This is a genomic window from Methyloversatilis sp., assembly GCF_030698125.1.
GTDB lineage: Bacteria > Pseudomonadota > Gammaproteobacteria > Burkholderiales > Rhodocyclaceae > Methyloversatilis.
The window spans coordinates 1-57671 of record NZ_JAUYNV010000057.1; the positions used below are offsets into that span (position 1 = coordinate 1).

The window sequence follows — 57671 nt, forward strand, 5'->3', positions numbered from 1 at the left end:
GTCGATGAAGGCATCTTCGATCACGCGCAACAAGGTCGGCTGGTTGCCCTTGACCGCCAGCAGATAGTCGCCACCCTGCGCGACGATGCGCTCGGCGATTGCCTTCTGGCAGCCCATCGCGTCGATGCTGACCAGATACCCACCCAGGTCCAGTGCCGCCAGCAATTCGGGGATCGCGGTGATTTCGCTGCTCTTGCCGGAAACCATCTCCTGACCGAGCACCAGCGACAGATCGGTATGAAAGGCGCTGACCATGTGCACCGGCCCGTGTTCCGAGTCGGCCGAGCCGCGCAGGGTCTTGCCATCGACGGCGATCTGACCACCCGGCGGTGTCGATGCCGCCGACCCATCGGCGGAACGCCCCTTCGAACTGCTTCGGGTCGATCAACCGGAAGAGGCGCAGAAAGGTGTCTTGCGAGGGCACGCCGTTTTGCAGCACGAGAAAGCGGCGCAGCCACGATTCCTTGACTGCGGCCCATTCGGCGATGTCTTCGACCGTGTCACAGTCGGACAGCACGGCACACACGGCAATCACCAGAATCTCCTGGAAGTCGCGCCGCGTACGGTTGCTGGGTCGGCGCGGGTCGACCACCTGCTGCAACGCGCTCATCAGATCGAGTCCATTCGCTGTGCCCATTTCGTACGCCCAAAGGGCGAGAGTGGACGCGATTCTGGCAGGGTGCACAAGAGGCGCGTGCAAGTTCATGAATGTGAACGACAATTCAGGGCGGCGGTGTCAATTGGCATATCTCGGTCAGACGATGACATCCGAGTGTGACGGCCCTGGTCTTGGGACGCTCTGCGACTCATTGTTGGCTGGAGGTCGTCATTCACATCAGCGCCCAGTAGCCCCATGAAATCTCAGGTTTCCTCGATCTGAATTTCGGAATACCACCAAAAGTACCACCAGGCCTTTCAGCCTTGCTTTTGCAGTTTCTGAAACTCATCGCGCAGCAGGGTGACCACCTCGACCGGGTCCAGTACGACCAGCCGATTCTTTTTCAGGAACGCGGCCCACTGTGCCCGTTTCACGGCATCCAGCGCAAAGGTATCGCTCAAGCCGGAGGGGTTGATGATAAGTTGATTTCATGAGATTCCATCCCGATGGCCCCTCCATACCCGATATCCTTCTGCAGCGCCGTGACGCTGGTCGAGTCGTTTCAACACCTCGATCTTTCCACACACACACCTCGTCTGTGATCACCGGGATTCCAAATGCCCCGATCTTCTCAACTCGGTGTATCAATTTTCAATCGGCGGCCTGTGTCACATACATACATCCGGCACTGACAATCGCCGCCACGAGCCGCTCTCTGCTTGCTGCACGCAACTGCATTAGTCCGATTTCTCGCGCCACGGCGATTACCGCGCTCTCCCCGGTTCTCCCGGAGTCCAGAACCCGACGCGCAAGCGACGCCAACTCCTGTATGCAGATTTCGCCTACTCCCCGTGTGCCATCGTCGCCAGCTGGCCATCGGTAGGCGACATCGCTGCCTGCCTTCAAACCGCGCGGCCAATAGAACGTGCCACCGGCTTCCTCTGTCGCATCAAACAAGCGTCGGGCTATCTGCTCCACCCGATCCTGAATCCGGCTTCCCGTTCGCTGGAACCCATGCGCTCGTGCAATGCGCCGCGCGAGTACCGCGTCCAGCACCGGTCCTTCATGCTGCACGACCCACTCCACCATCGGCTGCAACACCGCGTCGTAGCTTGTCTCGTAGAACAGGTCGGCAGAAATGGCGCCGGGTGGCACCGCGTCGGTGGGCAGCGATGCCTGAAAGCGACGATCACTTTGGGTATGGTCGCTCCCGAAGACAGGCATTGTCGGCGTGGATGCCGACCGGGCGTAGGCCGCTCCGGCTTGCTCATTCGCCACTTCATGGGCATCGCCGGCCAATGGGCGCAGGCCTGCTGCCGCGCCCGTGATGGCTGCATCGGCCTCCTTGACCGCTTGGAGACTGGGCGTTGCTTCGTCGTCGCTCGACGCGGGTACCGGTTCATCGGACGGTGTCTCAACATCGGCAGCTTGGCGTTCCCGATCCTTTTCGAGCAACTCGATCAGCGCGGCATGCACGTGTTCCAGCGTACCACCCGGGTTCACCCACCAGTCGGTGGACCAGATGCGCACGATCTCCCAGCCAAGTCCACGCAGCACCTGCTCGCGCAGTTTGTCCCGGTCACGCGCGGTGGCGGAGCGGTGGTAGGTTGCGCCGTCACATTCCACCCCCGCGAGGTAGCGGCCCGCGAAATCGGGGTGCACCACGCCCAGGTCCACGCGGAACGACGATGCACCGATCTGGGTGTGCACCTGCCAACCCTTGCGCCCCAGCGCCGTGGCCACGCTGGCTTCGAAAGGGCTCTCGACGCCGCCTTGACTTCCGTGGTGTACTTCCGCGAGTGCGCGCGGCCCGAATTCTGCAAACTCCAGGAAGTGTTTCAGGTCGCGCACGCCGGCCGCCTTGGTGCGCGACAGGTCCATCTGCTCGCCCCGCAGGCTGGAAAACACACGCAATTCATGCCGGGCGCGCGTCACTGCCACGTTCAGGCGTCGCTCGCCGCCGTCGCGGTTCAGTGGGCCGAAGTTCATCGACACGGTACCTGCCATGTCCGGCCCGTAGGTGATCGAAAAGTACATGATGTCTCGCTCGTCACCCTGCACGCTCTCCAGGTTCTTCACGAACACCGGCTCGAGCTCCATTTCGGAAAAGTAGGGTTCCAAGCCGGGGTCTTTGCGGCGCTCTCCATCAAGCAAGTCTTCGATCAGGCCTTGCTGCTCAGAGTTGAAAGTCACCACCCCGATGGTCATGCCCGATTCCCGAAAGCCTGGGCGCTTGAGTCGGCTCACCAGATCGGCCACCAAGGCATGGGCCTCTGGCTGGTTAATGCGGGCGCCGCCTTTTTCGTAGCGCCCATTCACCAGGTGGAAGCTGACGGCTCGGTCGTCGGTGACCGGCGACGGGAAGGTGACGAGGCCACCGCCGTAGTAACGGTGGTTGCTGAAGGCGATCAGGCTTTCGTGGCGCGAGCGGTAGTGCCACGACAGGTTGCGCGTGGGCAGGCTGGCACCCAGGCACTCGTCGAGGATGCTCTCCAGGTCGCCTTCCACGACATCGTCGTCACCGTCGGTGCTGTCGCTGCGGCCGAAGAAGTTGGTGGGAGGCAGTTGTTTCGGGTCGCCGACCATCACCACCTGCTTGCCACGGGCCATGGCGCCAATGGCGTCCCACACCGGGATTTGCGACGCCTCGTCAAACACCACCAGGTCGAAGTTGCTGGCTTCGGCCGAAAGGTACTGCGCGATCGACAGCGGGCTCATCAGCAGGCACGGGGTCAGCCGCAGCACCACCGACGGAATTTCTTGCAGGAGCTGGCGCAGCGGCTTGTGCTGTTTTTTCTTCGTGATCTCGTGGCGCAGGATGCCCCACTCGCTGTTGCGCTGGATGCCGTCGGTCGCCGGCAGGTTGGCGCACAGCTTGGCGCGAATCCACTCGCGGGACACTTTGGTGAACTCGTCATCCAAGGCGCGGAACGCCTGAATGCGAAGCTCGTGCTCAGCGGAGACAAAGCGCTTGAGAACCTCGTCCTCGTCCACCGCTTCTGCGAGCCACCAGCGGGCGTAGTTCACTTCGAACGCTGCCGGCACCTGCGCTGGGGTCACGTCACCTGCTTCGATAGCGCCCACCAGCGCTGGAAATCCTGCATGGCGTGCATCAACCTGAGCATGGCGCCAGGCGCACCATGCGTGCAGGCCGTGGTGATGTGCCTCTAATTGCACCGCCGTCTCAGCCAGTTCTAAGGGCTCAAGGTCTGCGAACGCGCGGCGAACGGTGTCTGGTTGTGCGGCGTGGTTGCAAAACTGGTCTGTCGCACTGTTGAACTCTGTCAGCTTCTCCATGACCCCGCGGCAAGCTTGCCCGATCACGCCCGAGTCACCCAGTTCAGAGCGACGAGTTGCCAGCACCTGATGCAAGCTGCGACGCGCCGCGGCTGCGGCAGAGGGGTCCAGTCCAAGGCCAGACAGGCCCGCCTTCAGCAAGGCATGGAACTTCAATGCTCGCTCGATACCGTCGCTGTCGGTATCCAATGCACTCCAGACACCAGGGTACTCGGTCGCGAGTCCTGTCATGGAAAGCAACCGTGCTTCCACCGATCCGCGTCTCTGCAACCACTCATGCTGTTGTTGTAGAGCGGGGCCGCATCGCCCTTCGGCCACTTCCTGATGCGATGCTTGCAACATGCCCCTCTGATGCAAGACCAATCGTTCGCGCTCAAACGCGAGCGCTGAACGAAGAACTGCGGAATCGGTGTTGTGCCCTTGCCAAAGCCCATGGCTGCTTTCTGAGAGCGATGCACACTCGGTCAAGCGATGGTCCAGGTCCAACAAGGTCTTCAGGCGTTGAACCTCGCGTGTCCAGCGCTCGCCGCAGTACCCCTCTGATGCAGCGTCCAGATCCTCCAGCGCAAAGGGTTTTCGCATGCGTGCGGCATGCAGAGCCATATTGGCCTTCAATGCGCTGCGGGCGTGATCAACCCGGGTCTTGACGCCCGCCCATAAGCCTTCAGCCGCAGCACCCGGGTTCAGTTGCTGGACCTCTTCAAGTAGGCTCTTCATGCGCACGAGCACAGACAGATCATCGGCGACACGCGGCTCACCCGTGCCCTCGATGACACTTTCAAGCGCGCCGCGCACTTTTCGCTTGCCTAGCCAAGACATCGGCCAGAATGCCTTGTCGGCTTTGGCCCAATCGCGCTGCAGCTGCGACACATTGAGCTGTCCTACACCTGCGCCGTACTTCACAGAAAGACCTGCGCGCAGTTGGCTCATTTCCTCGATCAACTGCACCGCACGTTCGATCTCATCGCTGACGGCAGGCGGCCAGGGTGTTCCGAGTTCTGTGTGCAGGTTTCGGTGCTTGTCGAGCAAGTCGAGCGCCTGAGTCATGCGAGCCTGCAGCTCTGCCGGCCACGGAGCGGACATCTTCAACGAGATTTCCCGGTGTTGGCCGAGCAGATCATTGCCGGCTTTCAAGGCGGCACAGATGACCTCACTGTCCGGCAGCGCGCCGAAGCTCCAGTCTTGAGACGATGCCTGAGGCAAGGCCTTGGCGAGTACACCGAGCGCCGACCGGGTTTGACGATGCAGTGCTGGCCATTCCATGCCGAGCAGTTGCCCCAGAGTTTGAGCTGCAGCCTGGAAATCACGGCTGGTCGTCTGCAGCGTCTGTGCGGACCTGACCATTTCCTGCTGCCACTTTGCGGACCATTCCGTGACGTGCACAGGCACCAGCGGACCGGTCAGCAATTGATCTGGGCTAACCGCCGCCGCGTTGGCCTGCAACCTGCGAGCGAGATTGCGCAGTTCGGCCAGCGCAGCTTCGTCGTGCGCACGGGGAGAGGCCCAGCTGAATCGCAGATCCGGCAGCGCATCGTCGCCGACGACACACCCGATGGCTTTGAAGATCGTCCAACCGTTGCTGTGGCGGTGGTGTAGGCGCTCAACATAGGAAGACAGTTGCTTGCGCACTTGACCCAGTTGCCGGGCCATGGCTTCCCAGGTGGCAGCGTCTACTTCACCTTTGGACTCCCAGGACTTCTGGAGCTGGCTCAAAACGTCGAGCTTGCGACTCTTGTTTGAATGCAGTTCGAGGCAGAACTCCCCAAGTCCCACTTCGCGCAGGCGGCGGAAGACGACATCCAGCGCAGCGATCTTTTCGGCCACGAAGAGTACGCGCTTGTTTTCAGCCAGGCACTGCGCGATCAGGTTGGCAATGGTCTGACTCTTGCCGGTACCAGGCGGACCGATCAAAACGAAGTCTTTGCCCCTGGCCGCAGCCATGACGGCCGACAGCTGGGACGAGTCTGCTGGGAGTGGGCTGAACACCTGCTGTGGCGGGTAGTCGGCGTCCAGCCTGCGGGTCTCGGGGAAGGGCGTTGTGAAGGGATAGGGTTCGCGCGGCGAGTCGATCAGGTGCGCCACCACCGGCGACTTGCGCAAATCGTCGGTGCGGTCAGACAAGTCCTTCCACATCAGGTACTTGGCAAAGGAGAACAGCGACAACACGACATCTTCGCTGACTTCCCAGCCTCGGATGTCCTTGATGGCGCCGCGAACTCGCTTCCAGATGCCTGCAATGTCCAGGCCGGACTCATCACGAGGCAGGTCGCCAGCGGCAATGCCCAACTCCAGTTGGAAGTCCTGCCGAAGCATCTCGACCAGCGTCGGATTGAACAGCGCCTCATCTTCATGCTCTTGCAGCGTAAACCCAGACCGGGCGCTTTTTCGATTCAGCGTGATCGGCAGCAGGATCAAAGGAGCTTTGACCCGGATGTCCGGTTTGTCAGGGCGGGTCCAGACCAGGAAACCGAGCGCGATGAAAAGTGTGTTGGAGCCGCCCTCCTGCATTGCGTTACGAGCGGCCCGATACAACTCGACCAGACGTCCTTCCAGTTCTTGATCTTCCAGCCGTATGAAGACCTCGCGGCGCTTCAGTGCGTCTTTTGCATGCGCTTTGCGAAGGTCTTCAAGGCTTCTGGCTTCGTGAAGTTGCTGGCTTCGAGGGTCTTGGCCCTGCATCAATGCTGGGCTGGGCAGGAGTTTGATCGTTTGCCCTTCTGCCAGGGTGTCTTCCAGTTCTGGCGCAGCCGCGTCCAGCAGTAGCGCCTTCTTCCCCTGCTTGAAGTTAAGCAGTGCGTTTCTGAGCGACAGATCGAGCAGTTTGCGTTGCCACCGAGCCAGTCTGTCTTTGGGATCGAGTTCAGATATCGGCGTATCGGTGATCGCCTCGTCGGGGAGGTCCGGAGCGTCTTCAATGCCGATCGGTGCCTCTGGTTCCACGTCGACGGGCATAGCCTCAGCGACAGCGTGCGCCTGAGCCAGTGGCTTGATACGCGACATGCGCGCGCGTTTCACGTCGATGACCAGTTCAAACTTGTCTTCTTCCTCCTCCGACAACTGACGGTTTGCGTTGGCGATGGCCTGGCTGAAACTCACAGCTTGGCCCTGGGCCGCGAGGGTTGTTTCGAAGACCAGCATCTCCTGCAACTTCAAACGCTTTCTCACCGCTGTGATGTCATCGACCACGGAGGTAGAAAACTCTTCATCCCGAAGCCACATACCGACGAATGCGTGACCACGGGTGAATACCAGTAAGGGGTTGAGGTGTGCCTGCTCCAGGCACGCAGCGAACAGCAGCGCAAGATCAAGGCATGTGGCCAAGCCGCCATCGAGCACCTGCGAAGGACTGCGAACCTTCTGCCCAGTGTGTTCAAAACTGGCGGGCGGCAGTGCGTAGTTGAGCTTGCGCTGGAGCACAGCAGCCCAAATGCCCGACGCCAACTCCCATGCCCGTTTTGAGCCATGGGTGTAGCCGTCGATCGAACCGGATTTTCCACCCGTCTGCAATGCCAAAGCGGCACCCTTGAGCAGACGGTCTATCGCCAGGTCGTTCGGCTGTACGAACGCCGCCACCATTTCTGGCAGATGACCAATGCCGCCCCATTGATTGCGTGCCAGCAGTTCTACGGTGGACTCGTGCCTTGCGAAGATTTCATCCGATTGCTTGCGACTGCGCAGTTCGAAATGCAGCGAAGCCGATTCTGCTTCGGTCAAGCGCGAAAGGAGGGCGCCATCCAACTGCACGTCGAGATCACGAAGGTGATAGCTCTCGCCGGCGCCCACCGATTCCACGTTCCAGACGCGAGGCTTTACAAACGGGGGCTGGGAAACCAGTTGAACGGTCAACTCGCTGATCGGAGACGGGGTCTCATTGACGATGACCAGTTCGTGCAATGCGGGTACTGCATTTTGGAAGGCTGCGAGGTTCAGTTTTTTCGCCGCACTGATCTGCAATCGAACTGTGGGCGGTGGCGCCTCTGAAACGGCAGAATTTTCAGGCGTACCCGCCTCTGTCGATTGAGCTGACTCCCTTGTCATGCACGTTCTCCTTTTCGGCCCTATTGTGGCGCGCAAAGAACGTTGTAACAAATTTCGACGAGGCGTTGGGCCGACACCTTCCCGCAGAGCACACGACCAAGCCTATTTCCCCTGAATGGCACCACATTGCCTGCCGCTCACGCATCAAGGTAATTGCTCCATGCCCGCATCATCTGCGCTCGCGGCTGCAAGTTCATCGCGTGGTTGTAAGACGCGCTGACCTGGTTGCGCTCCTGATGGACCAAATAAAGCTCAATGTGCTCGTGTGGCGGGCCCTGTTCGTGCAGCAGGGTGAGGGTGATACCCCGGAAGCCGTGACCGGTCATGCGCCCCGCGTAGCCCATGCGATCCAACGCGCCCAGGATCGTGTGTCGCTCATGGACTTTTGATGGCCGCGCTCACCGGGGAAGCGCCCGACCTTCTTCGTCCTTTTGATGACGGCTCGTTTGAAAGGCATGTAGAAGCATCCGGGCGAACAGAGCTCGATTGCCCACGGCAGAACAAACCGGATTCTGACCTTCCTCAGGAGAATTGAGGCCGAAGCGATCATCGACCCGAGCACGCTCATCAAGCTGCAGAGCCCCTTTTGTCCGAAAGTTGACTATGTTTTTCGGACAAACTTCTTGACTCCTGTCCGAAAAATGTACATAGTTTTCGGACAGGAGATTCGCATTTCAGATTTAAGCAACCGCATCACATCAATGATTGATCGAGCGGGTCCCGGCTACGTCTGGGTACCCACCGACTTTGCGCACCTTGGAACACGCGATGCCATCGACAAGGCGCTGCAACGCATGGTGTCAGGTGGAATGCTGCGCAGGATCGACCGCGGTCTCTATGATCGCCCTGCCCTGAATCGCCTGACTCAGCGCCAAAGCACCGCTGACTATCAAGCAGTCGTGGATGCCATTGCCCGGCGTGATCAACTACGGATCCTCGTCGACGGCATGACGGCTGCGAACGATCTAGGCCTGAGCGATGCCGTTCCTGCCCGGGTGACGGTCTATACCGATACGCGCAGGCGTCCGATCAAGCTGGACAACCTGCTGATCGACTTCAAGCAGGCAGCCCCCAGCCGCCTCTGCTGGGCGGGTCGCCCTGCCATGCGTGTTGTCCAGGCCTTGCAATGGCTCAAAGACACCCTTGCCGGGGATGGTGACCGCATTCGAAGCAGGATCGCCCTGTTGCTCAAAGACCCACAGCACGGCGAAGCCATACGCCACGACCTGCAACAGGGATTCGCCGCATTGCCCGGCTGGATGCAGAAATTCATGCGAACCCTTCCGGATTTCGACCCCGCGCCTTCTGCTGCGGACCAGAACTCTCCTCAAAGAGACGTGACGACGGGTGGGCGGGCAGCAGGAGGCCCGACATGAATCCCGCTTACGAAACGGTCATTACTGCGAGCGAAGCCGAGCGCCGCGATCTGTTTCTGAGTACTGCCGCCCGTCTGGGTACGGCAATCCAGAATGTCGAAAAGGACTTCTGGGTGTGCTGGACGCTGGATGCCCTGTTCAACGGACTCGACAGCAACCGGCCGCGCCTGCTGTTCAAAGGCGGCACATCGCTGTCCAAGGCGTTCGGACTGATCTCCCGCTTCTCCGAGGACATTGACATTACTGTGTTCCGGGATGACCTCGGCGAACCTGCCGATGTCCTGGAACTCGATGCCCTCAGCGGCAATAAACGTCGACAGCGCCTCGATAGCATCCGAAACGCATGTCAGGAATTCATCAACGGCCCACTGCTTGATCAGTTATTACGCAGGGCCGCCGACGTCTTCGACCAAGAACGCTTCCGCCTGGAACCCGACCCGGAAGACCCGGATCGCCAAACGTTGCTGTTCTGGTATCCCTCCGTTTCATCCAGGAATGAAAACAGCTATGTACGTTCCGCAGTGAAGATCGAATCAGGAGCCAAGTCAGCACTGGACCCCCATACGCTGGCAAGTGCCACGCCGTACGTCGCCAACGACATTCCCGGTATCGACCTTCTGGTGCCGAACATCGTCACCGTGCAACCGCAACGCACCTTCTGGGACAAGATCGTTATCTTGCACGGCCTTCGTCAATGGCATGATCGAAAAGGCGTACTGCGCCATGGTGGCCAGCGAGTCTCCCGCCACTACTACGACGTGTATCGCCTGATGCAGACGGAAAATGCACAGCACTGGCTGAACGATCACGGTCTTGGACAAGACTGCGCAAGACACGCACGTGTGTTCTTCGGGAGCACCGATCTCGGCCTTGATACGGCTGTCCCGGGGTCGCTGACGCTCACTCCCTCACCGGCCATGCTTGAAGCGCTGGGAAAGGACTACGGCGCAATGAGCGGTATGGTGTTCGGCGCTGTCCCGAGCCTGGGCGATGTTCTGGCAACCGTTCGCGAGATTGAGGAATTCGTCAATGGCTGACAAGTTGTACAGCGCAGACGACTAACAGCCCCAAGATCGCCAAAGGGGGTAAAAAGGGGGGAGAAAAAGAAAACGGGCCGCAAAGGCCCGTCTTTACTGCATGTCTGGCGGAGAGGGCGGGATTCGAACCCGCGTTAGGTTTTCACCTAAACACGCTTTCCAGGCGTGCGACTTAAACCACTCATCCACCTCTCCGCGAAGCGCGCGACTATAGCAGAAAGCGCCCGGGCGCGGCCGTCAGGGGCCCGGATTGCGCGCAGGCGGCGGATCGACGCGGTCATGCGGCAGGCGCGGGTAGCGCAGGTGTTCGACCAGCTCCTGCGTGGCGGTGTCTGGCGGCGGGGTCAGCAGGCTGACGATGACCAGCACGACGAAGCCGAACGGGATGCCGAAGAAGCCGCACGAGATCGGCTCGATACCCAGCCAGGCGTTGGCGATGCTGCCGCCGAAGAACGGGTGGGTCAGCGATGCGTAGTAGAGGCACATGCCGAGGCCGGCCACCATGCCGCTGACGGCGCCGGCCTTGTTGGCACGCTTCCAGAACACGCCGCACACCAGCGCCGGGAAGAAGGCGGACGACGCGATCGAAAACGCCAGACCGACCATGAACAGGATGTTGTCCGGCTTCAGCGAGGCGGTGTAGGCGGCGACCAGTGCAACCACCAGCAGCAGCGCCTTGGAAATGACCAGACGGCGCTGGGTCGACGCGTTCGGGTCGATCACCTTGTAATAGACGTCGTGCGACATGGCGTTGGCGATGGTCAGCAGCAGGCCGTCGGCGGTGGACAGCGCAGCGGCCAGACCGCCGGCGGCAACCAGACCGGAGATCACATAGGGCAGACCGGCGATTTCCGGCGTGGCGAGCACGATCACGTCGGTGTTCAAGGTCAGTTCGGCCAGCTGCAGGATGCCGTCACCGTTGATGTCCTCGATCTTCACCAGCCCGACCTTGCCCCACGAGGCGACCCAGCCGGGCAAGGTCGAGATCGTCGAACCCACCAGGTTGGTATAGATCTCGAATTTGGCGAACACGGCGTAGGCCGGCGCGGTGACGTACAGCAGGAAGATGAAGAACAGCGACCAGAACACCGATTCGCGCGCTTCCTTGACGCTTGGCGTCGTGTAGTAGCGCATCAGGATGTGCGGCAGCGAGGCGGTGCCTATCATCAGGCAGATCACCAGCGCGATGAAATTGAGGCGCTTGCGGTTCGATTCGGCCTCATCGCTCCCGGCGTGGGCGGCGGTATGCGGCAGCGGCGGCGCCGACTTGGCGGCCGCAGCAGCGCGCCCCTCGGTCCAGCGTTTGAGCGCGTCGGCCTCGTCCCTGGGCATGTACTTCAGCGCTTTTTCGGCCGACGAAATGTCCTTCGCCGAGGCGTTTTCGTGCTTCAGTTCATCCAGCCGGATGGTCAGCGCGGCGCGCTCGCCTTCGAGCGAAGCCGGCAAACCTCTGATCTTTTCGTCGAAGGCTTCGGCGCGCGCCTTGTACATCGCGTTCACCTCGATTTCGCGCGGCGACGAAAACAGCGTCTGCTCGGTCGTCGTGAGCTTCTTCAGCACGCTGCCATACACCGCCTGCGGCACCGGCACGCCGGTGACCTTGGTGGACAGGATGACCACCGGCAGCAGATAGGCCACGATGAGGATGATGTACTGGGCGACCTGGGTCCAGGTGACGGCACGCATGCCGCCAAGGAAGGAACACACCAGAATGCCGGCCAGGCCGACGAATACGCCGACCTCGAATTCCAGCCCGACGAAGCGGCTGGTGATCAGGCCGACGCCATAGATCTGCGCCACCACATAGGTGAACGACGCAAGGATGGTGGCGAACACGCCGATCATGCGCGCCGCGTTGCCGCCATAGCGCGCGCCGAGGAAATCCGGAATCGTGAATTCGCCGAACTTGCGCAGATAGGGCGCGAGCAGCAGTGCCACCAGGCAGTAGCCGCCGGTCCAGCCCATGACGAAGGCGAGCCCCTGATAACCGCCGAAGTACAGCGTGCCGGCCAGCCCGATGAAGGACGCCGCCGACATCCAGTCCGCGCCGGTCGCCATGCCGTTGAACATGGCGGGCACACGCCGGCCGGCGACGTAGTACTCCGACACGTCGGCGGTACGGCTCATGACGCCGATGCCGGCATACAGCGCGATGGTGGCGAACATGAACACATAGCCGATCCAGCGCGACGACATGCCCATGCCTTCGGCCAGCGACAGCAGCACGACGAATATCGCGAAGCCGCCGGCGTACCAGGCGTACATCTTCTTGAGCTGGCGGTAAAACGCCGACTGCCTCTGCGGCATGGTCAGACGTCCTCGTTCACGCCGTACTCGCGGTCAAAGCGGTTCATCACCCGCGCGTAGTAGCCGATGATCAGTACGTAGACGATGAGCGAGCCCTGGGCGCCCATGTAGAAGGCGAGCGGCCAGCCGAGAAAGGACCATTCGTTGAGCTCGCGGGCGAAAAACACCGGTACGAAGGTGACCGTGAACCAGATGACGAGCAGCACCAGCGTGACGCGAAGGTTCCTGCGCCAGTATTCGCGGTGGCGTTCGGACAACTGCATCAGCGTGTGCTCGGCAGCATGTTCGGTGCAGTCAGGCCGCGATGGCCATTGGACGGCGTCAGGTCAGTCCGGGGCGGGCGCCGGTGTGACGGCGCCCGCCCCGGTGTGATCGGGTTGAGTGTTGCACGCCCGGCCGGAGCCGGGCGTCAGCGCTCGATCAGAGGGCTTGCGCCAGCTGTTCGAGGATGGCCGGATTTTCCAGCGTCGAGGTGTCCTGCGTGATCTGCTCGCCCTTGGCGATCGAGCGCAGCAGGCGGCGCATGATCTTGCCCGAGCGGGTCTTCGGCAGGTTGTCACCGAAACGCAGATCCTTGGGCTTGGCGATCGGGCCGATCTCCTTGCCCACCCAGTTGCGCAGTTCGGTGGCGATCTGCTTGGCTTCATCGCCGGTCGGACGCGAACGCTTCAGCACGACGAAGGCGCAGATGGCCTCGCCGGTCAGATCGTCCGGACGCCCGACCACGGCGGCTTCGGCCACCAGCGGGTGCGACACCAGCGCGGATTCGATTTCCATCGTGCCCATGCGGTGACCCGATACGTTCAGCACGTCGTCGATGCGGCCGGTGATCGTGAAGTAGCCGGTCTTGGCGTCGCGGATCGCACCGTCGCCTGCCAGGTAGTAACGCCCCTGGAAGTCGGCCGGGTAGTAGCTCTTCACGAAGCGGTCCGGATCACCGTAGATCGTGCGGATCATCGACGGCCACGGCTTCTTGACCACCAGGATGCCGCCCTGCCCCCACGGTACGTCGTTGCCGGTTTCATCGACGACGGCGGCCTGGATGCCCGGGAAAGGCAGCGTGCACGAACCCGGCACCATCGGTGTGGCGCCCGGCATCGGCGTGATCATGTGGCCGCCGGTTTCGGTCTGCCAGAAGGTATCGACGATGGGGCAGCGGCTGCCGCCGACGTTTTCGTAGTACCACTCCCAGGCGGCCGGATTGATCGGCTCGCCAACGGAACCCAGGATGCGCAGGCTGGCAAGATCGTAGCTCTTCGGATGCACGGCCACATTCGCGTCGGCAGACTTGATCAGCGAACGGATGGCGGTCGGCGCGGTGTAGAACACGCTCACCTTGTGGTCCTGGATCATCTTCCAGAAGCGGCCGGCGTCCGGGTAGGTGGGCACGCCTTCGAACACGATTTCGGTCGCACCGCAGGCCAGCGGGCCGTAGGTGATGTAGGTGTGGCCGGTCACCCAGCCGATGTCGGCGGTACACCAGAAAACATCCGACGGCTTGATGTCGAAGGTCCACTTCATCGTCAGGATGGCGTGCAGCAGATAGCCGCCCGACGAGTGCTGCACGCCCTTGGGCTTGCCGGTCGAACCGGAGGTGTAGAGCAGGAACAGCGGGTGTTCGGCATCGACCCATTCAGGGGCACAGTCGGCGGCCTGGCCTTCGGTGATTTCGTGCAGCCACTCGTCGCGGCCAGCGACCATGTTGCAGGTGCCACCGGTGCGCTTGTAGACGATGACCGTCGAGCAGGCTTCGCAGCCACCCATGCCGAAAGCCTCGTCGACGATGGGTTTGAGCGGAATGTTCTTGCCGCCGCGGCACTGTTCGTCGGCGGTGATCAGCATGACTGCGCCGGCGTCGCTGATGCGATCGCGCAGCGACTGCGCCGAAAAGCCGCCGAACACCACCGAGTGGGTGGCGCCGATGCGGGCGCAGGCCTGCATGGCAACGATGCCTTCGATCGACATCGGCATGTAGATGACGACCCGGTCACCCTTCTTCACGCCCTTGGCGCGCAGCGCGTTGCCGAGCTTGCACACGCGGTCCAGCAGGTCGCTGTAGGTGACACGGGTGACGGCGCCGCCGTCGGCTTCGAAAATGATGGCTGTCTTGTCACCCAGACCGGCTTCGACGTTGCGGTCGAGACAGTTGTAGGACACGTTCAGCTTGCCGTCTTCGAACCACTTGAAGAACGGGCGGTTGTCTTCATTCAGCGTGCGGGTAAACGGCGTCTGCCAGCTCACGTGTTCGCGCGCCAGGCGCGCCCAGTAGCCTTCGTAGTCGCGCTCGGCTTCGGCACACAGCGCGCGATAGGCGTCCATGCCGGACACGGCGGCGCCGTCAACCAGCGCCTGCGGGGGGTGATACACGTGAACTTCGGATGCTTCGGACATACAACCTCCTCCATCGAATCAAAATCTGCACGCTTGCGGGCTCACGCAGCAATACAAGTACGGCCTTGTGGGCCTGAGTCAGGCGCATGGGTGCGCTCGAATTCCATTTATTACAGCCCGGAGGGCTTACAACCCCCTTACTGCAGGGGTACCCGCCGAGACCGTCAAGTGCGGATGGTAATATCGCGCTCGATCTTTTGCCCGACTTGCGTCAAATATGCTCAATCTTGGACGTGTTCTAAAAAGCATGATCTTCGCCAGCCGCTGGTTGCAGGCGCCGCTCTACTTCGGTCTGATCGTTGCTCAGGCGGTGTATGTCTACCTGTTCATGGTCGAACTGTCGCACCTGATCCACAAGATCGGGTCGCTCAGTGAAAACGACATCATGCTCATCGTGCTGGGCCTGATCGACGTGGTGATGATCGCCAACCTGCTGATCATGGTCATTGTCGGCGGCTACGAAACCTTCGTGTCCCGACTCAACCTCGAAGACCACCCGGACCAGCCGGAATGGCTGTCGCACGTGAACGCCGGCGTGCTGAAGGTGAAACTGGCCACTGCGCTGATCGGCATTTCAGCCATCCACCTGCTGAAAACCTTCATCAACGCTGAACAGCTGACCGACCGCGTCGTGCTGTGGCAGGTGGTGATCCACATGGTGTTCGTCTTGTCGGCACTCGCCATGGCCTACACCGACAAGCTGATGACGCAAACGCTGCTGCTGAACAAGCAGCATCACTGAGCGTCGTGACTGGCCGCCACCCGCGGCCGCTTCAAGAGGACCTTTCCCATGAGCCAGCCCATCCGTCAGGACGACTTCATCCAGTCGATCGCCGACGCCTTCCAGTTCATTTCCTGTTATCACCCGCTCGATTACATCCAGGCGCTCGGTGCGGCCTACGAACGCGAACAGTCGCCGGCGGCGAAGGATGCGATCGCGCAGATCCTGACCAATTCGCGCATGTGCGCCGAAGGTCGCCGCCCGATCTGCCAGGATACGGGAATCGCCGTCGTCTTCCTGAAGGTGGGCATGAACGTGCGCTGGGACGCCACGATGAACGTGACCGACATGGTCAACGAAGGCGTGCGGCGCGCCTATCTGCACCCGGACAACACGCTGCGCGCCTCGGTGCTGCTCGACCCGGCAGGTGCGCGGAAGAATTCGAAGGACAACACACCGGCCGTCATCCACTACGAAATCGTGCCGGGTGACCACGTTGAGGTGATCTGTGCCGCCAAGGGCGGCGGCTCGGAAAACAAGTCGAAGATGGTCATGCTGAACCCGTCCGATTCCATCGTGGACTGGGTACTCAAGACGGTGCCGACCATGGGTGCCGGCTGGTGCCCGCCGGGCATGCTGGGCATCGGCATCGGCGGCACGCCGGAAAAGGCCATGCTGCTAGCCAAGGAATCGCTGATGGAGCCGATCAACATCCAGTTCCTGGCGGAGAAGGCGGCGCGCGGCGAAAAGCTCACGCGCGTCGAAGAGCTGCGACTCGAACTGATGGAGAAGGTGAACGCGCTGGGCATCGGCGCCCAGGGGCTGGGCGGTCTGGCCACCGTGCTCGACGTGAAGATTCTCGACTACCCGACACATGCCGCGTCGCTGCCGGTGGCGATGATTCCGAACTGCGCAGCCACCCGGCACGTGCATTTCCATCTCGATGGCTCCGGCCCGGCCGTGCTCGAAGCGCCGCGTCTGGAAGACTGGCCGGACGTGACCTGGCAGCCGGACACCAAGAATTCGAAGCGGGTCGACCTGAATGCGCTGACGCCAGCGGAAGTCGCGTCATGGAAGCCGGGCCAGACCCTGCTGCTGAACGGCAAGATGCTGACCGGCCGCGATGCCGCGCACAAGCGCATTGCCGACATGCTGGCGAAGGGCGAGAAGCTGCCGGTCGATTTCGCCAACCGCGTCATCTACTACGTCGGCCCGGTCGATCCGGTGCGCGACGAAGTGGTCGGCCCGGCCGGCCCGACGACGGCGACCCGCATGGACAAGTTCACCGAAATGATGCTGGCGCAGACCGGTCTGATCGCGATGGTGGGCAAGGCCGAGCGCGGCCCGGTCGCGATCGAGGCCATCCGCAAGCACAAGAGCGCCTACCTGATGGCGGTGGGCGGCGCCGCCTATCTGGTGTCGAAGGCGATCAAGGGTGCGCGCGTGCTCGGGTTCGAAGACATGGGCATGGAGGCGATCTACGAGTTCGACGTGGTCGACATGCCGGTCACCGTGGCGGTGGATGCCGGCGGCACCTCGGTGCACGACACCGGGCCGAAGGAATGGCAGGCGCGGATCGGCAAGATTCCGGTCGCCACGATGTGATGCGGTCGCCCTTCCGGCGATCCCTCCAGTGCATGACTGACCGGTGCCTGCCGGTCAGGTGTTGAGCCGAATCGTACGAGAGGCCGTGACTGAAGCGGCCCGCCCTTCCTCCCCGGGGTCCGTTCAGGCCTGGTCGTGATCCGCGATCAGGCCTGAGCGGGCGCTGCAAGTCCGCCGCCGTGCCCTGCGAGGTGCGGATCCTTTCACTTGCAGGCCGTTGCGGCCGACAGGAGGAAAGCCTTGATATTCGAAGCCGGACGCATTTTCGAACTGGTCGGCTGGCCGGCGGTGCTGCTAACCGCGTGGCTGGCGGGCGAACTGGCGCATCGCGGCCTGGGCGTGCCGCGGGTGTGCGCCTACTCGCTGGCCGGCATCGTCAGCAGCGCGCTCAACACCGTTCAGGCCGACGCGCAAACCACTGCCGCCCTGTCCTTCCTGGCCAATTTCGCGCTCGGCCTGTTCCTGTTCGAGCTGGGTCACCGCATCAATCTGCGCTGGCTGGTCAATAACCCGTGGCTGCTGGTCAGCGGCATCGCGGAATCGCTGCTGACCTTCTTCGTGGTGCGCGGCATCGCACTCGCCATGGGTCAGCCGGACGATATCGCCATGGTACTGGGCGCACTGTCGGTCGCCACGTCTCCGGCCGCACTGGTGCGGGTGGTGAATGACCTGCGCTGCTCCGGCCAGGTGACCGAGCGCGCGCTGCACCTGTGCGCGATCAACTGCCTGCTTTCGGTGCTGCTGATGAAGGGCGCCATCGGCTATTGGCAACTGCTGGCGTCGGGTAGCCTGGTCAATGCGCTGTGGAACAGTGCAGCCATCCTCGCGGTATCGGTCGGCTGCGGCATTCTGGTCGGTTTTCCGCTGCCCTGGCTGCTGCGCCGGCTGCGCGCCGACGAACGCGGCGTGACGACGGTGTTCGCGCTGGCGGTCATGCTGGTGACGCTGCTGACCCAGGGCGTGAACGTGTCGCCGCTGCTCGCCGCGCTCACGCTGGGCGTGCTGATCCGCCGCCGCAAACTGCTGCTGACGCCGGCCCAGCGCAATTTCGGCGTGCTGGGCGATCTGCTGACGGTGTTCCTCTTTGTGTTCGTTGCCGGCATGGCGACCTGGCCCACCACCGCAGCTGCGCTGGCGCTGGCGGTGCTGATGTCCGCCGGGCGCATTGCCGCCAAGGTGGCGGCGAGCGCTGCGTTCGCCCATATCAGCGGCACCAGCACGCGCAAGGGAGCGCTGACCGGATTCGCGCTGGCGCCGCTGTCGACCTTCGCGCTGCTGCTGCTCGAATACAGTCGCAGCGCCGGTTTCGGTCTTGCCGACGGCGCGTTGTCGGCGATCGCCGGCATGGTGATCGTGATGGAATTCGTCGGCCCGCTGTTCGCCCAGTGGGCGTTGATGCTGGCCGGCGAAACGCAGCATGAGGAGCGCGCCTGATGCCACTCGAAACCTTCCACGCCTCGTCGGCGCTCAGCATGGGCGTCGAACTGGAGCTGCAACTGGTCGGCGAACACGATCGCGACCTTGCCTCGGCGGCGACCGATCTGCTCGAACTGGCGCAGCGCACCCGTTTCCCGGGTGACATCAAGCCGGAAATGACCGACTGCATGATCGAGGTGGCAACCGACATCCATGATCATCACGCCGGCCTGCTGAAGCAGCTCGAAGCGATGCGCGACGTGCTGCTTGCCGCGTCGTCGCGACTGAATGTGTCGCTGTGCGGTGGCGGCACACACCCGTTCCAGCACTGGACCGAGCGGCGCATTTTCTCGACGCCGCGCTTCCAGCACCTGTCGGGGCTGTACGGCTATCTGGCGAAACAATTCACGGTGTTCGGCCAGCATGTCCATATCGGCATGCCCGACGCCGACAGCGCACTGCGCGTGCTGCACGCGTTGAACCGATACGTACCCCACTTCATCGCGCTGTCGGCGTCGTCGCCGTTTTCGCAGGGCAGCGACACGCTGTTCGATTCGGCGCGGCTGAATTCGGTGTTCGCCTTTCCGCTCAGCGGACGCGCGCCCTTCGTGCTCGACTGGGTGCGCTTCGAGCGCGAATACTTCTCGAAGATGGAAGACACCGGCATCGTGCGCAGCATGAAAGATTTCTACTGGGATATCCGGCCCAAGCCGGAATACGGCACGATCGAGCTGCGCGTGTGCGACACGCCGCTGACCGTGGAGCGCGCTGCCGCGATCGCGGTCTATCTGCAGGCGCTGTGCTGCAGCATCCTGGTCGGCGACGAACCTGATCCCCTGGAGGACGACTACCTCGTGTACACCTACAACCGCTTCCAGGCCTGCCGCTTCGGGCTGGATGGTCTGATCGTGCATCCGCGCCGCCACGCTGCACTGCCACTGCGGGAAGACATCGCGCTCACGCTGGAACGCCTCGCACCGGAAGCGGACGCCCTGGGCAGCCGCGCAGCACTTGAATCGCTGCATCGCATGGTCAAGGGTTGCGGCAACGATGCCAGCCGCCTGCGCGCGGTCCATGCGCGGTCGCGCAACCTGCTGGCCGTGGTCGACGACGCTGTCTCGGCCTTCGCGCAATGAGCGCAGCCGACCTCCTCCTGTGGCTGATCGCCAGCCTGCTCGTGCTGGTCGGACTGGCCGGCGTCGTACTGCCCGCCTTGCCCGGCATTCCGCTGGTGTTCGGTGGCCTGCTGATGGTGGCCTGGCTGGACGATTTCCAGCGCATCGGCGGCGTGACACTCGCCGTGCTCGGCGCCCTCGCCGTACTGGCCTGGTTGATCGACTTCGCGGCCAGCGTGATCGGCGCACAGCGGGTCGGCGCCAGTCCGCTGGCACTCGTCGGCGCAGCGATCGGCACCGTGGTCGGGCTGTTCGGCGGATTGATCGGCCTGCTGTTTGCGCCGCTGGCGGGCGCGGCGATCGGCGAATTCATCGCCCGCCGCGATGCGCTTCAGGCGGCGCGCGTCGGGCTGGCCACCTGGCTGGGCATGTTGCTGGCCGCAGTCGCCAAGGTGGCCATCGCCTTCATGATGCTGGGCATCGCGCTGGCCGCCTGGCTGTTCTGATTCACCGATCGGGCGCCGCTCACTGCGGCCCGCCGCCGCCGGTATAGATTTCCTGCAGCGATCGGCCGCGCGTGGCTGACGGGCTGGCAGGGTCGGTCGGCGACCCTGCATCGGACGAATCGCCTGCGGCCCCGCCAGTTCCGGTTCCGCCTGCTACGGCAGTCGTCGCCGTGCCGCCGCTGGGCATCGGCACGAACAACCAGTCGGCATGGCGGCGCTCACCGGGCTTGCCGCGCGCCACCGGCGTGGCACTCAGCGCGCTCGGCGGCACGCCGGCACCCGCTGCCGGTGCGGCATTTTTCAGCGCGCTGGCGACCTTGTCGCCTGTGGCATCGACCCAGGCCGGCAGCACGGTGATGCGGGCTGGCTGTTCCGACTTGCTGTACACCGCGCGGATCTGCCCGCCGCTGATGACCAGGCCCCAGTCCTGACTGCGCGTCATCGGGTCGAAATAGAGCTTGCGCAGATGGCGCAGCGGCGTCGGCTGGCGCTTGTCTTCCAGCAGATCCTGCAGGGTGGCGGGATAGCGCTTGGGTTCGGCGGGCGACGCGTCGAAGTAGCGCTGCAACGCACGCGAAAACTCGCCGCCGATGAACAGCAGTTCGCGCTCGCGTTCGGTCTGCGCCAGCGTGCTCCACATCAGCGCGCTGCCGGCGCTGGCGATACCGAGGGCGGCGACGGCAAACAGCAGCAGCAGATAGGAAAAACCCCGCTGCGACGTCGACCGGCGCACGCGCCTGCTCATCGGATCACAGCTCGGAAAAGGCCGTGCCGTCGCGCGACGTGCCTTCGGCCCCGCTCTTCAGATCGGCCACGCCGCTGTCGGTCGCGGTGTCACGCGGCGGCACGACGATCCAGGTGTCGGCGCTGTCGGTCACCGGGTCGAACGGCAACTTGCGCAGATACTGGCGTTCGACCAGTTCCTGCAGGCTTTGCGGATACGCACCGCGATCGCCGCGGAACTTGTCGATCGCATCGCGCGTAACCGCCAGCGTCTGCTTCAGCGTGGCTTCGCGCGAGCGGTCGAGATGTTCGAAGTAGCGCGGCGCGGCCAGCGTCAGCAGCACCGCGATGATGGCCATGACGACCAGCAGTTCGATCAGCGTGAAGCCGCGTGAAAACAGGGACTTGCGCATTACCAGTTCCGGTAGGCGATGCCGTTCAGGCCAGTGCGGCCGGACAGCGAATGGACATCGAACACGTCGGCACCCGGCGTCGGCTCGTCCGGCGGACTGGCATAGCTGCGCAGCCCCCAGGTCTGTTCCGCCGGCGTGCTCTTGTCCGTGTGGAAGGGGTCGCGCGGCAGGCGGCGCAGGAAATAGATCTTGACGTCGTTCGGCTGCTTGACGTCCGTCACGCCGTTGACCAGCACGTCGAGGCTGGGCGGGTAGCCGCTGGCCCCGACCTTCTTCTCGATCCGGCCTTCGTCCCAGGCCTTGCGGTAGTCGTCGAGCGCCGTGCGGATCTGCCGCAGCGCGGTGCGCAGTTCGGATTCGTCGGCACGCACGCGTGCCAGTTCCACCATCGGCATGGCCATGGTGGCGAGCACGCCGATGATGGCGATCACCACCATCAGCTCAATCAATGTGAAACCGCGGGAAAGACGTGAACAGCGAAGCATGAGCCGAGGTTAACACAGCCCCATCACGATGCCGTGACAGGTCCCGCGCAGGCAGGGTTCAGCTCAGGTGGCTGCGCCAGGGCTGGACGCCCTCGTGTTCGAGCATCCAGACGTAGCGCTGGGAACGCCACTCGCGCAGTGCATTGAGTGCAATATCGAAATCGCCGTAGGACAGCCGGTACAGCTGCTGCAGGTCGAAAGGCGCGTCGTGTTCGAGTGCGTCGAGCAACTGGCGGAAGATTTCCGCGCTGGATTCATTGGCTGTGGCGTGGGCTTTTTCGAACACGGCTTGCAAGTGCATGAAGGCTCTCCCGGGTCGATTGGGTGAAGATGTCAAAACGGTTACAACGCGATCTAACACGAAATTTCTGCCGCCATCTATCGCGCCGGAACCCCGTTTTTGACCCGGTTCCGGCAAAGCCTTGTCAGGCGTAGCCCTCCGGGTTGTTGCGCTGCCAGTTCCAAGCATCGGCGCACATCTGCGTCAGATCCCGCGCTGCAACCCAGCCCAGAAGCCGGTTTGCGAGGCCGGGTTCGGCGTAGCACTGGGCGATGTCACCCGGCCTGCGCTCGACGATGTCGTACGGCACCGGCCGGCCACTGGCAATTTCGAAGGCACGCACGACATCCAGCACGCTGTAGCCGCGCCCGGTGCCCAGATTCACCGTCAGCAGGCCGGTCTGCTTCTGAAGGTAGTCAATGGCCCGCACATGACCTTGCGCCAGATCAAGCACGTGGATGTAGTCGCGCACACCGGTGCCGTCGGGTGTCGGCCAGTCGCCGCCGAACACGCGCAGCCGCGCCAGCTTGCCGACGGCCACCTGGCTCACGTAAGGCATCAGGTTGTTGGGCAGGCCGTTCGGGTCTTCGCCGATCAGGCCGGATTCATGCGCGCCGACCGGGTTGAAGTAGCGCAGCAGCGCGATGCGCCACGAAGGATCGGCTGCACTGAGGTCGCGCAGCACGTGTTCGACCATCCACTTGGAACATCCGTAAGGGTTGGTCGGGCCGGTCGGAAAGTCCTCACGGATCGGCACCGATGCCGGATCGCCATAGACCGTGGCCGAGGACGAGAAGGCCAGCGTCTTCACGCCGGCTTCGGCCATCACCTCGCACAACGCCACGGTGCCGCTGACATTGTTGTCGTAGTACTCGAGCGGTTTGGCGACCGACTCGCCGACCGCCTTCAAGCCGGCGAAATGGATGACCGCGTCGATCGCGTGTGCCGAGAACACCGCGCGCAGCGCAGCGCGATCACGGACATCGGCCTGCACGAACGCCTCGACCGGGCGACCGGCAATCTGTCCGACGCGCCGCAGCGACTCGTACTTGCTGTTGCACAGGTTGTCGACCACGACCACATCGTGGCCGGCCGACATGAGTTCGATGCAGGTATGCGAGCCGATATAGCCCGCACCCCCGGTGACCAGCACGCGCGACATGAATGCTCCCGGAAAGGAAAAACTGGAACTCCGTGACGGAGTCGGGGGAGACGGGCCGCGCAACGGCCGCCCGTCGGGGAAGGATCAGTGCTGGTGACCGTGCTCGCCGTGCACGTGACCGTGCGTCAGCTCTTCCGCAGACGCCTTGCGGATTTCGGCCACGGTGCAGGAAAACACCAGTGCGGTGCCGGCCAGCGGGTGATTGCCGTCGATCACGATGCGGTCATCGGTGATGTCGGTGACGGTATACAGACCTTCTTCCTCGCCATCCGGACTGACGCGCTCGAACTGCATGCCGACTTCGATGTTTTCCGGGAAGTTCGAGCGCGACTCGATCTCCACCAGTTCTTCGTCGTATTCGCCGAACGCATCTTCCGGTTGCAGCTTGACAACCACTTCATAGCCGACGGTCTGGCCTTCGAGCGCTTCCTCGATCGGCTGAAAGATGCCGCCATAACCGCCATGCAGATAGGCGAGCGGCGCAGCACCCGAGTCGACCAGATTTCCGTCCGGATCGGTCACGCTGTATTTAAGAGTGACGACCGAGTCCTTGGTGATGAGCATTCCTGATTCCTTTCGTATGGAGTGCGCGCACGCATTCGAGGATTTCTCCTGCGTGCCCGCGCGGATTCACGCCGTATTGCGCGTAACGTATGACACCTTTCCGGTCGATGATGAAGGTCGAGCGGGTCATGCAGAAACGTGACCGGCCTTCGACCTCGCGTTCGCGCCACGCACCATAGCGCCGGCTGACCTCGGCGTCGACATCGGACAGCAGCCTGAACGCCAGTCCGTGCTTGTCGCGGAATTCTGCGTGAGTGAACAACTCATCGCGACTGATCCCCACGACGGTGCAGTCGCAGTTGCGGAAATGTTCTTCGAGATCGCTGAATTCGATCGCCTCGGCCGTGCATCCCGGCGTATCGTCCTTGATATAGAAGTAGAGCACTGTCAGATGCCGCGCCATCTGTTCGCGCAGATCGAACAGCTCGAAATCGGCGTCCGGCAGCTCGAACAGCGGAGCGGGTTGTCCTGCATTCAGCATGCACACCTCCCAGCCGCGCACGGCGCGCATAACGGCTCCCGGATGATGCGGCGGATTCTACCAGCGCTGCCCGCCGACAAGACATGAAGGCGCTGTAAGAAAAGCTGACGCTGCTGTGCACCAAAAAGGGCTTGAAGCACGGATCAAGTACGTGGCGACACGAGGGTCGATTCAGACGAAACAAACGAGAACCGTTTTATTTCATGAGCTTGGGAAATAATCCTGAACCTAGCTCTGAATGGAGTCCGACGGCACGCTGCTTGCTTAATAACCATCGGGATCGACCGCCTGTCACCCGAGGCAATCACAGAAAGTCCGTTTCATGCAGTTGCAATTGCAGACGGCTCAAATGGTTGTGTCAGACAGTCGTTCTTGCAAAAATTTGTTTTGCGATCTGTCACTTTCTCGAAAGGCACGGAAATGAAGAAATCTTTATTGGTAGTAGCACTGGGTAGCATGTTCGCCCTGAGTAGCGCTCAGGCGGCCAGTGTCACGTTGAGTGGCTCGTTTTTCGATGTCACCTACGATGACGCACTGACCGGTTTGTTCGGTACGCCAACGCTGGTGGACAACACGCTTTCCTGGACGCCGTCCGGCAGCCCCGGTTTTTCTGCCGCGAGCTATGGTGAAGGCATCAAGGTCACCAATTCGACGTTTGCCGTAACCGTTACCGCAAAAGACAATTACCTTATCAACGGCGCTTCCCTGTGGGAAAGTGGCGATTACTTCTACTTCGGAGATGGGTCAGGCGTCAGCGCGACGGGTCAATTGCGTGGCCGCGGCATGGACATGGCTGGATCACCGATCGCGACAACATCGATCGTGGCTGGCAGCTTCACGCCCAATGCGTTGTTTGATTTTTCCACCACCGACTGGACCGCGACAGCGCTCGTGACATTGGACGAGTCGTCGAAGTCGGCCACGTTCATTATTCAGAACATCCTGGCTGCCTACAATCCGCCCAACTCTTTCCCGACAGCTGCATTCATCGAAAAGAAAAATATTGATTTGGCAATCAGTGTAGTGCCGGAAGCCGATACCTACCTGATGATGCTGGCCGGACTGGGCATGATCGGTCTGATGGCAAAGCGCCGCATGAGCTGATCGGCTTCAGCCTTTCAACAAGAAAGCACCTTCGGGTGCTTTTTTGTTGCCTGTGCCCCCCAGGAAGTTCGCTGCAATGCAGCACTGTCAGAAACTTCGACGCACGGACACATGACCTAAGTCGTAGGGTGCAGACTGACGTAAAAGACTGAAAGCAAGCATATGAAATAAAAAATTCTTTTATTTCATACGGTTGAAATAAAAACTCTTTCAGAAAGTCGTCACTTTTGACATTTGCACTCCAATTTTTACGTGTAACAAATCTCGACAATTCATTTTCCGCAGTGCAAAGCGCTTGCGGCGTGATCGATAACTGTATAAAAATACAGTCAACGAACATTCCTGTACCGAACCATGGTCTCAAGCGTCCTGACAACCCGCCAGCAACAGATCCTGCAACTGATACGCGATGCCGTCAGCGAACGAGGCAGCCCGCCCACCCGGGCGGAAATCGCACAGGCATTCGGTTTCCGTTCCCCCAATGCTGCAGAAAGCCATCTGCGGGCACTGGCGCGCAAGGGCGTCATCAGTCTGGACGAAGGTCGCGCACGCGGCATCCGGCTGACCGAATCTCCCGGCATCCCGCTGATCGGCCGGGTGGCGGCAGGCAGCCCGATACTGGCCGATGCCCATGTGCAGGGCCGTTACCAGCTTGATCCGGCGATGTTTTCGCCGCGCGCCGACTACCTGTTGCGCGTGCGCGGCCAGAGCATGCGCGACGCCGGCATTCTGGACGGCGACCTGCTCGCCATCCATGCCACGAGCGAGGCGGTGAATGGTCAGATCATTGTCGCCCGCCTGAGTGAAGAAGTGACCGTGAAGCGTCTGAAGCGTCTCGGCTCACACGTCGAACTGCTGCCCGAAAATCCTGATTTCCAGCCCATCGTGGTCGATACGCAACGCGATCCGCTGGTGATCGAGGGCGTGGTGGTCGGCCTGATCCGCAATGGCAGCCCGGTCTGACGCGATGACCCCGCCAGCGCTGAGCCTTTTCCGGCATCCGTCACTCTGGCGGGCCGGCGACGTGTCGCCGGTCGTGCCGAACGGCATCCCGACCGGTCATGCCACGCTGGATGCCGCCCTGCCTGGCCGGGGCTGGCCGATCGGCGAAATGACCGAATTGCTGACCGATTGCAGCGGCCAGGGCGAACTGTCGCTGCTGATGCCTTTGCTGGCTGGAGCCGAAGCGGATGGCAACTGGCGGCTCTGGGTGGCGCCGCCCCATCTGCCCGGCGTGACTGCGCTGGCGGCAGCCGGCGTACGTACCCGGCAATTGATTGTGGTACGGGCGGACACGGTGGGCGAGCGGGTGTGGGCAATCCGCCAGGCACTGCGTTCAGGCGTCTGTTCGGTTGTCATCGGCTGGCTCGACCGCGTCGACAATGCATTGCTGCGACGGCTGCAACTGGCGGTACGCGAAGCGGCGATCCCGCTGATCCTGTTCCGTCCGTTGCAGCAGGCACAGCAGGCCTCGCCTTCGGCACTGCGGCTGCAGCTGTCGGCCCGCGCAGCCGGCGTGCTGCGCATCGACATCCTGAAGCGCCGGGGCGCCCCGGCGAACCAGCCGCTCTACCTGCAGGGCACACGTTTCAATGCGCCATCGGCCACGGTAGCGACGCGCTGCGCCGCCCCGCCTGCGCTGGCGCTGGCGCTGATCGCATGAAGCCCTTGCCGCAAATGAACGTCGACAAATCATGCGCTGGTTGGCACTCGTCTTTCCCGATTGGCCCATGCAGGCCCTGTTCCGCAACCCTTCACATACCCGTCCGCTGGCTGTGGCGTACCGGCAGCGCGTGTGCGCGCTGGACGCGACGGCACTGGCACAGGGCGTGCGCCCCGGACAGGGTGTGGCCGACGCACTGGCAATAGCCCCGGACCTGCTCGTACGGCCGAAATCTCCCGAGGCCGAACACTCTGCACTGCGTGAAGCCGCCGGTTGCGCGCTGCGCTACACGCCGCGGGTGGTACTGGAAAGCGATGGCCTGCTGCTCGACATCGCCGGCAGCACGCGACTGTTCGGCGGGCTGGATGCCCTGCTCCGCCATCTGCGCAGCGATCTGGCTGCGGCCGGTTTCCAGGCGCTGAGCGCCTGCGCCCCCACCCCGCGCGCGGCACGCTGGCTGGCGCGCGCCACACCCGGTCAATATTTGGCAGACGACGATCACGCTCTGGCCGAAGCACTGGCCGCCTTGCCGCTGCGTGCGATGGAAGCCGACGCATCCCTGCTCGCTCTGCTTGCCGACAGCGGCCTGCGTACCGTGGGTGAGGTGATGAAACTGCCGCGCGACGCCCTGGCGCGACGCGACGCTGCCGGACTGCGTCGCCTGCTCGACCAGGCACTCGGCCAGCGACCTGACCCGCGGCCGTATTTCGAGGCACCACCGCAGATCGACAGCCGGCTTGAGCTGCCGGTACCGCGACACGACAGCGACGTGCTGCTGTTCGCGGCCAACCGGCTGTTCAACGCCTGCTGCACGCAGCTGGCCGCCGTGCATGCCGGCATCGAAAGCTGCCGGCTCGAGCTGGAACACGAACACCATCCGCCGACCGTACTGACGCTGACGCTGGGCACGCCCTCGCGCGACGCCCGTCGCATGGCGTTGCTGACGCGCGAACATCTGGCGCGGCTCGCCTTGCCCGAAGCCGTCGGTGCGCTGCGCCTGAAGGCTGCGCACTGGATCGAACTGGCCGGTCGCAGCGACGACCTGTTCGGCCCGCAAACACCTTCGCCCGCCCGGCAACAGGAAGCCGGCAGGTTGCTGATCGAACACCTGCGCGCCCGGCTCGGGCCGGACAGGGTATATGCGCTGTCCGCCTGCGCCGACCACCGGCCGGAACGATCGCAGCAGCAGGTCGAACCCGGTCCGGGCACGGCCGCCGCTGTGCAGGGCGGCAGACGCCCGCTCTGGCTGCTGCCCGAACCCCGGTTGCTGCAGACCATCCGCAACCAGCCCTGGCGCGCCGGCCCGCTCGAACTGGTCAGCGGTCCCGAACGCATCGAATCCGGCTGGTGGGACAGCGACGGGGAAGCCAGTCCGGGCGACGCGCTGCGCGACTATTTCGTCGCGCTGAGCGTCGATCACGCTCAATTGTGGATCTACCGCGAACACCTGCCGCCGCACCGCTGGTATCTGCACGGGCTGTTCGCGTGAAGTAGCATCCGCCCGTTCCTGACCGATATCTGCGAGTGCCCATGGACAGCCTGAAAACATTGACATCCACCTTCGCCCAGCCGGGCTGCGTGACCTGGATCGGCGTGCGGCCGGCACGATTGAAGCCGCTACAGCCGGTCGAATCGGTACAGGTGATCGAAGCACTCGGGCTGGAAGGTGACCACTACGCCAGCCCGGGCGGCAAACGGCAGGTCACGCTGATACAGGCTGAACACCTGCCGTCGGTAGCCGGCCTGCTGGGCACGGACGCGATCAGCCCGGAACAGGTGCGGCGCAACATCGTGGTCAGTGGCATCAATCTTCTCGCGCTCAAGGGCCAACGTTTCCAGCTGGGCGAAGCGCTGCTGGAATACACCGGCATCTGCGCCCCCTGCTCACGCATGGAAAGCAATCTGGGCCGTGGCGGCTACAACGCGATGCGCGGGCATGGCGGCATCACCGCGCGGGTGCTGCGCAGCGGTCGCGTCGGTCTGGGTGACGCAGTACTTGCCGGCGACAAATGATCCTGAAAACCCCGGTTGATCGGCGCCGTGCACGCGGCCTCTCAGGTTTCACCCAAAGGATGAAGTTCCGGAGAACGACGACCGCGGCGACGACCCAGGCTTTCAGGAATATGGCAAGCGGTCAGCCGAGGTTTTCAGGATGAATGCGTCCGGCAGTCTGCCGCGCAGGCCATAATTCGCTCAACACAACAGGGAGACAGCAGGATGGACAGACGACGCATGCTGACGCGCTTGCTGGTGGCTGGCAGCACCGCCCCGCTGGCACTGGACACACTGGTGCGCGAGGCACTGGCCCGCGACGACCGCCCCGGTCTGCGCGGCTTCCGTGGCAACGTGACGATCAACGGCGTGCCGGCGAAATTCGGCATGCCGGTGCATCCGGGCGACACGGTGCGCACTGGCGCGGGGTCGGAAGCGATCTACGTGATAGGCCGCGACGCATTCATGCAACGTGGCAACTCGCATGTCGCCTTCGGCAGCGGCGTTGCGGCCGACCTGATGCGCGTCATCACCGGCCGCCTGCTGTCGGTGTTCGATCGCGGCCAGCGGCGCATCGCCACACCGGCTGCCACGATAGGCATCCGGGGTACCGGCTGCTACATCGAAACGGCCGAGGACCAGACCTATTTCTGTCTGTGTTACGGCGAAGCCGTCATCGCGCGTGCCGGAGATCCAGGCCAGACCGAAACCATCCAGACCCGCCATCACGACAAGCCGATGTGGCTGCGCGACAAACCGGGTGGCGACATGATGTCGGCCGCCAGACTGATCAACCACACGGACGCGGAACTGACGCTGCTGGAAGGACTGGTCGGCCGCAAGCCGCCCTTCGTCGGTGTCGGCTGGCCACCGGGCGGAGGGTACTGAGCACCGGAGCACGGCACCGGCCTCAGGCCGGTGGCGCCACCTTCATCACTTCGCCCAGTGTGGTCACACCCTGGGCAATCTTCAGCGCACCGGACACCCGCAGCGGATACATGCCCTCGCGATAAGCCTGTTCGCGCAGCGCGGCCATGTCGGCGCTGGCCGAAATGAGATTCTTGATTTCCGGTGACATCAGCAGGATTTCGTAGATGCCGATGCGGCCCGAGTAGCCGGTCATGCGGCATTCCAGGCAACCGACCGACTGCATGAAACGATCCGGACGGCTCGCCTTCCACGGCGACACCAGTTCGTTCCAGGCTTGCGGATCGGTTTCCTGCGGCGTGGCCGGCTTGCGGCAGTGCGGACACAGGGTGCGGACCAGCCGCTGCGCCATCACGCCGAGCACCGTAGCGTTCAGCAGATAGCTGGGTACGCCCAGATCCATCAGGCGGGTAATCGCCGACGGCGCATCGTTGGTATGCAGCGTCGACAACACGAGGTGACCGGTCAGCGCCGCCTGGATCGCCATTTCGGCGGTTTCCAGGTCGCGTATCTCGCCCACCATGATGATGTCCGGGTCCTGCCGCATCAGCGACCGGATACCGGCCGAAAAGGTGACGCCGATGTCGGCCGACACCTGCACCTGATTGAACGACGGCTCGATCATTTCGATCGGGTCTTCGAGCGTGCACACATTCACCTCGGGCGTGGCGAGGTTCTTCAGCGTCGAGTACAGCGTGGTGGTCTTGCCCGAGCCGGTCGGACCGGTCACCAGCACGATGCCGTTCGGCTGCGTCGTCATGTTCTTCCAGCGCCGCGCGTCCTCGTCGGAAAAGCCCAGATCGCGGAAGTCGCGCACCAGCACTTCCGGGTCGAACACCCGCATCACCAGCTTTTCGCCGAAGGCGGTCGGCAGCGTGGACAGGCGCAGCTCGATTTCCTGGCCGTCGGGTGCGCGCGTCTTGATGCGGCCATCCTGCGGCCGGCGTTTCTCGACCACGTCCATGCGGCCCAGTATCTTGATGCGCGAAGTCATCGCACCCAGTACCGGCATCGGAATCTGATAGACCTGATGCAGCACGCCATCGATCCGGAAGCGCACGACGCCGAAGTCGCGCCGCGGCTCGATGTGGATGTCGCTGGCGCGCTGCTCGAAAGCGTATTGCCACAGCCAGTCGACGATGGTGACGATATGCTGGTCATTGGCATCGAGCGGCCGGTTGCTGCGGCCCAGCTCGACCAGCTGTTCGAAATTCGACGCGCCGACACCGCTGACGTCACCCCGCTTGGCCGCGCCCTTGACCGACTTGGCCAGACTGTAGAACTCGACCACGTAACGGGCGATATCGTCCGGGTTGGCGATGACGCGCCGGATCGGCCGGCGCAGGATCGGCGCCAGTTCCATTTCCCATTCGTTCATGAAGGGCTCGGCGGTCGCGATCACCACCTCGCGCGCCGATGCCTGGACCGGCAGGATGCGGAACCGGTTGGCGTAGGCGCTCGACACCACCTCGGTCACGGCCGCAAAATCGACCTTCAGCGGGTCGATGTGGTAGTACTCGTGACCGCTCCAGCCGGCCATCCATTCGGTCAGCGCATCCAGATTGAGCGGGCGGTGCGGCGGATGCAGCGAGCGCCATTTCTGCTGTGCCAGCACGACGAGCGGATGCTCTCCGCCCCGCCAGTAGCGGCGGTCGTGCATGAAGGTACGCGCCACCGCATCGCCCAGCAGGCCATCGGCCACCATGGCATCGACAAGCTCCTGCAGGGTCAGTTTGTGTTCGCGCTGCTCGGTGCCGGATGCGGCTGCTGTCATCGATTCCTCCTGTTGCGTCCGACTATAGCCGAGCAGCCGATTGATCCCCGGCAGGTGCAATCAAATATTCAAGCAAAAAATTCTCGTGTTGTCGTAACATGTGCTTACAGGGTCAGACTCTGTCTGGAATCGTGCACCAGACAGCAGGAATAAAAGGCAAATAAATGCCTCTCCAGTTCGCCGTATTGGCGGCGTTTTTCAGCATGCTTTTTTGTCGGCTATTCCGACGGAGGCTGAAATGGATCTGTTGACCCCTTGCAATGCAGTGCGCCCGTCGTGCGCGCCGTCTGACGCTTCGATTCCGAACACCGCAGACTCAACCGTCACGCATTCTCTGCCTGTCTGCATCGCCAAGGCAGAAACACCACTGCATTCGCATGAAAAGCGTGTGCACGCCGATAACGTCGTGCCATTCGGTGCGACTCCACGCGGCCCTCGCCTGCTGTCGACACCGCTGATCACCTCGCGCTATGACGCCGACACCCGCGCGCTGTGGATGTACGCACATCCGGTCGGCCGCCCCTGCTTCACGCCTGAACTGCTGGCGGACGTCGTTGCCCAGCAGCAGGAGGTGGAACTTGCGCCGGGCACGGTGGATTTCTTCCTGAACTGCTCATCCGTTCCCGGCGTATACAACCTGGGCGGCGACCTCGACCTGTTCCGCCGGCTGGTCGAAGCCGGTGACCAGCAGGCGCTGATGCGTTACGCCCAGGCCTGCATCCGTGCCATCAACAACAATGTATCCGGTCTGCATGCGGATGCAGTGTCGATGGCCGTGATTCAGGGGGATGCGCTCGGCGGCGGTTTCGAGGCTGCGCTGTCCTGCCATGTGGTGATTGCGGAGCGCGGCAGCAAGCTGGGCTTTCCCGAAATGATGTTCAACCTGTTCCCGGGCATGGGCGCCTACAGCCTCGTGGCACGCAAGGCCGGGCCGCGGATCGCCGAGGATCTGATCCTGAACGCCCGCATCATGAGTGCCGAAGAGATGCACGCGCTCGGCCTGGTCGATCATCTGGCCGAGCCCGGCACCGGCGAGCAGGTGGCGCGCAACGTGATGCGCTCCATGAGCCCGCAGCTCAAGGGTTTCCGTGCCTTCCAGCGCGCCAAGATGCACGCCTTCATCCGCCTGACCTACCAGGAACTGGAGGACGTGGTGCGCGAATGGGTGCGTGGCGCGATGAAGCTCGACCGGCGCGACCTGCGCACGATGGAGCGGTTGGTCAAGGCGCAGAACCGGCTGCACGCCGGGCCGGAAATCGTCAGCGCCTGACGATTGATCACCAGGGCATGACTATGCCCTGGTCACTCTCCACTTGCGATGCGTGGCTGGGCAGGCGCACCGGATCCCGCCTCGTCGAGCAACTCAGTTCGCGTACTTCACCGAGCACCCGTAGGCGCGTGTCACCGGCTTGGTGACCGTCTTGCCGTCCAGCACCTGATCGATGGCCAGCCGCGCCAGCGGCTCGGCTTTCGGAATGTCGGCCGGGTCGGTCGATGCAATGCTGTCGATGCCACCCATGTAGGCCAGCTTGCCGTCCGGCGCGATCACATACATGTGCGGCGTGACCTGCGCACCATAAGCGCGCCCGATGACGCCCTTGGGATCGAGCACGAAATGGGTCGGTGACGCATTTCTGTCTGCCGTTTGCCTGAGCGCCGTTTCGCCATCGACATGACCCTGCTCGCCCGGCGCCGAACTCGCCACGGTCAGCCACACGGCGCCCTTCGTGGTCGCGTCACGCTGCAGCTTCTGCATTTCGCCGCTCTTGTACCACTTGACGACATAGGGGCAGCCGTCGTTCATCCATTCCAGCACCACGGTCCTGCCGGCCAGTCCGGACAGCGAGACGGTCTTGCCGTGGGCATCGACTCCGGTGAAGGCAGGCGCCGGTTCGCCGACCTTCGGCGCGGCGAGCGCGGCCGCCGGCACCAGTGCAACTGCCACGGACAGCAACAGGCGGGGTGTGCGGGAACTGAATAGCATGACATTCCTCCGTGAAGGGATCAGGAACCGATCCGGTCGAGCACGATCTGCTCGGTCAGGATCTGTGGAAGTACCGCCGGCGGCGCGCCATCCGGTGGGAAGTAAACGTAGAGCGGCACGCCATCGCGGCCGTGCTGGCGCAGAAAATCGGTGATCAGCGGGTCGCTTCTCGTCCAGTCACCTTTCATGTAGGTGATGCCGCGCGTCGCGAAAGCCTGCTGTACGCCAGTCGTCGACAGCGCCACCTTTTCATTCACCAGGCAGGTGACGCACCAGGCCGCAGTCATGTTGATGAACACCGGCCTGCCGGCTGCGCGCAGTTCGCTCAGGCGCGCCGGCGTGTATGTTTCCGCCCCGGCCGATGCGGCACCCGCAGACGGCCCGGTGCCGGCGGGCTCGGGCGCGCGCGCGATACCGACGGCGGCAACCAGTGCCGCCACCAGTGCCCCGGTGCGCCACGCGCCGGGGCTGGACGCCCCACCCTGCGCAACGCCCAGCAACCATCCCGCAAGCGCCAGCAACAACAACACGACCAGCGCCATCAGCACACCGTCTGCGCCGGACTGCTGGCTCAGCACCCATACCAGCCACGCGGCCGCTGCATACATCGGGAAGGCCAGCGCCTGCTTGAGGCGGTCCATCCACGGACCGGGTCGGGGCATGCGGCGCGCCAGACCCGGCACGAATGCGAGCAGTGCATACGGCAGTGCCAGCCCGACGCCCATGGCAACGAATACCGCGACCGTCTGTACCGCAGGCGCCGCGAGCGCAAACGCCAGCGCACCGCCCATGAAGGGCGCGGTGCACGGTGTGGCGACGACGACCGCCAGGGCGCCGGTGAAGAAGCTGCCGGACAGGCCCGGTCGTGATGCCAGCGCATCCCCGGCGGACGCGAATCCGCTGCCGAAACCGAACACGCCGGACAGATTCAGCCCGATGACGAACAGCAGGGCCGCCATGGCGGTCACGAACACCGGTGACTGGAACTGGAAGCCCCAACCTGCCTGCAACCCTGCTGTGCGAAGTGCGAGCAGCACGCCGGCCAGCAGCAGGAAAGTGGTCACGACACCGGCGCAGTAGGCGAGCGACTGCGCACGCACCGTGCGCTGCGCGTGGCCGCCCAGCCTGGCGAACGACAGTGCCTTGATCGCCAGCACCGGGAAGACGCAGGGCATCAGGTTGAGCAACAGGCCACCCGCCAGCGCGAACAGCACGGCCCACACGAGGCCGAAGCCATCGGACGCGGACGCTGCGCCGGGCTCAAACGTAGCCGGCGCAGGCAATGGCGCGTTGCCGGCGGCAAGCACCACGGCTGGCGCGCGCTCGATGGCTGATCCAGGCGTCGCCACCCAGAGCGCCTGCGCAACGCCGTCACGGTCGCGCACGTGCAGCACGCCAGCCAGCGCGCGCGCCGGGTCGAACGCTGCGCCCGGCTTGAACGCGATCGATGCGCGGCCGTCGGCAACCATCAACGTCTGCGCCGCACCATGTTCAATCTGGCCCCAGTCTGCCGGCAGGAAGTCAGCTTCGGCGATCGCGTCGGCGCCCGGTCCGCTCAGCGAGAGCACGCCATCCGCGCTGACCGCCGCCTGCCAGCCGGCCTGCACGGGTAATGCGCCGCGAGCCGTATCGAACAGCAGAGCCTCGGCGCTGCGCGTCGACTCACCCGCTGGCAGCGTCAACCCGAACACGCCCTCTTCCGGAATGCAGATGTCCTTGCACACCAGCCAGCCGGCTTTCGCAGTCAGCGTCTGCGGGCCTTCAAGGCCGGCCGGCAGTGTCACGCTGAAGGGCAGCAGCACTTCACCTTCGTGAATGAAGGTGGTCACCGGCCCGTCGACATGGCGCTTCGGCACCGGCCAGCGCAGATCGCTCACGCTGCTGCCGGCCGGCGCATGCAGCTCGATGCGCGGCGGCTGCCCGGCATCGCCCGGATTCATCCAGTAGATATGCCAGCCTTCGGCCAGGCGCAGATGCAGGGCGAGATCGACCGTATCGCCGGCACGCGCAGCATCCTGTGCCGACACCATCGTGACGGTGGCGCGCGCGCTGACGACCGCGCCGCTCTCCAATGCCGATGCAGGCGACTGGATGAGCACGGCGAGAAGCAGCAACAGACGGATGAAAGTGGCGCGCATGGTCAGGCAAGGGATCGTTTTCAGAGTCGTCGGTTCCTGAAGCGGTGTCAGCAGGAGGTGAAATCCGTCGCCGCGGCAGAAACGCGTGCATCCCGTCGCGGTGAAGTTTGTGTGAGGACTCGGTGATACGGGCTGCCTAGCATCCGGACACCGGCCAGCAGCTCATGGTCCGGCTCATCCCACATATCCCGGAGTATCCACATGTTCCCCTGTTCATTGCGCATCTCCCGTCTCACGGCAGCCATGGTGCTGGTCGGCCTCGCGTCGTCGGCCCAGGCGGCCCTCGTCGACGTCACGGTCACCGTGGAAAACCTCGTACCCGCCAACGGCATCAGCTTCGCGCCACTGCACTTCGGATTCAACAATGGCAGCTTCGACGCCTTCAATCTGGGCAGCGTCGCGACCGAGCCCATCATTTCGGTCGCCGAGGGCGGTGCGGGTGGCGCATGGCAGGCGGCCTTCGCCGCAGCCGACCCGACAGCAACCCGCGGCACGCTGGGCGGCTTGTTGCAGCCAGGTGGCACGAGCAGCGCCACCTTCACCGTTGACAGCGCGCTGAACCGGTTCTTCACGTTCGCGGCCATGGTCGTGCCGAGCAACGATTTCTTCATCGGCAACGATTCGCCGATGCGCTACCAGCTGTTCGACGCAGCAGGCAATCTGGTCATCAATTCGATCAACCAGACGGCCCGTCAGATCTGGGATGCCGGCTCCGAGGTATTCGACCCCGCCGCGTCGGCGTTCGTCGGCAACAACGATCTGCGCGCGCCGCAGAATTCCGTGGTTGCGTTCAATTTTGCCGAGCTCGCTGCCTACAACGGCCTCACGACTGCGACCGGCTACACGCTCGACAGCACACTCGCGGCCGACACCAGCATTTATCGCATTTCGTTCGCTGTCGCTCCGGTACCGGAGCCGGAAACCTACGCCATGATGCTCGCCGGCCTGCTCATGATCGGCAGCGTTGCGCGCCGGCGGCTTGGTTGAACGCTGCCGGCAAGCTTCACGCCGGTGTGAAGTCAGTCGGCGGCAGACCTGCTAGTCTCGATTTTTCAGCCTGCCGGGCGCCAAACCGATGAACGAGCATGTGTTGCTTGTCGAGGACGACAATGCGATCGCGGGTACCCTGCGTCTCCATCTGGAAGGCGCAGGGTATCGCCTGCACCGCGAATCGGACGGGCTGCAGGCCATCGCCGCCATCGATCGCAAACGCTGGGATCTCGTGCTGCTCGACCTGATGTTGCCGGGCGCGGACGGCTGGGACGTCTGTCGCCACCTCAAGGCACGGCACGCGGATATTCCGGTCATCATGCTGAGCGCCCGTTCGGCGGAGGCTCACCGCGTGCTCGGGCTCGAACTCGGTGCCGACGACTACCTTGCCAAGCCATTCTCCATGCTCGAACTGGTGGCACGCGTACGCGCGCTGCTGCGCCGCGTCGAACAGCTACGCAGTGCTCCGGCGGTCGCCGTTGACGTGCGCTTCGGAGCGTTTCGACTCGACACGCAGCGACGCGAACTGGCGCGCGATGACGTGCCGATTCCGCTCACCCTGCGCGAATTCGATCTGCTGCACTTTCTGGCACGGCATCCCGGGCAGGCTTTCAGTCGCGGCAGTCTGTTGCAGCGCGTCTGGGGAGCCGGCTTCGATGGCTACGAACACACCGTCAATTCGCACATCAACCGTCTGCGCAACAAGATCGAGGACGACCCGAGAAATCCGCAGCGCATCGTGACGGTCTGGGGCGTCGGTTATCGATTCGAGGACACCGTGCCGTGATCCGTTCGCCCTCGTTCGCAACACGTCTCATCGTGACCATGGCGGTGCTGCTGCTCGCCTATGGCGCATTTGTCGGCCTGCTCGGACGGCATGTCGCGGCACAACACGAAAAAGAGTCGCTGCAACGCCTGTCGCACGGGCTGGCCCGTCACATCATCGAACACTGGCCGGACATTGCACGGGCTGATGCGGACGCCGCCGACCGGTCGGCGCGCGAAACCCTGCTGTCGATGCTGATGGTCGTCAATCCGGGGGTTCAGGTCTATGTGCTGGACGCCGACGGACGCGTTGCCCACTACATCGGCGAGCCCGGCATGGTGCGGCAGCCGCAGGTCGATCTGGCTCCGGTTCGGCAGTTTCTCGACGGCGCACCCTTGCCGCTGTTCGGCACCGATCCGATGGACGTCGGCGTGTCCCGCATTTTCAGCGTTGCGATGTTTGCACCGCGACCCGGCGACCCCAAGCCGCCCGGTTACCTCTACATCGTGCTCGACGGTCAGGCGCGCACGCTTGTGGCCGGTCAATCCAGCCTGCAGCGCGTCTGGCAGGGCGCAGCGGTCGCAGCCACGCTGGGGCTGCTGCTCGCCGTGGCGAGCGGGGTCATCGCATTCCATCGGCTGACGCGGCCGCTGCATCGCATCGCGCACCGCATGCGCCGCTTCGGCAAGGACGACGCCGGTACCGCAGGCATCAGCGACGTCGTCGCGATGCAGCAAGGTGACGAAGTGCAGGCGATAGAGCGCGCTTTCGAGGACATGACCGAAAGGCTGCGGGCACAGGGCACGCGGGAACAGCAGCAGAGCGACGCACACCGGGAAATGATGGCGGGCGTGGCGCATGATCTGCGGTCGCCCCTGACCGCGCTTCACGGTCAGCTCGAAGCACTTGCCGGACACCGCTCGTCGCCGCCGGCAACGTTCGATCGCATCCTGTCGACTGCGCTGGCGCAAAGCGACAAGGTGCGCCGGCTTTCGCAACAGCTGTTCGAACTGTGCGCGTTGCAGTCGAGCGGTCAGTCGCTCAACCGGGAGCGTTTCCGGCTCGACGAGCTGGTGACCGACGCCGTGCAGAAATTCGATCTGACAGACAGCGCCCGGCCGCCCGTCATGCTTCAGGGACCGCCACCCGGAAGACTTGAACTTGAGGGTGACCTGCAACTGATCGAGCGCGCCTTGACCAACCTGATAGACAACGCCATGCGTCACGCACCTGGCGCCGGGCCGGTGCACGTCAGCCTGAGTCGCAACGGTGTGCTGGCGCAGATCGTCGTCGAAGATGCCGGCCCCGGGCTGCCTGAAGATCTGATCGAACGACTCGAACGCGGACAGTCCTTGCGTGATCCGCCGCTGCAAAGAAAAAGCGGCGGCATCGGCGGGCTCGGCCTGGCGATCGCCCAGCGCGTGGCCGATCTGCACGGCGGGAGCCTGCGGCCCTTGCCGGCCCGTAACGGGGGCACTCGCCTGTGTCTTGCACTGCCGCTGAGTCTCTGAACAACCCTCAGGGACGCGGTTGCGTCACCGCCTTCCCGACGAAGGCCGCCACGTCATCGATGACCGGAGCCAGTCCGCGCAGCGGGCGGCCGAAGGCGCCCACCAGGGTCAGGTGATTCACCCCGTCGTAGTAGCGCTCATCGACCGCGACACCCGAATCGCGCAAGGCCTGCGCCAGCCCGCCGGTGTTGCGTTGCGGATTGACGAGTTCGTCTTCCCGCGCGGCAATCAGCAGGCTGCGCGGCGCCGCGGCCGACACGTGCCGCAGCGGTTGCGAGTCGGCGGGCGCCGGATCTTCGACACCCGGGCGATTGAATACGGGTTTGACGTCCGGATTGACGATGGGCAGGAAATCGTAAGGCCCTGCCAGACCGACCAGTCCCGCCAGCCGGTCGGTTCCGCGACCGAGCCTGCCCAGCCAGCGCGCGTCCAGCGCCAGCATGGCGGCGTTGTAGGCGCCGGCGCTGTGTCCGGCCACATGCAGCCGACCGGGATCGGCACCATGCGCCGCCGCGTTGTCCATCGCCCAGGCAACGGCTGCGGCACAGTCGTCGAGAAAGGCCGGATACACCACTTCCGGGTACAGCCGGTAATCGGGGATCACCGTGACGATGCCGCGCTCGGCCAGCGCGGCGCCGACGAACAGGTAGTCTTCGCGCCGACCGGCGTTCCAGCTGCCGCCGTAGAAAAACACGACGACCGGCGCCGGGCCCGAGGTGTCCAGCGGAAGATAGACATCCAGCTTCATGCGCGGGTGCGGGCCGTAGGCGATGCCGGCTTCGCGCCGGTGGGCGGACGGCGCCAGCAGATTCATCACACCGGTGGCGGAACAGCCGGCGAGCAGCGGCAGGCCGGACAGCAGGCCCAGCAAGGTACGTCTTTTCATGTGGCGAAGGCAGTCGGTCGAATGATCCGGTTACCCGCGCCGACGGCCGGCGGATGCATCCGCATCAGGCGCCGAAGGCACCGCTGCGCAGCTTGAACAGCCGGTCGCGCGCCGCGGCGGCCTTCTCGAATTCGAGATTCTTCGCGTGTTCGATCATTTCCTTCTCCAGCTTCTTGATCTCGCGCGACAGATCCTTCTCGCTCATCGACTCGAAGCGGGCGTGCTCCTCGGCCACCTTCAGTTCGCGCGCGACCTCGTCCTGGTCGTACACGCCGTCGATGATGTCCTTGATGCGCTTGACCACCGAGCGCGGCGTGATCCCCTGAGCGAGGTTGTGTGCGATCTGCCGGTTGCGGCGGCGCTCGGTTTCGCCGATCGCGCGCTTCATCGACTCGGTCATCTGGTCGGCGTACAGGATGGCGGTACCGTGGAGGTGGCGGGCCGCGCGGCCTATGGTCTGGATCAGGCTGCGCTCCGAGCGCAGGAAACCTTCCTTGTCGGCATCCAGAATCGCCACCAGCGACACCTCGGGGATATCCAGCCCCTCGCGCAGCAGGTTGATGCCGACCAGCACATCGAATTCGCCCAGCCGCAGGTCGCGGATGATTTCCACCCGCTCCACCGTGTCGATGTCCGAATGCAGGTAGCGCACGCGGATGCCGTTCTCGGCGAAGTAGTCGGTCAGGTCCTCGGCCAGCCGCTTGGTCAGCACGGTGACCAGAATGCGCTCCTGCACCGCCACCCGCTTGCGGATTTCACCCAGCAGGTCATCGACCTGGGTGGTGGCCGGTCGGATTTCTATCATCGGGTCGATCAGCCCGGTCGGCCGCACCAGCTGTTCCACCACCTGTCCCTGGTTCGCCGCCTCGTACGCCGACGGCGTGGCCGATACGAACACGGTCTGCGGCATCAGCTTTTCGAATTCGTCGAACTTCAGCGGCCGGTTGTCGAGCGCCGACGGCAGGCGGAAGCCGAAATCGACCAGATTGGTCTTGCGCGCCAGATCGCCCTTGAACATGCCGCCGATCTGCGGAATGGTCACGTGCGACTCGTCGATGAACATCAGCGCATCCGGCGGCAGATAGTCGATCAGCGTCGGCGGCGCATCACCCGGCTGGCGGCCCGACATGTGACGCGAATAGTTCTCGATGCCCTTGCAGAAACCCAGTTCGTTGAGCATTTCGAGATCGAAGCGAGTGCGCTGCTCGATCCGCTGCGCCTCGACCAGCTTGCCCTGGCTGACGAATTCCTTCGACCGCAGTTGGAGTTCGATCTTGATCGCGTCGATCGCGCGCAGCACGGTGGCGCGCGGCGTCACGTAGTGGCTCGACGGATAGACCGTGAAGCGGCCGATCTTCTGCTTCACCTGACCGGTCAGCGGATCGAACAGCGACAGCTCCTCGATCTGGTCGTCGAACAGCGACACGCGCAGTGCGTTTTCCGCCTGTTCGGCCGGAAAGATGTCGATCACGTCGCCGCGCACCCGGAACACGCCGCGCCGGAAATCCATGTCGTTGCGCTGGTACTGCATCTGCACCAGGCGGGCGATGATGTCGCGCTGGTGCAGCGTGCCGCCCTCGCGCAGGTGCAGGATCATCGCGTGGTAATCGACCGGGTCGCCGATGCCGTAGATGGCCGACACGGTCGCCACGATCACCACGTCGCGCCGCTCCAGCAGGCTCTTGGTCGCCGACAGCCGCATCTGTTCGATGTGCTCGTTGATCGCACTGTCCTTTTCGATGAACAGGTCTTTCGACGGCACGTAGGCTTCCGGCTGGTAGTAGTCGTAGTAACTGACGAAGTACTCGACCGCGTTTTCCGGGAAGAACTCGCGGAATTCCGAGTACAGCTGGGCAGCCAGCGTCTTGTTCGGCGCCATGACCAGCGCCGGGCGGCCGAGCTGCGCGATGACGTTGGCCATCGTGTAGGTCTTGCCCGAGCCGGTCACGCCGAGCAGCGTCTGGAACATCAGGCCGTCGTCGATGCCCTCGACCAGCTTGACGATGGCCGTCGGCTGATCGCCGGCGGGCGGAAAGGGCTGATGCAGCCTGTAGGGGCTGTTGTCAAACGTTAACAGCGCGGGTGCGGCGGCGATTTCTGACATGTTAGAATTTTGCGTTGCACAAGACGTACTGACAAGGACTGCCGAAGCATCGCACGAGTTCGCATGCCTGCAGACAGCACGCCGTTTCACGCCTATCTTTCAAGCACATGACGCATCCGCCTCAGTTCGAGGCATCCACCTCACGCACTCCGGAGCACCACGCATGAACCCGTCTGTCTTCTCGTCCGTCGACATGGCACCGCGCGACCCCATCCTGGGTCTGACCGAAGCTTTCAACACCGACACCCGCACGACCAAGGTCAATCTGGGCGTCGGCGTCTACTACGACGATGCGGGCAAGCTGCCGCTGCTGCGCGCAGTGCGCACGGCCGAAGAGGCGCGCATGAAGAATGCGCCGCCGCGCGGCTACCAGCCGATCGAAGGTTCGCCGGCCTACAACAAGGCGGTGCAGGATCTGCTGTTCGGCGCCGGCGCTGCGCTGACCGCCGACGGACGCGTGGTCACCGCCCAGGCGCTGGGCGGCACGGGTGCGCTGAAGATCGGCGCCGACTTCCTGAAGCGCCTGCTGCCTCAGGCCAAGGTCTATATCAGCGATCCGAGCTGGGAAAACCATCGCGCGCTGTTCGAAGCCGCCGGGTTCGAAGTCGACACCTATCCGTATTTCGACGCCGACACGCGCGGCGTGCGGTTCGACGCGATGATCGCCCACCTGAAGGCGCTGCCGGCCCACGCCATCGTGCTGCTGCACGCCTGCTGCCACAACCCGACCGGCGCCGACCTGAGCGATGCGCAGTGGGGCGAAGTGGTCGAGGTGTGCAAGTCGCGCAACCTGGTGCCCTTCCTCGACATGGCTTACCAGGGCTTCGCCGACGACATCGAAAAGGATGCCGTCGCAGTGCGCCTGTTCGTGCAGTCGGGTCTGAGCTTCGTCATTTCGAGCTCGTTCTCGAAGTCGTTCTCGCTCTACGGCGAGCGCGTCGGCGCGCTGTCCATCGTGACCGCGAGCAAGGACGAAGCGGGTCGCGTGCTGAGCCAGTTGAAGCGCACCATCCGCACCAACTACTCCAACCCGCCGACACACGGTGGCGCGGTGGTTGCGGCCGTGCTGTCGACGCCGGAACTGCGCGCCATGTGGGAACAGGAACTGGGCGAAATGCGCGACCGCATCCGCGCGATGCGCACCGGCCTGGTCGACAAGCTCGCCGCGCGCGGCGTGGCGCGCGACTTCTCCTTCGTCGTGCGTCAGCGCGGCATGTTCAGCTATACCGGCCTGAACGCTGCACAGGTCGATCGCCTGCGCGACGAATTCGGCATCTACGCCGTCGGCACCGGCCGCATCTGCCTGGCTGCGCTGAATTCGAAGAACATCGACTACGTGGCCGACTCGCTCGCCACCATCCTGAAGTAAGCGCTGCCGCCGGTCCGCAAGCGCGGACCGGCGCCCGCCGCGACGCGACCCCGGACGGGGTCCGTCGTCCTGTTCATTCGGCAGCGGCACGTTCGGCCGCAATGCGCAGGCTTTCCCGGCACTCCGCCACCATGCGTGCGATCAGCACGTCGCAGGTCGGAATGTCGTGAATCAGCCCCACCACCTGCCCGGCCGTGATGATGCCGCCGTCCACGTCGCCCTCGGCCAGCGCCGCGGCGCCGCGGGCGCCGCTGACCAGCGGGCGGATGTCTTCGAACTGGCAGCCGCCCGGCCGGCTTTCCGCCGCTGCAACCTCTTCCGACACGGCATTGCGGAACACCCGCGCGGTGTTGTGCAGGCTGCGCAGGATGAGCCGGGTGTCGCGTTCATTGGCATTGACCAGCGCCTGCTTGATGTTGTCGTGGATCGGCGCCTCCTGCGTGGCGCAGAAGCGCGTCCCCATGTTGACGCCTTCGGCGCCGAGAGCCAGCGCTGCCGCCATGCCGCGACCGTCGCCGATGCCGCCCGAGGCGATGACCGGTACATCGAGCGCCTGCACCGCGAGCGGAATCAGCACCAGGCCGGGCACGTCGTCTTCCCCCGGGTGGCCGGCGCATTCGAAGCCATCGATGCTGATGATGTCCACGCCGTTGCGCTGCGCCGACAGTGCGTGGCGCACCGCCACACATTTGTGGATCAGCGTCACGCCGCGCGCCCTGGCCTTGTCGATGAAGGCTTTCGGATTGTTGCCGGCGGTTTCGAGAATGCGGATGCCGGCATCGAGAATCACGTCCAGATACGCCTCGTAGGGCGGCGGCTTGATCGCCGGCAGGATCGTCAGATTGACGCCGAACGGCGCATCGGTCATGCCGCGGCAGCGTTCGATCTCTTTCGCCAGCGCCTCAGGCGTCGGCTGGGTCAGCGCGGTCAGGATGCCGAGGCCGCCGGCATTCGATACCGCCGACGACAACTCTGCGGTGCCCACCCACATCATGCCGCCCTGCACGATGGGGTAGCGGATGCCCAGCATGTCGGTGATGCGTGTCTTCATGATTCAAACTCCTGACGATCGTGGCCCACGAGCCCGGATGATGCCTGCGCGAACTGTGATCAGGGCGTTTGAAACGCTGTGGAGGCTTGGGCTGTTGGGCATCGCTGCGCTCACCCCAACCTACGTTCGCCTCCGGCGTGTTGTTCGCGAACCGGGATGACGCCGTGCGGGGTGCGGACTCGGCGTTTGAAACGCTGTGGAGGCCCGGGTTGTTGGGCATCGCTGCGCTCACCCCAACCTACGTTCGCCTCCGGCGTGTTGCACACGAACCGGGATGCCGCTGTGCGGGGCGCGGACTCGGCGTTTGAAACGCGGTGGATGCCTGGGCTGTTGGGCATCGCTGCGCTCACCCCAACCTACGTTCGCCTCCGGCGTGTTGCACATGAACCGGGTGACGCTGTGCGGGGTGCGGACTCGGCGTTTGAAACGCGGTGGATGCCTGGGCTGTTGGGCATCGTTGCGCTCACCCCAACCTACGTTCGCCTCCGGCGTGTTGCACACGAACCGGGATGCCGCTGTGCGGGGTGCGGACGCGGCGTTTGAAACGCGCTGGATGCCTGGGTTGTTGGGCATCGCTGCGCTCACCCCAACCTACCCATCGACCACGTGAAGAAACGTAGGTTGGGGTGAGCGCAGCGATGCCCAACAACGGTCTCAACGAACTCACATTCCGTTGTAGATCGGTCCTTCGCCACCCTGCGGCGTCACCCAGTGGATGTTCTGCGTCGGATCCTTGATGTCGCAGCTCTTGCAGTGGACGCAGTTCTGCGCGTTGATCTGGAGCCGCGGCCCGCGGGTTTCGCGCACGATTTCATACACGCCGGCCGGGCAATAGCGCTGTTCGGGTGACTCGTAGGCCGCCAGATTGACGGTGATGGCCACGCCGGCGTCCTTCAGCGTCAGATGACAGGGCTGGTCCTCTTCGTGGTTGGTGCTGGACAGGAAGACCGACGACAGGCGGTCGAAGGTCAGCACGCCATCGGGTTTCGGGTAGTCGATCGGCGTGCGGGTGGCCGCCGGCGCCAGCGTGGTGTGGTCGGCTTCGTTGCGCAGCGTCCACGGCACATTGCCCTTGAACAGCAATTGCTCGGCGCCGAACAGGAAGGATCCCAGCCACAGTCCCTTCTTCATGTAGGGCTTGAAGTTGCGGGTCTGGTGCAGTTCTTCCCTCAGCCAGCTGATGCGGAATGCGGCCGGATAGCCGTCCAGCGCATCCTGCGCACGACCCGCCACGAGCGCATCGACCGCGGCATCGGCCGCCAGCATGCCGCTCTTGATCGCCGCATGGCTGCCCTTGATGCGTGCTGCGTTCAGGAAGCCGGCGTCATCGCCGATCAGCGCGCCGCCGGGGAACACCAGCTTCGGCAGGCTCTGCAGGCCGCCCGCCGTGATGGCACGCGCACCGTACGCCAGCCGCGTGCCGCCTTCGATGTGACTGCGGATCGTCGGGTGGGTCTTGTAGCGCTGGAATTCCTCGTACGGCGACAGCCACGGGTTGCTGTAATTGAGGCCGACCACGTAACCGATGGCGACCAGATTGTCTTTCAGGTGGTAGATGAAGCCACCGCCGTAGGTGTCGTTATCGAGCGGCCAGCCGGCGGTATGGACGACCAGCCCGGGCTGGTTCTGCGCTGCGGGCACTTCCCACAGCTCCTTGATGCCCAGGCCGTAGGTCTGCGGATCGACACTGTCGCGCAGGTTGTAGCGTGCCTCGAGCTGCTTGCCCAGATGGCCGCGGCAGCCTTCGGCGAACAGCGTGTATTTCGCGCGCAGCGCCATGCCGGGCTGGTAGGCGCCGCCCGGCGTGCCGTCCCGCCCGACGCCCATGTCGCCAGTGATGACGCCGGCCACGCGGTTGTCGTCATCGAACAGCAGCGTGCTGCCGGCAAAGCCGGGGAAGATGTCGACGCCCAGTGCCTCAGCCTGTTCGCCCAGCCACTTCACGACATGACCCAGTCGCACGATGTAGTTGCCATCGTTGTGGAAGCTTTGCGGCAGCAACCCGCCAGGTACCGCGCGCGCGCCGGTTTCGGACAGGAAGTACATCCTGTCCTGTGTCACTGGCGTGTGCAGCGGCGCGCCGCGCGCCTGCCAGTCGGGCAGCAGTTCGGTCAGCGCGCGCGGGTCCATGACGGCGCCGGACAGGATGTGCGCGCCCACCTCGGCGCCCTTTTCGATGACGCAGACCGACAGCTCGTGGCCCGCCTCGGTCGCTTTCTGCTTCGCGCGGATCGCCGCCGCCAGTCCGGCCGGGCCGGCGCCGACGACCAGCAGGTCGAAATCCATGGATTCGCGTTCGATGTCGGACATAGGTGAAGTCTTCCGGAAAGCTGAACCGCAGATCGATGCGGATCAGATAAATGCCGTTTGCCCAAGCAGCACGCGAAACCGGCGTTTCAAGCGCCCGTGCGACCTGATCCGCCCGGATACGTGATTCCCGCGTTCATCCGCGGCGAAAATTATTTCCCCTGTCCTCGCGCAAAGATGCCGGCCACCGCGTCCTGCAGATCGGCCGGCAGCACGACGATCTTGGCATTCGGCGACTCGCCCAGCTTGCCCAGCGCAGCCACGTATTTTTCGCCCAGCAGATACATCATCGGCAACTGCTGTTCGCCCAGCGACGCCGTCACACGCCGGATCGACTCGGCACTGGCCTCGGCCAGCGTCACCTGCGCCGCGGCGTCACGCTTGGCCGATTCCAGCCGCGCTTCGGCTTCGAGAATCATTGACTGTTTCTGTCCTTCCGAGCGGGTCACCATGGCTTTGCGTTCGCGCTCCGCACTGGCTTGCTGTTCCATCGCGCGCTGCATCGACTCCGACGGGCTGATGTCCTGGATTTCCACCGACTTGACGGTCAGGCCCCAGTCGATCGCCTCATCGGCAATGCTCTCGCGCAGCCGGATCTTGATCTTGTCGCGGCTCGACAGCGCCTGGTCAAGATCCATTTCGCCGACGATGGAGCGCAGCGTGGTCATGATCAGGTTGCGGATGGCTTCGGAAAAGTCGGTCACGCCATAGACCGCCTTGACCGGGTCGGTCACCTTGATGAACGCAACGGCGTTGGTGCGGATCACCGCGTTGTCGCGCGTGATCACCTCCTGTTCCTGCACGTCGAGGATGATGTCCTTGGTGATCACCTTGAAGGCCACGTCATCGAGGTAGGGAATGATGATGTTCAGGCCCGGCAACAGCGTGCTCTGGTACTTGCCCAGCCGCTGCACGACCCACTCCTCGCCTTGCGGCACGATGCGCAGGCCCTTGGCCAGCGTGACGAAAGCGAAAACCAGTATCGCGATGGCGACGACGATGCCCGAACTCATGCCGAAACTCCCTTGTTGATCAATCCTACCTTGAGCAGTGACCCTTCCACCGACAGCACTTTCACCCGTTCGCCGGCCGCGATGGTGTCGTCGGCGATGCACTCCCATACATCGCTGCCGAGCAGCGGCTTCTGGAAGCGCACCTTGCCGCGACCCCAGGGCGTCACCTCGCCGACCAGCAGACCGACCTCGCCGATCTGCTCGCCGTCCGACATGCCGGCGTGCGTCTTGTGCTGATCGGTGCGGAACACCTTGAACCAGACAAACACGAGCACGCAGGACAGTGCTGTCCACACTCCGAGCAGCAGGGTCAGCGACAGCGCCGGCATGGCGGCCACCAGCAGGCCGATCGCCACCGCTGCCACGCCGAACCACACCAGCACCATGCCGGGCACCGCCAGTTCGAGCAGGATCAGCGCCAGACCTGCGACCAGCCAGTGCCACCATTCGATATTCATGCCGTCAGTCCATCTCCGTTGCAACGGCCAGTGTAGCGGCTCAGCGGCTGCAATCGCCAAGCGCCATCAGGTGCGCGGCCACGGCCGCGCCGATATTGCCCAGACCGTAGCCGCCTTCCAGCGTCGAAATGATGCGGCCCTTGCCCGACGCTTCGGCGATGTCGCGCAGCTCGTGCGTGAGCCAGCGGTAATCGGCCGCTTCGAGCTGGATGTTCGCCAGCGGATCGTCCCGATGCGCATCGAAGCCTGCCGAAATGAATACGATCTGCGGCCTGAAGGCGCGCAGCGCGGGCAGCGCGGTCTGTGTCCAGTGTCGGCGAAAAGCGTCGCTGCCGTCACCTGCCGCCAGACGCATGGGCAGATAACCGGCTCGTTCCGGAAAATTGCCCTGCGGGAAATACGGATGCTGGAAGCTGTCGGCCATCAGCACGCGCGGCTCGCGCCGGAACATGCTTTCGGTGCCGTTGCCGCGGTGGACGTCGAAATCGGCCACCGCAACGCGCTCGATGCCGTGTGCCGCCAGCGCGTGCGCCATGCCGACCGCCACGTTCCCATAGAGGCAGAAACCCATCGCATCACCGGCGCGGGCGTGATGTCCGGGCGGGCGCGTGGCGCAGAACACGCTGCGCGTGCGGCCACTCATCACAAGATCGACCGCATGCACCACGGCGCCGGCTGCGCGCGACGCGGCCGCAAGCGAACCGGGCGACATGACTGTATCGGCATCGAGTCTGTGCAGGCCGGACGCGGGCGCGACCTTCTCCACTTCATCCAGATAAGCCGGGTGATGCACCCGTTCGAGCTGTTCGCGGGTGACCCTGGGCGCATCGATGCGCTGCCAGGTGCGCAGCAGGCCGGCTGCGGCGATGCCATCGAGCACCGCCGTCAGCCGCGCCGGTGCTTCCGGGTGACGCTCGCCGGGTTGATGGCCGAGACAATCGGCGTGGGTCAGCAATACGCAGTCCATGCAGCAGGGGCAGCCGGCAGCCCTGTGAAGGCCACGACCGGCGCGAAAAGGTAAACAGGCCGGATGATAGCGGCAAGTATCGTCCTCATGACCTACGACACGCTGCGCATCCGGTTTGCGGGTTTTCAAGGCGATTGCAAGCGCCTAGACTGCCGACGTCGCCCGAAAGCCTACCCTGCACGGACTTCGTGATGCCGCGCAGGCCCCGTGGAGCACACCATGAGCAACGTCGCCTCGTGCATCGGCATCAATGACGGTCCTGTCTCCGGCGCAGCCCCTCGCGCTTGCAGGTATGCCGATGCCGTGAATGTGCGCCGCATCGTCTTCGTTCCCCGCACTGCGAACTGAGCCCATCCCATGGCACGTCTTTTCATTTCGTATCGACGCAAGGACAGCAGCGGCTACGCGCAGACGCTGCACGAAGACCTGCTACAGGCCTTTCCTGGAATGGAGGTTTTTCGCGACCTCGAAAGCATCGCCGCCGGTGAGGACTTCGTCGATGCCATCGAGCGCGAACTCGACCGCTGCAACGTCGTGCTCGTGCTGGTCGGCCCGCACTGGCTGTCGATGACCGACGCCCAGGGCAAGCGCCGGCTCGACAATCCAAATGATCCGGTACGCATGGAGATTGCCCGCGCGCTGACCCGGCGCGGCGTGCGCGTCATACCCGTGCTGGTCGGCGGCGCGACCATGCCCGACGCGGCCGAACTGCCGGAAGAGCTGTCGGCGCTGGGCCGGCGCAACGCACACGAAATGACCGACAAGCGCTGGCAGTATGACTTCGGCGAGTTGTGTGGCGTGCTCGAAAAACTGCCTGGCATGCCGATGCGCAGCACGGCTACGGATGCCTCGACCCAGTCCACCTCGAACCGGAACGCCACCGCAGACGACGACCTGCCGCTGCCGGAAAGCTTCAGGAAGCCGGTCGGCCGCGTCATCGGTGCCGCGCGCAAGTTCGTCTGGGGGGTCGGGATTTTTTTCACCTTCATCATCATCGTCGCGGTATTCGTCGGCGAGGAGGAGACGAGTCCCGAACCCGCACCGGCGCCTGCGCCGTTTGTCGCCGATGAACCTGCTCCAGCGCCGGTTGCACCGGTTGCGCCGGTTGCGGTCGCCAGCCTGCCCGCCCCCGCCGCACCCGCGCCGGAACCCGAGCGCGACCTGACCGGCAACTGGACCATGGTCGATGCACAGGGCGAGCGCATTCCGCTGACGCTGACCCGCCAGGGCAACGACCTGACGTTGCGCAGCCCGCGCATCAACGTCACGCAGCACCCAGTGTGGCAGGTGTACAACGCCGTGCTGATCCAGACCTACGGCCAGGGCGTGACCGATGTCCATTTCGAAGGTGCGGGCGAAGCGTACGAACGCGACGTGAATTTCGCGCTGAACATCTTTGCCAACGGCAACGTGATGATCAACACCGGCAGCCTCAGCCTGCGCGTCGCCAACAGCAGCACGATGACCGGCACGCTGCGCTACAACAGCGGTGAAACGTCGGTTGTCACCGTCTCGCGATCAACCGGGGCGGCTGCGAACTGAGCGCCTGGTGACGGCAGCGCGCGACACAAGAACAACAGCAGGAGGTCAGGTCAATGAAGCAGTCGAAATACGAGCGTTTCAGCATCCGCGCGCGCAAGGGCGCACCGGTCAGCACACCATCCGGATCGGAAGTGACGTTCACACCGCTGGGCGCGGTGCAACCCGGCGGAAGTCGCGGCGCCACGGCGGCCGAACCGGCCGTCATACCGGCTGATGCGATTGCCCGGGTCACGCTCGACAACGGCTTCGAGCTGTGGATACGCGCCGACGACCTGATGCAGGAGGCCGGCGCGAAGGCCGAAACGCGCAGCGATGGCGAAGTGCTGTGGGACATCGGCGACCTGAACGCACACACCCCGGGCAGCCGCGGGCTGGGCAGCGCACTCGGTCTGGCGACCCGGGTGATCGAATTCTTCGGCATCGACCTGAAGGACAAGGCGCAGGAATTCGTCGCCCGCCGGCTCGCGACGCGCTTCGAGCGGAAAATCCTCGGGCGCGAGCCGGGGCTGTACCGCTGCGACATCGAAAACGCTGCGCTCGGCGCGAAGATCGACCGGGTCGAGGCGACCGACGACAAGCCGCTGCTGGTGTTCCTGCATGGCACGGCGTCGAGCTTCGACGGCAGTTTCGGCAAGCTGGCGGCTGACGACAATCCGCGCGGCAACACCGCCTGTACGCGGCTGGCCAGTATCTATGGCGAAGGCATCCATGCCTTCGAACACCGCACGCTGACCGTGAGCCCGATCCAGAACGCGCTCGAACTGGCCGAATCGCTGCCGCAGGGCGCCACGCTGCATCTGGTCAGCCACTCGCGCGGTGGCCTGGTCGGCGAGTTGCTGTGTCTGGGGCAACGTGTGCGCAGCAGCGATCCCCTTCGCGCCGAAGTGCTGAAGCGGCTGTTCGTCGGCGACGTATCGATCGCGCAACAGCTGAACATCGAACCGCTGGACGAAGCGGGCGAAAAGCGGCTGAAGGAAGACTACGCCGCCGACCGGGACGCGCTGCTGAAGCTGGCCGAAGTGCTCGATGTGAAGCAGTTCCGGATCACGCGCTTCGTGCGCGTCGCCTGCCCGGCCATGGGCACCACGCTCGCCTCCGGTCGGCTGGACCGCTGGTTTTCGCTGCTGCTCAACGCCAGCCGCATCGCCGGTCTGCAGCATGTGCCGCTGGCACCCGAGGCGCTCGACTTCATGGCGGCCGTGCTGCGCGAGCGCACCGACCCGCGCGTGCTGCCCGGCCTGGAAGCGATGATGCCCGGCTCGGCCGTCGTGCGCCTGCTGAACCATCCGGAAACCCGCACCGAGTCGGATCTGACGGTGATCGCCGGCGACATCGAACGTGGCCACTCCATCCTGTCGGCGCTGAAGGTGTTCGTGACCGACTGGTTCTACAAGGGCGAACACGATCTGGTGGTGAATACCGGATCGATGTTCGGCGGCATCACGCGCCCGGAACACGGTGCCCGGCAGCAGATGGACAAGGGCGACGCGGTCAATCACTTCAGCTACTTCCACAATGCGCGCTCGGTCGACTGGCTGCTGCAGGGTCTGACCCGCGCAGACGGCTCCGACGCGGGCTTTCGCCCGATCAGCGAGCGGCCGCCGACGCCGCCGGCCTGGCGCAGCGCGATTGCGCGCAGCCGCGCCGGCGGGCTGCCGAAACCGCTGGCCGTCGTGCTGCCCGGCACGATGGGCAGTTCGCTGAAGGCCGATGGCGATCGCGTCTGGCTGAACTACAGATCGCTGGCGTTCGGCGGGCTGGAAAAAATCGGCATCGACGCGGCACAGATCGAGGTCGATGGCCTGATCGACAGTTTCTACGCGCCACTGCTGATGCATCTCGCGCAGACCCACCGGGTCGAGTTCTTCGCCTACGACTGGCGTCATTCGGTGCAGGTGGCGGCCGCGCAGCTGGCCGAACAGCTCACGCTGTGGTTGCCCGACCTGCAGGCGCACAAGCAGCCGCTGCACATCGTGGCGCATTCGATGGGCGGTCTCGTGGTGCGCGCCATGATGGCCGACCGCAAGGGCGCCGAAGTGTGGCGGCGCATCTGCGAGTTGCCGAACAGCCGCCTGTTGATGCTGGGCACGCCCAATCATGGCTCGCACGAGGCGGTGCGCTGGCTGACCGGACGCAATCCGACGCAGTTCAAGCTGATGCTGCTCGATCTGCTGAACAGCCGCGACGGCATCATCGACATCGTCCGGCGCTATCCCGGTCTGGTCGAACTGCTGCCCTTCCCTGCCGACGGATCGGCGCTGCGCTATGACGACCCTGCACTATGGGCCGGCCTGCGCGAAGGCCTCGGCGAACGCTGGAAGCTGGCCGATGAAGGCGTGCTGCGTGGCGCACGGCGCACCTGGGACGCGCTGGCCGGCGCGGTCGATGCGCAGCACATGATCTATGTCGCCGGCGTGCAGCCGGAAACCGTGTGCGGTCACGAACTGATCGACGACGACGGCGCCTTCCGCTTCAACCGCCGCAAGCTGGTGTTTCCGCACACGCCGGAAGGCGACGGCACGGTCACCTGGGCGTCCGGCCGCCTGCCGGGCGTGCCGATGTATTTCGCCGAGGACACCGCACACGACGCACTGTGTTCATACGACTTCGGCCGCAAGACCTTCGCCGGCTACACCGATCTGCTGCTCAAGGGCTCCACCACGCGCTTGCCGCGCAGCATGGGCGCGGCGCGCGGTGCGCGTGCGGCGGGCGCAGGCGGCTCGCACAGCGCGTCGGCCCCCGCCCTTGACTCAATCCCGACGGCGGCCGAAGTCGAGCATCTGGGTTTCGGCCCCGGCAGTCCGCTGCCGTCCGAAACCCCTGCAATGCCCGGACTCGAGGTACAGCTCACCCACGGCGACCTGAGCTACGTCAGGCATCCGCTGATGGTGGGCCACTATCTGGGCGACAGCATCGTCAGCGCCGAACGGGCACTCGACAAGCAGCTCACGCGTCCCGGCGAGTCGGCCGGACCGCTGACGCAGCGCATGGACCTGGGCCTGTATCCGGGGCAGATAGGCAGCAGTGCGCTGTTCTACAACGACACGCCCGAAGCGCGTCCGATCGCGGCCATCATCGTGGGTCTGGGCGAACTGGGCACGCTGTCACCCGGGCGGCTCGAATCCACGGTGTCGGACGCACTGCTGACCTACTGCTTCGAACTGGTGCAGATGCCGGAGGCGAAACGTCCGATGCGCGCCGCCGACATGCGTTCGATGGGGCTGAGCACGGTATTGATCGGCAGTGGCGCCGGCGGCATGACCTTGCGCGATTCGATCGAGGCGCTGCTGCGCGCGGTCGTGAATACCAACCGCCGGCTGATCGACGCGGGGCTGGGCGACCGCATCTACCTGTCGAAGCTGCAACTGATCGAATTGTTCCAGGACGTGACCATCAATGCCGCCGATGCGCTGGATGACGTGCTGGCGTCGGTCGACTTCGGCACCGACGTGCGCTGGCCGGAACAGACCGTGCATGCCGGCGACGGCGGTCGCCGGCGGGTCAGCTTCGACAGCGACGGCGACTGGTGGCACCGGCTGGAAATCAGCACCGACCCGGAAGACACGCGGCTGCGCTTCGTGTCGTCGACCAACCGCGCGCGCGCCGAGGAAACCATCGGCCTGGGTCAGCTGTCGCTGGCCGGCAAGTTCATCGAGCGCGCCTGCACGCAACCGGGCCGCAATCGCGAAGCGGCGCGCACACTGTTCGACATGCTGCTGCCCAACCGGCTCAAGGAGCTGGCACCGGAAAATCACAACCTGTTGCTGGTGCTCGACGAAAAATCGGCCGCCTACCCGTGGGAATTGCTGGAAGATCGCTGGGCGACCAACCCGCTGCCGCCGGCCGCCCGCAGTGGCCTGCTGCGAGCGCTCAAGACAACGGAGTTCCGGGCACAGCCGGTGCACGGCACCGAACTGTCGGCGCTGGTCATCGGTCACCCCGATCTGGAAGGCTGGGACAAGTTCATCGACCTGCCGGGCGCACGCGACGAGGCGCAGCACGTTGCCGGATGCCTGACCGAACTGGGCTACCAGACCGACGCCTGCATCGACGCCACCCATACCGACATTCTCGAAAGCCTGCACCGGCGCCGCTGGCGCATCCTGCATCTGGCGGGTCATGGCGAACATGACTATCGGGTCGAGGGCCACCACGGCGCACCGACGTCGGCCGGTGACAAGCCGCTGTCGGGCATGGTGATCGGCCACGGCGTGTTGCTGACGCCGGGCGATATCGAACAGATGCGCTATGTGCCGGAGCTGGTGTTCATCAACTGCTGTCACCTTGGCAAGACACGCTCGCTGGACAAGCAGGCCTTCCCGGCGCTGGCTGCCAATCTGGGCGTGCAGTTCATCCGCATGGGCGTGAAGGCGGTGGTGGCGGCCGGTTGGGCGGTCGATGACGATGCCGCCAAGACCTTCGCCGCCACGTTCTACCAGCGCATGCTGGCCGGCGACAACTTCGGCGAGTCCGTGCGGGCGGCGCGTCGCGCCTGCGTGCAGCAGCATCCGCAGTCGAACACCTTTGGCGCCTACCAGTGTTATGGCGATCCGGGCTTTCGCCTGCTGCGTGCGCAGGGCGGCGGTTCGCGCTCGACCGCCCGACCGGCCGGGCCACTGCATTCGCATGCCGAACTGGTCAGCCATCTCGACAACCTGCGCGAATCGGTGCGCATGCAGTCGTCCGCGACCGACGTCGGCTGGCTGCAGGGCACCGTCGACGCACTGTTCGACCGCGTGCCCGATGCCGGCCGCGAAAAGTGGCTGGCCCGCGCCGATGTGCGCGCCGCGCTCGGTTTTCTGTGGGGCGAGGTGGGTGACTACGCGCGGGCGATCGAACATCTCGACGCGGCGCTGTCTGCCAGCAAGGGCGATTGCCCGATCCGCGTGGTCGAGCAATGCGCCAATTTCCGCGTTCGGCTGGCTGGACGACGCTGGTCCGAATCGCTCGCCGGAGGCGTGCCGGACGAAGCCCTGCGCGAGTCGCTGCGCACCTCGATCATCGCCGCAATCATGGAACTGGACCTGCTGATCCAGCGTGCCCGGACGCCGGAGCGCCTGAACATGATGGGGGCCGCGTGCAAGCGGCTTGCGTTGGTGACCACGGCGCAGGAGCGCCAGGAATCGCTGGTCAATATGGCCACCTACTACCGCGACGCCTTCGAAATGGATGGTCGCAGCAGCGCCTACCCCTTCGTGAACAGTGCGCTGGCCGACCTGCTTGCCACGGCTGGCGACGCGGATTACACACCGCTGTGGGCACGCGACGCGCTGCTCAGCGAGGCGGAACGCATCCGTGTCGCCTGCGAGGCCGAGTATTGCGACGAGCCCGGCCTGTGGCTGGCGACCGGCATCGCAGATTGCCGGCTGCTGTCGATGATCATCGAAGCGCTGCCGGCGCCGCCCGACAAGCCCGCCGGCAAGCGGTCACGCGCGCCGGCCCGCAAGCCGGCGAAGCGCACGCCAGCCCGTGATGACGCCGTCGATGAAAAATTCGACCGCGTGCTGAGCGAGTACCTGAACGCCTTCCGTCGCGGCGCCAGCCCGCGCGAACGTGCGTCGATCGCGGAAAACTTCGATTTCCTGGTCGCGCTGCTCGATGGTCCGGATGCTGCGCCGTCGGTGCGCAGTGACGACAGCCGGCTCAAGCCGGTGATTTCGGCACTGGTCACCATGCGCAACCGTTTCCGGGAGCTGCCATGAGTGACCGCGATCTGGCCAGGGTGGCGCTCGGCGCGCTGCACATCGCCGGCTGCCAGCCGCGTGACAAGGTGTCGCCGCATTTCCGGCTGTACGAACTGACACGCTCCGACATCGCATCGCGTCAGGGCATTCCGAACTGCTTTCCGTCGGATGCCGAGTTCCGCGCGGCGGTACATCTCGCGCGCGAGGTACTCGAGCCGGTGCGGGCGAAGTTCGGCAGCTTTTCGCCGAACAGCGTGTTCCGCAGCCAGGCCCTCGAACGCGCCCTGAAGCGCAAGCCGTCGAGCTGGGTCAGCAGCAGCCAGCATGCGCGCGGTGAAGCATGCGACATCGAAATCGTCGGTGTCGCCACGATCGCGCTTGCCGAGTGGGTGGCGGCGCACATCAAGGTATTCGACCAGATCATCTGCGAGTGCTACGACCCGGCCAAGGGCCCGAATTCGGGCTGGGTGCACGTGTCGCTCCGCGCCCCGGGCGGCGCGCCGAACCGTCGACAACTGTTGAGCTACGTGCGTGACCCGCGCTCCGGCGCCTATCGTTACGTACCGGGACTGACCAGCGATACGGCATGATGCGGCGGATCGAACCTGCTTTCCTGCCGCACCGCTCGCCATGACCACTTTCCTTTTCAGCGGTCACCTGATGGACCGTCCCGACCGCGTGACGCCGCGCTTTCCGCCGGCAATGGAACCCGCAGCAGCCGCCGCGATAGCCGCCGCGCTGGACCGCCACGGCGCAGCTGCCGGCGACATCGCGTTCAGTCAGGCCGCGTCCGGTGGCGACCTGCTGTTCCTGGAAGCGTGCGTCGAACGCGGAGTGAAACGCCACATCCTGCTGCCTTTCGACATCGCCACCTTCGAACAGACATCGGTCAGGCCGTCTCTGCACGGCGAAGGCTGGGTCGAACG

45 protein-coding genes, 1 tRNA gene and 1 pseudogene (1 of these 47 running past the window's edge) are annotated in these 57671 nt (G+C 64.3%); 22 read left to right on the forward strand and 25 right to left on the reverse strand.

What is annotated here, in order from left to right:
• The 4 genes and pseudogenes from Q8Q80_RS18605 to Q8Q80_RS18620 all read right to left on the reverse strand — a co-directional run.
• Window positions 1–610 (reverse strand): annotated as a pseudogene (locus Q8Q80_RS18605) (ISAs1 family transposase); the annotation flags it as partial.
• Window positions 611–915: 305 nt separating this feature from the next.
• Window positions 916–1059: a hypothetical protein gene (locus Q8Q80_RS18610; RefSeq protein WP_305634346.1), complete on the reverse strand. Its 144-nt coding sequence runs from the start codon at window positions 1057–1059 to the stop codon at window positions 916–918.
• A 190-nt stretch (window positions 1060–1249) separates the two neighbouring features.
• The gene (locus tag Q8Q80_RS18615; RefSeq protein ID WP_305634347.1) at window positions 1250–7933 is read right to left on the reverse strand and encodes a DUF3320 domain-containing protein; all 6684 of its coding nucleotides are present in this window, start codon (window positions 7931–7933) and stop codon (window positions 1250–1252) included.
• A 137-nt stretch (window positions 7934–8070) separates the two neighbouring features.
• Complete coding sequence (locus Q8Q80_RS18620; RefSeq protein ID WP_305634348.1) at window positions 8071–8286, reverse strand: hypothetical protein; 216 nt, start codon at window positions 8284–8286, stop codon at window positions 8071–8073.
• A 288-nt stretch (window positions 8287–8574) separates the two neighbouring features.
• Between Q8Q80_RS18620 and Q8Q80_RS18625 the strand changes: the two genes are divergently transcribed.
• The gene (locus Q8Q80_RS18625) at window positions 8575–9309 is read left to right on the forward strand and encodes a DUF6088 family protein (protein ID WP_305634349.1); all 735 of its coding nucleotides are present in this window, start codon (window positions 8575–8577) and stop codon (window positions 9307–9309) included.
• Window positions 9306–10346: a nucleotidyl transferase AbiEii/AbiGii toxin family protein gene (locus Q8Q80_RS18630; protein ID WP_305634350.1), complete on the forward strand. Its 1041-nt coding sequence runs from the start codon at window positions 9306–9308 to the stop codon at window positions 10344–10346. The genes Q8Q80_RS18625 and Q8Q80_RS18630 overlap by 4 nt, the downstream gene beginning before the upstream one ends.
• A 105-nt stretch (window positions 10347–10451) precedes the next feature.
• Here Q8Q80_RS18630 and Q8Q80_RS18635 read toward each other — a convergent pair.
• The 4 genes from Q8Q80_RS18635 to acs form a co-directional block, all read right to left on the reverse strand.
• Window positions 10452–10541: transfer RNA gene (locus Q8Q80_RS18635), tRNA-Ser, on the reverse strand.
• A 42-nt stretch (window positions 10542–10583) separates the two neighbouring features.
• The gene (locus Q8Q80_RS18640; protein WP_305634351.1) at window positions 10584–12653 is read right to left on the reverse strand and encodes a sodium:solute symporter family protein; all 2070 of its coding nucleotides are present in this window, start codon (window positions 12651–12653) and stop codon (window positions 10584–10586) included.
• Between the two features lie 2 nt (window positions 12654–12655).
• Window positions 12656–12916 (reverse strand): DUF4212 domain-containing protein, encoded by a 261-nt coding sequence (locus tag Q8Q80_RS18645; protein WP_257081801.1) that lies wholly within the window; start codon window positions 12914–12916, stop codon window positions 12656–12658.
• A gap of 157 nt (window positions 12917–13073) precedes the next feature.
• Window positions 13074–15044 (reverse strand): acetate--CoA ligase, encoded by a 1971-nt coding sequence (acs, locus tag Q8Q80_RS18650; RefSeq protein ID WP_305634352.1) that lies wholly within the window; start codon window positions 15042–15044, stop codon window positions 13074–13076.
• Window positions 15045–15261: 217 nt separating this feature from the next.
• Between acs and Q8Q80_RS18655 the strand changes: the two genes are divergently transcribed.
• The 5 genes from Q8Q80_RS18655 to Q8Q80_RS18675 all read left to right on the forward strand — a co-directional run bounded on the left by Q8Q80_RS18655 (window position 15262) and on the right by Q8Q80_RS18675 (window position 20407).
• Complete coding sequence (locus Q8Q80_RS18655; protein WP_305634353.1) at window positions 15262–15786, forward strand: TIGR00645 family protein; 525 nt, start codon at window positions 15262–15264, stop codon at window positions 15784–15786.
• A gap of 48 nt (window positions 15787–15834) precedes the next feature.
• Window positions 15835–17370 carry a fumarate hydratase gene (locus tag Q8Q80_RS18660; protein ID WP_305634354.1) on the forward strand — a complete coding sequence of 512 codons (1536 nt, stop codon included), beginning with the start codon at window positions 15835–15837 and terminating at the stop codon, window positions 17368–17370.
• 240 nt (window positions 17371–17610) lie between these two features.
• Window positions 17611–18804, forward strand: a complete 1194-nt coding sequence (locus Q8Q80_RS18665) for a cation:proton antiporter (protein WP_305634355.1) — start codon at window positions 17611–17613, stop codon at window positions 18802–18804.
• Window positions 18804–19922 carry a YbdK family carboxylate-amine ligase gene (locus Q8Q80_RS18670; protein ID WP_305634356.1) on the forward strand — a complete coding sequence of 373 codons (1119 nt, stop codon included), beginning with the start codon at window positions 18804–18806 and terminating at the stop codon, window positions 19920–19922. The genes Q8Q80_RS18665 and Q8Q80_RS18670 overlap by 1 nt, the downstream gene beginning before the upstream one ends.
• On the forward strand, window positions 19919–20407 hold the full coding sequence (locus tag Q8Q80_RS18675) for a DUF456 domain-containing protein (protein WP_305634357.1): 489 nt from the start codon (window positions 19919–19921) through the stop codon (window positions 20405–20407). The genes Q8Q80_RS18670 and Q8Q80_RS18675 overlap by 4 nt, the downstream gene beginning before the upstream one ends.
• 19 nt (window positions 20408–20426) lie before the next feature.
• Here the strand turns inward: Q8Q80_RS18675 and Q8Q80_RS18680 are convergent, their stop codons facing one another.
• The 7 genes from Q8Q80_RS18680 to Q8Q80_RS18710 all read right to left on the reverse strand — a co-directional run bounded on the left by Q8Q80_RS18680 (window position 20427) and on the right by Q8Q80_RS18710 (window position 24515).
• Entirely contained in the window at window positions 20427–21152 is a 726-nt protein-coding gene (locus tag Q8Q80_RS18680) for a hypothetical protein (RefSeq protein ID WP_305634358.1), read from the reverse strand.
• Between the two features lie 4 nt (window positions 21153–21156).
• Window positions 21157–21543 (reverse strand): type II secretion system protein, encoded by a 387-nt coding sequence (locus Q8Q80_RS18685; protein ID WP_305634359.1) that lies wholly within the window; start codon window positions 21541–21543, stop codon window positions 21157–21159.
• A complete protein-coding gene (locus Q8Q80_RS18690; protein ID WP_305634360.1) occupies window positions 21543–22028 on the reverse strand; it encodes a type II secretion system protein in 486 nt (161 codons plus the stop codon). The genes Q8Q80_RS18685 and Q8Q80_RS18690 overlap by 1 nt, the downstream gene beginning before the upstream one ends.
• 58 nt (window positions 22029–22086) lie before the next feature.
• A complete protein-coding gene (locus tag Q8Q80_RS18695; RefSeq protein WP_069037433.1) occupies window positions 22087–22329 on the reverse strand; it encodes a hypothetical protein in 243 nt (80 codons plus the stop codon).
• A 124-nt stretch (window positions 22330–22453) separates the two neighbouring features.
• Complete coding sequence (gene galE / locus Q8Q80_RS18700) at window positions 22454–23470, reverse strand: UDP-glucose 4-epimerase GalE (RefSeq protein WP_305634361.1); 1017 nt, start codon at window positions 23468–23470, stop codon at window positions 22454–22456.
• A gap of 84 nt (window positions 23471–23554) precedes the next feature.
• On the reverse strand, window positions 23555–24034 hold the full coding sequence (locus Q8Q80_RS18705) for a peptidylprolyl isomerase (protein WP_305634362.1): 480 nt from the start codon (window positions 24032–24034) through the stop codon (window positions 23555–23557).
• On the reverse strand, window positions 24000–24515 hold the full coding sequence (locus Q8Q80_RS18710; RefSeq protein WP_305634642.1) for a peroxiredoxin: 516 nt from the start codon (window positions 24513–24515) through the stop codon (window positions 24000–24002). The genes Q8Q80_RS18705 and Q8Q80_RS18710 overlap by 35 nt, the downstream gene beginning before the upstream one ends.
• A 420-nt stretch (window positions 24516–24935) precedes the next feature.
• On the opposite strand from Q8Q80_RS18710, the gene Q8Q80_RS18715 reads away from it, so the two are divergent.
• The 6 genes from Q8Q80_RS18715 to Q8Q80_RS18740 all read left to right on the forward strand — a co-directional run bounded on the left by Q8Q80_RS18715 (window position 24936) and on the right by Q8Q80_RS18740 (window position 30162).
• Window positions 24936–25619 carry a PEP-CTERM sorting domain-containing protein gene (locus Q8Q80_RS18715; protein WP_305634363.1) on the forward strand — a complete coding sequence of 228 codons (684 nt, stop codon included), beginning with the start codon at window positions 24936–24938 and terminating at the stop codon, window positions 25617–25619.
• 354 nt (window positions 25620–25973) lie between these two features.
• Window positions 25974–26582 (forward strand): transcriptional repressor LexA, encoded by a 609-nt coding sequence (gene lexA, locus Q8Q80_RS18720; RefSeq protein ID WP_305634364.1) that lies wholly within the window; start codon window positions 25974–25976, stop codon window positions 26580–26582.
• 4 nt (window positions 26583–26586) lie between these two features.
• A complete protein-coding gene (gene imuA, locus Q8Q80_RS18725) occupies window positions 26587–27282 on the forward strand; it encodes a translesion DNA synthesis-associated protein ImuA (protein ID WP_305634365.1) in 696 nt (231 codons plus the stop codon).
• Window positions 27283–27349: 67 nt separating this feature from the next.
• Window positions 27350–28771, forward strand: coding sequence for a DNA polymerase Y family protein (locus tag Q8Q80_RS18730; RefSeq protein ID WP_305634366.1), 1422 nt, complete (start codon window positions 27350–27352; stop codon window positions 28769–28771).
• A gap of 41 nt (window positions 28772–28812) precedes the next feature.
• Window positions 28813–29295 carry an MOSC domain-containing protein gene (locus Q8Q80_RS18735; RefSeq protein WP_305634367.1) on the forward strand — a complete coding sequence of 161 codons (483 nt, stop codon included), beginning with the start codon at window positions 28813–28815 and terminating at the stop codon, window positions 29293–29295.
• 204 nt (window positions 29296–29499) lie between these two features.
• Window positions 29500–30162 (forward strand): hypothetical protein, encoded by a 663-nt coding sequence (locus tag Q8Q80_RS18740; RefSeq protein WP_305634368.1) that lies wholly within the window; start codon window positions 29500–29502, stop codon window positions 30160–30162.
• 22 nt (window positions 30163–30184) lie between these two features.
• On the opposite strand, the gene Q8Q80_RS18745 is transcribed toward Q8Q80_RS18740, so the two are convergent.
• Complete coding sequence (locus Q8Q80_RS18745) at window positions 30185–31975, reverse strand: GspE/PulE family protein (protein WP_305634369.1); 1791 nt, start codon at window positions 31973–31975, stop codon at window positions 30185–30187.
• Window positions 31976–32213: 238 nt separating this feature from the next.
• Between Q8Q80_RS18745 and Q8Q80_RS18750 the strand changes: the two genes are divergently transcribed.
• Entirely contained in the window at window positions 32214–33245 is a 1032-nt protein-coding gene (locus Q8Q80_RS18750; protein WP_305634370.1) for a crotonase/enoyl-CoA hydratase family protein, read from the forward strand.
• 93 nt (window positions 33246–33338) lie between these two features.
• Here the strand turns inward: Q8Q80_RS18750 and Q8Q80_RS18755 are convergent, their stop codons facing one another.
• Window positions 33339–33959, reverse strand: coding sequence for a redoxin domain-containing protein (locus tag Q8Q80_RS18755; protein WP_305634371.1), 621 nt, complete (start codon window positions 33957–33959; stop codon window positions 33339–33341).
• A 20-nt stretch (window positions 33960–33979) separates the two neighbouring features.
• The gene (locus Q8Q80_RS18760) at window positions 33980–36097 is read right to left on the reverse strand and encodes a protein-disulfide reductase DsbD (protein WP_305634372.1); all 2118 of its coding nucleotides are present in this window, start codon (window positions 36095–36097) and stop codon (window positions 33980–33982) included.
• 201 nt (window positions 36098–36298) lie between these two features.
• On the opposite strand from Q8Q80_RS18760, the gene Q8Q80_RS18765 reads away from it, so the two are divergent.
• The 3 genes from Q8Q80_RS18765 (at window position 36299) to Q8Q80_RS18775 (ending at window position 39364) form a co-directional block, all read left to right on the forward strand.
• Window positions 36299–37084: a spondin domain-containing protein gene (locus Q8Q80_RS18765; RefSeq protein WP_305634373.1), complete on the forward strand. Its 786-nt coding sequence runs from the start codon at window positions 36299–36301 to the stop codon at window positions 37082–37084.
• An 88-nt stretch (window positions 37085–37172) separates the two neighbouring features.
• Window positions 37173–37874 (forward strand): response regulator transcription factor, encoded by a 702-nt coding sequence (locus tag Q8Q80_RS18770; RefSeq protein ID WP_257081713.1) that lies wholly within the window; start codon window positions 37173–37175, stop codon window positions 37872–37874.
• Window positions 37871–39364, forward strand: coding sequence for a HAMP domain-containing sensor histidine kinase (locus Q8Q80_RS18775; RefSeq protein WP_305634374.1), 1494 nt, complete (start codon window positions 37871–37873; stop codon window positions 39362–39364). The genes Q8Q80_RS18770 and Q8Q80_RS18775 overlap by 4 nt, the downstream gene beginning before the upstream one ends.
• Before the next feature lie 7 nt (window positions 39365–39371).
• Here the strand turns inward: Q8Q80_RS18775 and Q8Q80_RS18780 are convergent, their stop codons facing one another.
• Both Q8Q80_RS18780 and uvrB read right to left on the reverse strand, forming a co-directional pair.
• Entirely contained in the window at window positions 39372–40250 is an 879-nt protein-coding gene (locus Q8Q80_RS18780) for an alpha/beta hydrolase (protein WP_305634375.1), read from the reverse strand.
• 64 nt (window positions 40251–40314) lie between these two features.
• Window positions 40315–42354: an excinuclease ABC subunit UvrB gene (uvrB, locus tag Q8Q80_RS18785; RefSeq protein ID WP_305634376.1), complete on the reverse strand. Its 2040-nt coding sequence runs from the start codon at window positions 42352–42354 to the stop codon at window positions 40315–40317.
• 163 nt (window positions 42355–42517) lie between these two features.
• Between uvrB and Q8Q80_RS18790 the strand changes: the two genes are divergently transcribed.
• Window positions 42518–43723 carry an amino acid aminotransferase gene (locus Q8Q80_RS18790; RefSeq protein ID WP_305634377.1) on the forward strand — a complete coding sequence of 402 codons (1206 nt, stop codon included), beginning with the start codon at window positions 42518–42520 and terminating at the stop codon, window positions 43721–43723.
• A 73-nt stretch (window positions 43724–43796) separates the two neighbouring features.
• Here the strand turns inward: Q8Q80_RS18790 and Q8Q80_RS18795 are convergent, their stop codons facing one another.
• From Q8Q80_RS18795 to Q8Q80_RS18815, 5 genes are all read right to left on the reverse strand, one after another.
• Window positions 43797–44774, reverse strand: a complete 978-nt coding sequence (locus Q8Q80_RS18795; RefSeq protein ID WP_305634378.1) for a nitronate monooxygenase family protein — start codon at window positions 44772–44774, stop codon at window positions 43797–43799.
• Between the two features lie 663 nt (window positions 44775–45437).
• The gene (locus Q8Q80_RS18800) at window positions 45438–47084 is read right to left on the reverse strand and encodes an electron transfer flavoprotein-ubiquinone oxidoreductase (RefSeq protein ID WP_305634379.1); all 1647 of its coding nucleotides are present in this window, start codon (window positions 47082–47084) and stop codon (window positions 45438–45440) included.
• 149 nt (window positions 47085–47233) lie between these two features.
• Window positions 47234–48094 (reverse strand): SPFH domain-containing protein, encoded by an 861-nt coding sequence (locus Q8Q80_RS18805; RefSeq protein ID WP_305634380.1) that lies wholly within the window; start codon window positions 48092–48094, stop codon window positions 47234–47236.
• Entirely contained in the window at window positions 48091–48552 is a 462-nt protein-coding gene (locus Q8Q80_RS18810) for an NfeD family protein (protein ID WP_305634381.1), read from the reverse strand. Before Q8Q80_RS18810 ends, Q8Q80_RS18805 begins: the two co-directional genes overlap by 4 nt.
• A 40-nt stretch (window positions 48553–48592) precedes the next feature.
• Window positions 48593–49519 (reverse strand): histone deacetylase family protein, encoded by a 927-nt coding sequence (locus Q8Q80_RS18815; RefSeq protein WP_305634382.1) that lies wholly within the window; start codon window positions 49517–49519, stop codon window positions 48593–48595.
• A 357-nt stretch (window positions 49520–49876) separates the two neighbouring features.
• Between Q8Q80_RS18815 and Q8Q80_RS18820 the strand changes: the two genes are divergently transcribed.
• The 4 genes in view from Q8Q80_RS18820 to Q8Q80_RS18835 are tightly spaced (at most 53 nt apart) and all read left to right on the forward strand, a layout consistent with a single transcriptional unit that may run on beyond the window.
• Window positions 49877–51061 carry a toll/interleukin-1 receptor domain-containing protein gene (locus Q8Q80_RS18820; protein WP_305634383.1) on the forward strand — a complete coding sequence of 395 codons (1185 nt, stop codon included), beginning with the start codon at window positions 49877–49879 and terminating at the stop codon, window positions 51059–51061.
• A 53-nt stretch (window positions 51062–51114) separates the two neighbouring features.
• Window positions 51115–56763 carry a CHAT domain-containing protein gene (locus Q8Q80_RS18825; protein WP_305634384.1) on the forward strand — a complete coding sequence of 1883 codons (5649 nt, stop codon included), beginning with the start codon at window positions 51115–51117 and terminating at the stop codon, window positions 56761–56763.
• Window positions 56760–57335 (forward strand): D-Ala-D-Ala carboxypeptidase family metallohydrolase, encoded by a 576-nt coding sequence (locus Q8Q80_RS18830; protein ID WP_305634385.1) that lies wholly within the window; start codon window positions 56760–56762, stop codon window positions 57333–57335. The genes Q8Q80_RS18825 and Q8Q80_RS18830 overlap by 4 nt, the downstream gene beginning before the upstream one ends.
• Window positions 57336–57375: 40 nt before the next feature.
• Window positions 57376–57671 carry the 5' portion of a hypothetical protein gene (locus Q8Q80_RS18835; RefSeq protein WP_305634386.1) on the forward strand. It continues 268 nt past the right edge of the window, so the window shows 296 of its 564 coding nt (coding positions 1–296); it begins with the start codon at window positions 57376–57378; its stop codon lies beyond the right edge, outside the window.

Coding starts and splice junctions, on each gene's coding strand:
- Q8Q80_RS18615 (WP_305634347.1), bottom strand. CDS start 7,933: ATGACAAGGGAGTCAGCTCAATCGACAGAGGCGGGTACGCCTGAAAAT.
- Q8Q80_RS18625 (WP_305634349.1), top strand. CDS start 8,575: ATGTACATAGTTTTCGGACAGGAGATTCGCATTTCAGATTTAAGCAAC.
- Q8Q80_RS18630 (WP_305634350.1), top strand. CDS start 9,306: ATGAATCCCGCTTACGAAACGGTCATTACTGCGAGCGAAGCCGAGCGC.
- Q8Q80_RS18640 (WP_305634351.1), bottom strand. CDS start 12,653: ATGCCGCAGAGGCAGTCGGCGTTTTACCGCCAGCTCAAGAAGATGTAC.
- Q8Q80_RS18645 (WP_257081801.1), bottom strand. CDS start 12,916: ATGCAGTTGTCCGAACGCCACCGCGAATACTGGCGCAGGAACCTTCGC.
- acs (WP_305634352.1), bottom strand. CDS start 15,044: ATGTCCGAAGCATCCGAAGTTCACGTGTATCACCCCCCGCAGGCGCTG.
- Q8Q80_RS18655 (WP_305634353.1), top strand. CDS start 15,262: ATGCTCAATCTTGGACGTGTTCTAAAAAGCATGATCTTCGCCAGCCGC.
- Q8Q80_RS18660 (WP_305634354.1), top strand. CDS start 15,835: ATGAGCCAGCCCATCCGTCAGGACGACTTCATCCAGTCGATCGCCGAC.
- Q8Q80_RS18670 (WP_305634356.1), top strand. CDS start 18,804: ATGCCACTCGAAACCTTCCACGCCTCGTCGGCGCTCAGCATGGGCGTC.
- Q8Q80_RS18675 (WP_305634357.1), top strand. CDS start 19,919: ATGAGCGCAGCCGACCTCCTCCTGTGGCTGATCGCCAGCCTGCTCGTG.
- Q8Q80_RS18680 (WP_305634358.1), bottom strand. CDS start 21,152: ATGAGCAGGCGCGTGCGCCGGTCGACGTCGCAGCGGGGTTTTTCCTAT.
- Q8Q80_RS18685 (WP_305634359.1), bottom strand. CDS start 21,543: ATGCGCAAGTCCCTGTTTTCACGCGGCTTCACGCTGATCGAACTGCTG.
- Q8Q80_RS18690 (WP_305634360.1), bottom strand. CDS start 22,028: ATGCTTCGCTGTTCACGTCTTTCCCGCGGTTTCACATTGATTGAGCTG.
- Q8Q80_RS18695 (WP_069037433.1), bottom strand. CDS start 22,329: ATGCACTTGCAAGCCGTGTTCGAAAAAGCCCACGCCACAGCCAATGAA.
- galE (WP_305634361.1), bottom strand. CDS start 23,470: ATGTCGCGCGTGCTGGTCACCGGGGGTGCGGGCTATATCGGCTCGCAT.
- Q8Q80_RS18705 (WP_305634362.1), bottom strand. CDS start 24,034: ATGCTCATCACCAAGGACTCGGTCGTCACTCTTAAATACAGCGTGACC.
- Q8Q80_RS18710 (WP_305634642.1), bottom strand. CDS start 24,515: ATGCTGAATGCAGGACAACCCGCTCCGCTGTTCGAGCTGCCGGACGCC.
- Q8Q80_RS18715 (WP_305634363.1), top strand. CDS start 24,936: ATGAAGAAATCTTTATTGGTAGTAGCACTGGGTAGCATGTTCGCCCTG.
- lexA (WP_305634364.1), top strand. CDS start 25,974: ATGGTCTCAAGCGTCCTGACAACCCGCCAGCAACAGATCCTGCAACTG.
- imuA (WP_305634365.1), top strand. CDS start 26,587: ATGACCCCGCCAGCGCTGAGCCTTTTCCGGCATCCGTCACTCTGGCGG.
- Q8Q80_RS18730 (WP_305634366.1), top strand. CDS start 27,350: ATGCAGGCCCTGTTCCGCAACCCTTCACATACCCGTCCGCTGGCTGTG.
- Q8Q80_RS18735 (WP_305634367.1), top strand. CDS start 28,813: ATGGACAGCCTGAAAACATTGACATCCACCTTCGCCCAGCCGGGCTGC.
- Q8Q80_RS18740 (WP_305634368.1), top strand. CDS start 29,500: ATGGACAGACGACGCATGCTGACGCGCTTGCTGGTGGCTGGCAGCACC.
- Q8Q80_RS18745 (WP_305634369.1), bottom strand. CDS start 31,975: ATGACAGCAGCCGCATCCGGCACCGAGCAGCGCGAACACAAACTGACC.
- Q8Q80_RS18750 (WP_305634370.1), top strand. CDS start 32,214: ATGGATCTGTTGACCCCTTGCAATGCAGTGCGCCCGTCGTGCGCGCCG.
- Q8Q80_RS18755 (WP_305634371.1), bottom strand. CDS start 33,959: ATGCTATTCAGTTCCCGCACACCCCGCCTGTTGCTGTCCGTGGCAGTT.
- Q8Q80_RS18760 (WP_305634372.1), bottom strand. CDS start 36,097: ATGCGCGCCACTTTCATCCGTCTGTTGCTGCTTCTCGCCGTGCTCATC.
- Q8Q80_RS18765 (WP_305634373.1), top strand. CDS start 36,299: ATGTTCCCCTGTTCATTGCGCATCTCCCGTCTCACGGCAGCCATGGTG.
- Q8Q80_RS18770 (WP_257081713.1), top strand. CDS start 37,173: ATGAACGAGCATGTGTTGCTTGTCGAGGACGACAATGCGATCGCGGGT.
- Q8Q80_RS18780 (WP_305634375.1), bottom strand. CDS start 40,250: ATGAAAAGACGTACCTTGCTGGGCCTGCTGTCCGGCCTGCCGCTGCTC.
- uvrB (WP_305634376.1), bottom strand. CDS start 42,354: ATGTCAGAAATCGCCGCCGCACCCGCGCTGTTAACGTTTGACAACAGC.
- Q8Q80_RS18790 (WP_305634377.1), top strand. CDS start 42,518: ATGAACCCGTCTGTCTTCTCGTCCGTCGACATGGCACCGCGCGACCCC.
- Q8Q80_RS18795 (WP_305634378.1), bottom strand. CDS start 44,774: ATGAAGACACGCATCACCGACATGCTGGGCATCCGCTACCCCATCGTG.
- Q8Q80_RS18800 (WP_305634379.1), bottom strand. CDS start 47,084: ATGTCCGACATCGAACGCGAATCCATGGATTTCGACCTGCTGGTCGTC.
- Q8Q80_RS18805 (WP_305634380.1), bottom strand. CDS start 48,094: ATGAGTTCGGGCATCGTCGTCGCCATCGCGATACTGGTTTTCGCTTTC.
- Q8Q80_RS18810 (WP_305634381.1), bottom strand. CDS start 48,552: ATGAATATCGAATGGTGGCACTGGCTGGTCGCAGGTCTGGCGCTGATC.
- Q8Q80_RS18815 (WP_305634382.1), bottom strand. CDS start 49,519: ATGGACTGCGTATTGCTGACCCACGCCGATTGTCTCGGCCATCAACCC.
- Q8Q80_RS18820 (WP_305634383.1), top strand. CDS start 49,877: ATGGCACGTCTTTTCATTTCGTATCGACGCAAGGACAGCAGCGGCTAC.
- Q8Q80_RS18825 (WP_305634384.1), top strand. CDS start 51,115: ATGAAGCAGTCGAAATACGAGCGTTTCAGCATCCGCGCGCGCAAGGGC.
- Q8Q80_RS18830 (WP_305634385.1), top strand. CDS start 56,760: ATGAGTGACCGCGATCTGGCCAGGGTGGCGCTCGGCGCGCTGCACATC.